Annotated in this window: 42 protein-coding genes and 8 tRNA genes (2 of these 50 cut by a window edge); 42 read left to right on the plus strand and 8 right to left on the minus strand. The window is 63.6% G+C overall.

What is annotated here, in order from left to right; translation table 11 throughout:
* The 5 genes in view from pabC to NTD82_RS05980 are tightly spaced (at most 41 nt apart) and all read left to right on the plus strand, a layout consistent with a single transcriptional unit that may run on beyond the window.
* On the plus strand, positions 1–568 hold the 3' portion of the coding sequence (gene pabC / locus NTD82_RS05960; RefSeq protein WP_262128073.1) for an aminodeoxychorismate lyase. It extends 248 nt beyond the left edge of the window; only the last 568 of its 816 coding nucleotides appear in the window; the start codon falls outside the window, past its left edge; it ends in the stop codon at positions 566–568.
* Between the two features lie 3 nt (positions 569–571).
* Positions 572–1,726 carry an endolytic transglycosylase MltG gene (gene mltG, locus NTD82_RS05965; RefSeq protein ID WP_095155618.1) on the plus strand — a complete coding sequence of 385 codons (1,155 nt, stop codon included), beginning with the start codon at positions 572–574 and terminating at the stop codon, positions 1,724–1,726.
* Between the two features lie 19 nt (positions 1,727–1,745).
* The gene (tmk, locus tag NTD82_RS05970) at positions 1,746–2,378 is read left to right on the plus strand and encodes a dTMP kinase (RefSeq protein WP_095155619.1); all 633 of its coding nucleotides are present in this window, start codon (positions 1,746–1,748) and stop codon (positions 2,376–2,378) included.
* Positions 2,371–3,357 carry a DNA polymerase III subunit delta' gene (locus NTD82_RS05975; protein WP_262128074.1) on the plus strand — a complete coding sequence of 329 codons (987 nt, stop codon included), beginning with the start codon at positions 2,371–2,373 and terminating at the stop codon, positions 3,355–3,357. The genes tmk and NTD82_RS05975 overlap by 8 nt, the downstream gene beginning before the upstream one ends.
* A 41-nt stretch (positions 3,358–3,398) precedes the next feature.
* Entirely contained in the window at positions 3,399–4,187 is a 789-nt protein-coding gene (locus NTD82_RS05980; protein ID WP_095155621.1) for a TatD family hydrolase, read from the plus strand.
* Positions 4,188–4,409: 222 nt separating this feature from the next.
* On the opposite strand, the gene NTD82_RS05985 is transcribed toward NTD82_RS05980, so the two are convergent.
* Positions 4,410–5,543 carry an aminotransferase class V-fold PLP-dependent enzyme gene (locus NTD82_RS05985; protein WP_262128075.1) on the minus strand — a complete coding sequence of 378 codons (1,134 nt, stop codon included), beginning with the start codon at positions 5,541–5,543 and terminating at the stop codon, positions 4,410–4,412.
* 72 nt (positions 5,544–5,615) lie between these two features.
* Between NTD82_RS05985 and NTD82_RS05990 the strand changes: the two genes are divergently transcribed.
* The 4 genes from NTD82_RS05990 to NTD82_RS06005 all read left to right on the plus strand — a co-directional run bounded on the left by NTD82_RS05990 (position 5,616) and on the right by NTD82_RS06005 (position 8,598).
* On the plus strand, positions 5,616–6,254 hold the full coding sequence (locus tag NTD82_RS05990; protein WP_042122274.1) for a TetR/AcrR family transcriptional regulator: 639 nt from the start codon (positions 5,616–5,618) through the stop codon (positions 6,252–6,254).
* Positions 6,255–6,380: 126 nt separating this feature from the next.
* Positions 6,381–7,349 carry a GTP 3',8-cyclase MoaA gene (locus NTD82_RS05995; RefSeq protein WP_262128076.1) on the plus strand — a complete coding sequence of 323 codons (969 nt, stop codon included), beginning with the start codon at positions 6,381–6,383 and terminating at the stop codon, positions 7,347–7,349.
* Between the two features lie 73 nt (positions 7,350–7,422).
* Positions 7,423–8,025, plus strand: a complete 603-nt coding sequence (locus NTD82_RS06000; RefSeq protein ID WP_095155624.1) for a DUF4823 domain-containing protein — start codon at positions 7,423–7,425, stop codon at positions 8,023–8,025.
* 12 nt (positions 8,026–8,037) lie between these two features.
* The gene (locus tag NTD82_RS06005) at positions 8,038–8,598 is read left to right on the plus strand and encodes a DUF1285 domain-containing protein (RefSeq protein ID WP_262128077.1); all 561 of its coding nucleotides are present in this window, start codon (positions 8,038–8,040) and stop codon (positions 8,596–8,598) included.
* 107 nt (positions 8,599–8,705) lie between these two features.
* Here the strand turns inward: NTD82_RS06005 and NTD82_RS06010 are convergent.
* Positions 8,706–8,781 (minus strand) — tRNA-Asn (locus NTD82_RS06010).
* A 64-nt stretch (positions 8,782–8,845) separates the two neighbouring features.
* Positions 8,846–10,042, minus strand: coding sequence for an amino acid aminotransferase (locus NTD82_RS06015; protein WP_110972211.1), 1,197 nt, complete (start codon positions 10,040–10,042; stop codon positions 8,846–8,848).
* Between the two features lie 296 nt (positions 10,043–10,338).
* On the opposite strand from NTD82_RS06015, the gene uvrB reads away from it, so the two are divergent.
* Complete coding sequence (gene uvrB, locus NTD82_RS06020; RefSeq protein WP_095155627.1) at positions 10,339–12,354, plus strand: excinuclease ABC subunit UvrB; 2,016 nt, start codon at positions 10,339–10,341, stop codon at positions 12,352–12,354.
* A gap of 63 nt (positions 12,355–12,417) precedes the next feature.
* Here uvrB and NTD82_RS06025 read toward each other — a convergent pair whose 3' ends face one another.
* Together NTD82_RS06025 and NTD82_RS06030 are read right to left on the minus strand one after the other, a co-directional pair.
* Entirely contained in the window at positions 12,418–13,908 is a 1,491-nt protein-coding gene (locus tag NTD82_RS06025; RefSeq protein WP_175653738.1) for an MDR family MFS transporter, read from the minus strand.
* Between the two features lie 49 nt (positions 13,909–13,957).
* The gene (locus NTD82_RS06030) at positions 13,958–14,998 is read right to left on the minus strand and encodes an HlyD family secretion protein (RefSeq protein ID WP_262128078.1); all 1,041 of its coding nucleotides are present in this window, start codon (positions 14,996–14,998) and stop codon (positions 13,958–13,960) included.
* 143 nt (positions 14,999–15,141) lie between these two features.
* On the opposite strand from NTD82_RS06030, the gene gltX reads away from it, so the two are divergent.
* From gltX to NTD82_RS06075, 9 genes are all read left to right on the plus strand, one after another.
* Positions 15,142–16,623 carry a glutamate--tRNA ligase gene (gene gltX / locus NTD82_RS06035; RefSeq protein ID WP_262128079.1) on the plus strand — a complete coding sequence of 494 codons (1,482 nt, stop codon included), beginning with the start codon at positions 15,142–15,144 and terminating at the stop codon, positions 16,621–16,623.
* Between the two features lie 297 nt (positions 16,624–16,920).
* Positions 16,921–16,996, plus strand: a tRNA-Ala gene (locus NTD82_RS06040).
* A gap of 77 nt (positions 16,997–17,073) precedes the next feature.
* A tRNA-Glu gene (locus tag NTD82_RS06045) sits at positions 17,074–17,149 on the plus strand.
* 53 nt (positions 17,150–17,202) lie between these two features.
* Positions 17,203–17,278: transfer RNA gene (locus NTD82_RS06050), tRNA-Ala, on the plus strand.
* A 44-nt stretch (positions 17,279–17,322) separates the two neighbouring features.
* A tRNA-Glu gene (locus NTD82_RS06055) sits at positions 17,323–17,398 on the plus strand.
* A 168-nt stretch (positions 17,399–17,566) separates the two neighbouring features.
* On the plus strand, positions 17,567–18,106 hold the full coding sequence (locus NTD82_RS06060; protein WP_095155631.1) for a TetR/AcrR family transcriptional regulator: 540 nt from the start codon (positions 17,567–17,569) through the stop codon (positions 18,104–18,106).
* A 22-nt stretch (positions 18,107–18,128) separates the two neighbouring features.
* Entirely contained in the window at positions 18,129–18,962 is an 834-nt protein-coding gene (locus NTD82_RS06065; RefSeq protein WP_095155632.1) for an alpha/beta hydrolase, read from the plus strand.
* Positions 18,963–19,005: 43 nt separating this feature from the next.
* The gene (locus NTD82_RS06070; protein WP_095155633.1) at positions 19,006–19,446 is read left to right on the plus strand and encodes an acyl-CoA thioesterase; all 441 of its coding nucleotides are present in this window, start codon (positions 19,006–19,008) and stop codon (positions 19,444–19,446) included.
* On the plus strand, positions 19,443–19,886 hold the full coding sequence (locus tag NTD82_RS06075) for a GNAT family N-acetyltransferase (protein ID WP_262128080.1): 444 nt from the start codon (positions 19,443–19,445) through the stop codon (positions 19,884–19,886). The genes NTD82_RS06070 and NTD82_RS06075 overlap by 4 nt, the downstream gene beginning before the upstream one ends.
* Here NTD82_RS06075 and NTD82_RS06080 read toward each other — a convergent pair.
* The gene (locus NTD82_RS06080; RefSeq protein WP_262128081.1) at positions 19,864–20,073 is read right to left on the minus strand and encodes a hypothetical protein; all 210 of its coding nucleotides are present in this window, start codon (positions 20,071–20,073) and stop codon (positions 19,864–19,866) included. The two genes, NTD82_RS06075 and NTD82_RS06080, sit on opposite strands and share 23 nt — an antisense overlap.
* A gap of 274 nt (positions 20,074–20,347) precedes the next feature.
* Between NTD82_RS06080 and NTD82_RS06085 the strand changes: the two genes are divergently transcribed.
* Entirely contained in the window at positions 20,348–21,310 is a 963-nt protein-coding gene (locus tag NTD82_RS06085; protein WP_175653623.1) for a tRNA dihydrouridine synthase, read from the plus strand.
* A gap of 114 nt (positions 21,311–21,424) precedes the next feature.
* Positions 21,425–21,868 carry an Hsp20 family protein gene (locus NTD82_RS06090; protein ID WP_095155636.1) on the plus strand — a complete coding sequence of 148 codons (444 nt, stop codon included), beginning with the start codon at positions 21,425–21,427 and terminating at the stop codon, positions 21,866–21,868.
* Between the two features lie 67 nt (positions 21,869–21,935).
* Here the strand turns inward: NTD82_RS06090 and NTD82_RS06095 are convergent, their stop codons facing one another.
* Together NTD82_RS06095 and NTD82_RS06100 are read right to left on the minus strand one after the other, a co-directional pair.
* The gene (locus tag NTD82_RS06095) at positions 21,936–25,229 is read right to left on the minus strand and encodes a PAS domain S-box protein (RefSeq protein WP_262128082.1); all 3,294 of its coding nucleotides are present in this window, start codon (positions 25,227–25,229) and stop codon (positions 21,936–21,938) included.
* 62 nt (positions 25,230–25,291) lie between these two features.
* The gene (locus tag NTD82_RS06100; protein WP_262128083.1) at positions 25,292–26,170 is read right to left on the minus strand and encodes a LysR family transcriptional regulator; all 879 of its coding nucleotides are present in this window, start codon (positions 26,168–26,170) and stop codon (positions 25,292–25,294) included.
* Positions 26,171–26,300: 130 nt separating this feature from the next.
* Here NTD82_RS06100 and leuC point away from each other — a divergent pair, with 130 nt between their 5' ends.
* The 21 genes from leuC to NTD82_RS06205 form a co-directional block, all read left to right on the plus strand.
* Positions 26,301–27,734, plus strand: a complete 1,434-nt coding sequence (gene leuC / locus NTD82_RS06105; protein ID WP_110972199.1) for a 3-isopropylmalate dehydratase large subunit — start codon at positions 26,301–26,303, stop codon at positions 27,732–27,734.
* Complete coding sequence (leuD, locus tag NTD82_RS06110; protein ID WP_095155640.1) at positions 27,731–28,378, plus strand: 3-isopropylmalate dehydratase small subunit; 648 nt, start codon at positions 27,731–27,733, stop codon at positions 28,376–28,378. Before leuC ends, leuD begins: the two co-directional genes overlap by 4 nt.
* A gap of 53 nt (positions 28,379–28,431) precedes the next feature.
* Positions 28,432–29,196 (plus strand): class I SAM-dependent methyltransferase, encoded by a 765-nt coding sequence (locus tag NTD82_RS06115; protein WP_262128084.1) that lies wholly within the window; start codon positions 28,432–28,434, stop codon positions 29,194–29,196.
* A 62-nt stretch (positions 29,197–29,258) separates the two neighbouring features.
* The gene (gene leuB / locus NTD82_RS06120) at positions 29,259–30,341 is read left to right on the plus strand and encodes a 3-isopropylmalate dehydrogenase (protein WP_095155642.1); all 1,083 of its coding nucleotides are present in this window, start codon (positions 29,259–29,261) and stop codon (positions 30,339–30,341) included.
* A 67-nt stretch (positions 30,342–30,408) separates the two neighbouring features.
* Positions 30,409–31,521: an aspartate-semialdehyde dehydrogenase gene (asd, locus tag NTD82_RS06125; RefSeq protein WP_095155643.1), complete on the plus strand. Its 1,113-nt coding sequence runs from the start codon at positions 30,409–30,411 to the stop codon at positions 31,519–31,521.
* Between the two features lie 220 nt (positions 31,522–31,741).
* Entirely contained in the window at positions 31,742–32,752 is a 1,011-nt protein-coding gene (locus NTD82_RS06130) for an aspartate-semialdehyde dehydrogenase (protein WP_262128085.1), read from the plus strand.
* A gap of 168 nt (positions 32,753–32,920) precedes the next feature.
* Positions 32,921–35,953 (plus strand): FimV/HubP family polar landmark protein, encoded by a 3,033-nt coding sequence (locus NTD82_RS06135; RefSeq protein WP_262128086.1) that lies wholly within the window; start codon positions 32,921–32,923, stop codon positions 35,951–35,953.
* Positions 35,954–36,073: 120 nt separating this feature from the next.
* Positions 36,074–36,916 carry a tRNA pseudouridine(38-40) synthase TruA gene (gene truA, locus NTD82_RS06140; RefSeq protein WP_095155726.1) on the plus strand — a complete coding sequence of 281 codons (843 nt, stop codon included), beginning with the start codon at positions 36,074–36,076 and terminating at the stop codon, positions 36,914–36,916.
* Positions 36,917–36,954: 38 nt separating this feature from the next.
* Positions 36,955–37,575: a phosphoribosylanthranilate isomerase gene (locus NTD82_RS06145; RefSeq protein ID WP_262128087.1), complete on the plus strand. Its 621-nt coding sequence runs from the start codon at positions 36,955–36,957 to the stop codon at positions 37,573–37,575.
* A 275-nt stretch (positions 37,576–37,850) separates the two neighbouring features.
* Entirely contained in the window at positions 37,851–38,771 is a 921-nt protein-coding gene (gene accD / locus NTD82_RS06150; RefSeq protein ID WP_095155647.1) for an acetyl-CoA carboxylase, carboxyltransferase subunit beta, read from the plus strand.
* Positions 38,768–40,075: a bifunctional tetrahydrofolate synthase/dihydrofolate synthase gene (folC, locus tag NTD82_RS06155; protein WP_262128088.1), complete on the plus strand. Its 1,308-nt coding sequence runs from the start codon at positions 38,768–38,770 to the stop codon at positions 40,073–40,075. The genes accD and folC overlap by 4 nt, the downstream gene beginning before the upstream one ends.
* Positions 40,059–40,733, plus strand: coding sequence for an SPOR domain-containing protein (locus tag NTD82_RS06160; protein WP_262128089.1), 675 nt, complete (start codon positions 40,059–40,061; stop codon positions 40,731–40,733). The genes folC and NTD82_RS06160 overlap by 17 nt, the downstream gene beginning before the upstream one ends.
* A 98-nt stretch (positions 40,734–40,831) precedes the next feature.
* On the plus strand, positions 40,832–41,386 hold the full coding sequence (locus NTD82_RS06165; protein WP_095155650.1) for a CvpA family protein: 555 nt from the start codon (positions 40,832–40,834) through the stop codon (positions 41,384–41,386).
* A 41-nt stretch (positions 41,387–41,427) separates the two neighbouring features.
* A complete protein-coding gene (gene purF, locus NTD82_RS06170) occupies positions 41,428–42,933 on the plus strand; it encodes an amidophosphoribosyltransferase (protein WP_095155651.1) in 1,506 nt (501 codons plus the stop codon).
* A 16-nt stretch (positions 42,934–42,949) separates the two neighbouring features.
* Positions 42,950–44,161 carry an O-succinylhomoserine sulfhydrylase gene (locus tag NTD82_RS06175; RefSeq protein ID WP_095155652.1) on the plus strand — a complete coding sequence of 404 codons (1,212 nt, stop codon included), beginning with the start codon at positions 42,950–42,952 and terminating at the stop codon, positions 44,159–44,161.
* Positions 44,158–44,931 (plus strand): SDR family oxidoreductase, encoded by a 774-nt coding sequence (locus tag NTD82_RS06180; protein ID WP_262128090.1) that lies wholly within the window; start codon positions 44,158–44,160, stop codon positions 44,929–44,931. Before NTD82_RS06175 ends, NTD82_RS06180 begins: the two co-directional genes overlap by 4 nt.
* A 198-nt stretch (positions 44,932–45,129) precedes the next feature.
* Positions 45,130–45,205: transfer RNA gene (locus tag NTD82_RS06185), tRNA-Val, on the plus strand.
* A gap of 79 nt (positions 45,206–45,284) precedes the next feature.
* Positions 45,285–45,361 (plus strand) — tRNA-Asp (locus tag NTD82_RS06190).
* Positions 45,362–45,460: 99 nt separating this feature from the next.
* Positions 45,461–45,537: transfer RNA gene (locus tag NTD82_RS06195), tRNA-Asp, on the plus strand.
* 270 nt (positions 45,538–45,807) lie between these two features.
* Positions 45,808–46,575, plus strand: coding sequence for a thioesterase II family protein (locus tag NTD82_RS06200; protein WP_262128091.1), 768 nt, complete (start codon positions 45,808–45,810; stop codon positions 46,573–46,575).
* Between the two features lie 96 nt (positions 46,576–46,671).
* Positions 46,672–57,671: part of a non-ribosomal peptide synthase/polyketide synthase coding region (locus NTD82_RS06205; protein ID WP_315974945.1), annotated on the plus strand (this coding region is incomplete at its 3' end). The annotated region continues 3,568 nt past the right edge of the window; the window shows 11,000 of its 14,568 annotated nt.

Below are 57,671 nucleotides of genomic sequence, written 5' to 3' on the forward strand. Positions count from 1 at the left end.
CACCCGGGGTGATAACCAGCGAGGCTACGCCGCCGCCGCAGGTGCGATTCCGCGCCGTATCCTCCAGGGCAATCCTGCCCCCGCATATCCCATCGAGCATGCCGAGCAGGGGGTCCGCCTCTTTGCCTGTCGTACCCGATTGGCCGAGCAGCCTTTGTTGGCGGGTCTCAAGCATCTCAATCGCCTGGAGCAGGTCCTGGCTCGTGCTGAATGGCAGGGCACCGAGTACGCAGAAGGATTGATGCTTGATGTGTCGGGTCGGGTGATCGAAGGGGTCTACAGCAACCTGTTCCTGGTGCGCAACAATGCCCTGCTGACCGCTGACCTGAGTCGCTGCGGTGTCGCCGGGGTGATGCGTGCGGCCTTGCTGGAGGCTGCGGCCGGGGAGGGCGTCGCGGTGAGCGTCACCGACCTGTCGATGGCAGACCTTGAGCAGGCCGATGAAGTGTTCGTCTGCAACAGTGTCTACGGCATCTGGCCGGTGCGTTCATTTGCATCGCTGAACTGGTCGCCGGGGCCTCTCACCCGTAAACTGCAGGCCATTGCCCGTACGCTACTGGATGCCTGATTCGTGAGACGTAAATTGTTGCTGTTGCTGGAGATCGGTCTGATCCTGGCCGGCCTGGTGCTTGGGTATTCCGCCTGGAAAGTCAGTTCAGCGGTGAAGCAGCCGCTGCACCTGTCCGGCGAGCAGTTGCTGGATGTCCCCACGGGCACCAACCCCAATCGCATGTTCTATCGCATGGAAAACAGCGGCCTGATCGATGACGCGTTCTGGTTGCGCCTCTACTGGCGCTTCAACATGGCGGGCGTGCCGCTGCACACCGGTGAATACCGGATGACACCCGGCATGACTGTCAGCGACCTCTTCGAAGATTGGCGGCGTGGCGACGTCGTGCAATACAACCTGACCCTGGTCGAGGGCTGGACCTTCCGTCAGGTGCGCTCCGCGCTGGCAAAGCATGACAAGATCAAGCACACCCTCGACGGCCTGAGTGACAGCGAAGTGATGGATCGCCTGGGGCATCCCGCTGTTTTCCCTGAAGGCCGGTTCTTCCCGGATACCTACAAGTTCGTTCGCGGCATGACGGACGAAGAGCTGCTGCAGCAGGCTTACGCCCGTCTGGAAGAAGTCCTGGCGAAGGAGTGGGCCGAGCGTCCCGCTGATCTGCCTTATCGCGATCCTTATCAGGCGCTGATCATGGCATCGCTGGTTGAGAAGGAAACCGGCGTTGCGCAGGAGCGCGGGCAGATTGCCGGTGTGTTTGTCCGGCGGATGCGCATCGGCATGCTGCTGCAGACCGATCCGACAGTCATCTACGGCATGGGTGAGCGCTATAACGGCAAGATCACCCGTGCCGACCTGCGTGAGTCCACGCCCTACAACACCTATGTGATTCCCGGGCTGCCGCCGACGCCGATCGCCATGGTCGGCCGCGAGGCGATTCATGCGGCACTCAACCCCGCGTCGGGAAGTAGCCTGTACTTTGTTGCCCGTGGCGATGGCAGTCATGTGTTCTCCGATGATCTGGATGCGCACAATTCGGCGGTCCGCGAGTATCAGCTCAAGCGTCGCGCGGACTATCGCTCCAGCCCGGCACCTCAGCCGGCAAATGGCAACGAGCAGTCGGCGCCCACTGAACAACAGGACGCGCCTGCCGAGCCGGCGGATGCCCCGGCGGCACCGGTCGAGGCGCCTGCCACTGGCGAATCTCCTTCGCAATGAACACTAACGAGGACGGCTTGTGAGCGGTTTGTTTATTACCCTGGAAGGTCCGGAAGGCGCGGGCAAGAGCACCAACCGTGACTATCTGGCCGGGCACCTGCGCGACCAGGGTCTGGATGTGGTGCTGACCCGTGAGCCTGGCGGTACGCCACTGGCCGAGCGGATTCGCGAGCTGTTGCTGGCCCCCAGCGACGAGAAAATGAACGCCGATACCGAGCTGTTGCTGGTGTTTGCGGCCCGGGCCCAGCATCTGGCCGAGGTGATTCGCCCGGCGTTGGCGCGTGGCGCCGTTGTTCTGTGCGATCGCTTTACCGATGCCACCTATGCCTATCAGGGCGGTGGCCGCGGTCTGAGCGTCGAGCGCATCGCGATGCTGGAACAGTTTGTCCAGGGTGGCTTGCAGCCGGACCTGACCCTGTTGTTCGACCTGCCGGTGGAAGTGGGCCTGTCCCGCGCTGCCGCGCGGGGGCGTCTGGACCGTTTCGAGCAGGAAGGGCAGGACTTTTTCCAGGCAGTGCGTCAGGCCTATCTCGATCGCGCCAAGGCGGATCCTCAGCGTTATCGCCTGATCGACGCGGCGCAGCCGCTGGTTCAGGTTCAGCAGTCGCTGGATGGCCTGGTCGGGCAGATCGTGGAGCGTTGCCGTGGCTGAGGCCTATCCGTGGCAGGCGACGCTCTGGCAGCAGCTTGCCGGACGCAGCCGTCATGCCCATGCCTATCTGCTGCATGGCCCGCAGGGTATCGGCAAGCGAGCGCTGGCCGAGCGTCTGATGGCGCTGCTGTTGTGCCAGCGGCCGGAGTCGTTGCAGGCCTGTGGACAGTGCAAGTCTTGCATGTTGCTGGCCGCGGGTAGCCATCCGGACAACTACGTGCTGGAGCCGGAAGAAGCGGACAAGCCTATCAAGGTGGATCAGGTTCGTGACCTGGTCGGCTTCGTCACCCAGACCGCCCAATTGGGCGGACGCAAACTGGTGCTGATCGAGCCGGTCGAAGCGATGAACGTGAATGCCGCCAATGCCTTGCTCAAGAGCCTCGAAGAACCTTCGGGCAATACCGTGCTGTTGCTGGTCACTCATCAGCCAAGCCGCCTGCTGCCTACGATCAAGAGTCGCTGCCAGCAAGTGGCCTGCCCCCAGCCGGGCGAAGCGCAGAGCCTCGCATGGCTGGCCTCGGCGCTACCGGATTGCGATGAGCAGGAGCGCGCTGAGCTGCTGAGTCTGGCCGCTGGCTCCCCGTTGATGGCCGTCAGCCTGCAGGCGCAGGGTGTGCGTGAGCATCGGGCGCAGGTGGTCGAAGGGGTGAAGAAGCTGCTCAAGCAACAGCAATCCCCGACCCAGCTTGCCGAATCCTGGAATGCCATTTCCCTGTTGCATCTTTTTGACTGGTTCTGCGACTGGTCGAACCTGATCCTGCGCTATCAGTTGACCCAGGATGAAGACGGCCTTGGCTTGGCCGATATGCGCAAAGTGGTGCAGTACATGGCGCAGAAGAGTTCGCAGGCCAAGGTGCTGGACATTCAGGACTGGATTCTCGCCCAGCGGCAGAAAGTCCTGTCCAAAGCCAACCTCAATCGCGTGCTGTTACTCGAAGCGCTGCTGGCCTCCTGGGCCATGCTGCCGGGTCAGCGCTGATCAGCCGCGTTTCCAATCCCTTTCAGTGTTGTCATTTCGCCATGCTCGTAGATTCCCATTGTCACCTCGATCGCCTTGACCTTTCCGCCCATGACGGCTCCCTGGATGCCGCGCTGGCCGCCGCGCGGGCCCGTGGGGTGGGGCATTTTCTCTGCATCGGGGTGAGTGCCGACAACGCGGCCCAGGTCAAGGCGCTGGCAGAGCGCTACGAAGATGTCGATTGTTCGGTGGGTATCCATCCGCTGGACCTGGCGCCGGGGGAGGCGCCGGCACTGGACTGGCTGTTGCAGGAGCTGAACCATCCCAATGTCGTCGCGATTGGCGAGACCGGGCTGGATTATCACTACGAGCCGGAGGCGGCAGAGTTGCAGCAAGCGTCGTTCCGACTGCATCTGGACGCCGCACGCATCACCGGCAAACCTGTAGTTATCCACACCCGTGCAGCGCGGGCGGACACCCTGGCACTGCTGCGCGAGGCGGCACTGCCACAGGCCGGAGTGCTGCACTGTTTCACCGAGGATTGGGAGATGGCGCGTGCGGCGCTGGACCTGGGCTATTACATCTCGTTGTCGGGGATTGTCACGTTCCGTAACGCCGACGCCTTGCGGGATGTTGCTCGCCAGGTTCCTGCCGATCGCCTGCTGGTGGAAACCGACTCGCCCTACCTGGCGCCCATTCCGCATCGGGGCAAGCCGAATCTGCCGGAATACGTCCGGGATGTTGCCGAGTTTATCGCCCTGGTTCGCGGCGAGCGTTATGAGCAATTGGCCGCCCAGACCACCGAAAATTTCCGTCGGCTGTTCCCGCTGGCCCGGGTGCGGCAGGGCTGAGCCCGGCGCGCGGGCAAAAAAAACCCGGGTTCTGGGGGGGAATCCGGGTTAAGACCATTAGGAGTAAACAAAGGCGAACACTCCATGATCACCTTTATCGGTGCGACACTTGGGGGGATGTGCCACACCGACAGTTCAAGTATTAATCAGGATTGATAGGCTTCCAGCAGCAACTGCTCGTTTTTTAAACAGATTTGGAATACGCCCGTCGCTGCTGAGCACTCATCGCTCTGCAATTTCTCGTACTATTGCCAATGTTTCGTCGATTACGCGGCGTTCGGTGTAGAAATGTGGGGAAAAACGCACCCCCATGCCGCGCGGGATACATACCACCTGATTTTCCTTCAATTGCCGATGAACCTCCGCGTTGTCCACGCCATCGATGCTGAAAGACACGATGCCGGCGCGGCGAGCCGGATCCTGTGGGCTGTGCAAGCGCACGCCGGGGATCGCGCCGAGTCCGTCGTGCAGCCAGCGCACGCGTTCTGCGATAGCGGCAGCGACCTGTTCCATCCCCACTTCTTCAAGCAATGAAAGGCTGGCTTCGAGCGCTGCGGCGCCGAGCATGTTCGGACTGCCGCATTCGAAACGCCGGGCGCTTTGAGCGGGTTCCCAGGTGGTGCGGTTGTAGTCGCCCATGTGTTCCAGCATGTGCCAGCCATATTCGCTGAGCTTCAGTTGCGGGCGAACCTCGGCACGGCAGTAGAACATCCCCAGGCCTTCCGGGCCGAGCATCCATTTGTGGCCATCGGCCATGGCGAAGTCGCACTGGCAGGCCTGCGCATCGAAGGGCAGGGCGCCGATCTGCTGGATAGCGTCGACACAAAACAGCACGCCGCGCTCGCGGCAGCCTTGGCCGAGGCGCACCAGGTCCATGCGCAGACCGCTGGCGAACTGCACCGAGCTGATCGACATCAGTCGGGTTTGTGGTCCGCAGGCGGCCAGCAGTGCGGCTTCCGGATCGTCACCCTTGAGATCGGCCTGGACCACTTCGACGCCTTGGCTCGCCAAGGCCTCCCAGACGATGCGGTTGGACGGGAATTCTTCGTTGCTGATGACGATCTGGTCGCCTGACTGCCAATCCAGTCCAAAGGCCACGAAGGACAACGCCTCGGACGTGTTCTTGACCAGTGCGATGTCGTCGGTGGAGGGGGCATTGATCAGGCGCTGCAGGCGCTCGCGCAGACGCTGCTCCATGAGCATCCACTCCGGGTAGTCGCGGGCGCCCAGCCAAACGTTTTCCCGGGCGAAGCGGCTGACCGCCTCGCTGGCGCGTTTCGGCCAGGGTGCGACGGCCGCGTGATTCAGGTAACGCAGGCCCGGGGCCTGTTCGAACTCTTCAGGAAACGTAGACATGGTTGGATGATCCGTGCATTTTGGCGCAAGTTAGGCATAATACTTGGCTTCGATTTTGATCCAGTCCTTCTTATGCAGAAAGAACCTCGTAAGGTCCGTGAGTTTCGTCGCCGTGAGCAAGAAATTCTCGATACCGCACTCAAGCTGTTTCTCGAACAGGGTGAAGACAGCGTCACCGTCGAGATGATCGCTGATGCAGTGGGTATCGGCAAAGGCACGATCTACAAGCACTTCAAATCCAAGGCGGAGATCTACCTGCGCCTGATGCTCGACTATGAGCGCGATTTGAACCAATTGCTGCACTCCGCCGACGTCGACCGTGACAAGGAAGCCTTGTCGCGTGCCTATTTCGAATTCCGCATGCGTGATCCACAGCGCTACCGGTTGTTCGATCGCCTTGAAGAAAAGGTGGTCAAGGGGCATCAGGTTCCGGACATGGTCGAGGAGTTGCACAAGATCCGTGCCTCGAACTTCGATCGCCTGACCCTGCTGATCAAGGGGCGCATCAGCGAAGGCAAGCTGGAAGACGTACCGCCGTACTTCCACTACTGCGCCGCCTGGGCGCTGGTGCACGGTGCCGTGGCGCTCTACCACTCGCCGTTCTGGAGCAACGTCCTGGAAGATCAGGAAGGTTTCTTCCAGTTCCTCATGGATATCGGCGTGCGCATGGGCAACAAGCGCAAACGCGATCCGGAGCCTTCTGCTAGCTGATAGCCGTTTGCGACACAATGCTACTGGGCGCGACAGGGCGGGAATATACTTTGGGTGTGAGGCTTGCAAAAACCTGATTTATGAGTCAGGTTTCGCGAGCCCGATTCATCCATGCCGGAGTTTTCCATGATCGTCGACCGTCAAGGCAGGCGTTTTCGCAATTTGCGTGTCAGCCTTACCGCCGCCTGCAATTACGCGTGCACTTATTGCGTGCCTGATGGGAAACGACTGGTCGCCGCCCAGGACGAGCTGTCTGCCGAGGCCTTGGCTCGCGGCGTGGCTTACCTGATCGAGGCCGCTGGCATCGAGCGTCTGCGGGTAACCGGTGGCGAGCCACTGGTCAGCCCCAAGCTGGAAGCCTTCCTCAAGACGGTCGCCGGATTCGGCCTGGACGACATCAGCCTCACCACAAACGGCCAACTCCTGGCGCGCAAGCTTCCCCTGCTTTGCGAAACCGGCATCCGCCGACTCAATGTCTCCCTCGATACCCTCGACGCTAGCGCCTTCCGGAGCATCTCCCGTGGTGGCGACCTGGCCAGTGTGCTGGATGGCATGACCCAAGCGGCGGCGACAGGCATGAAGATCAAGGTCAACATGGTGCCGCTGCGCGGACAGAACCTCGATCAGGTCTTGCCGCTGCTGGATTTCTGCCTGGAGCATGGCTACGAGTTGCGCTTCATCGAGCTGATGCGAATGGGCCACCTGGCCAAGGACAACAATATGTTCCTGCAGCAGTTCGTCGGCCTTGAGCAACTGCTGCAAATCATCGGCGAGCGCTACGAGTACGCCCAGGCCGAGGCGCCGATCGATGCCACCGCGCTGCGTTATCGGGTTCCGGGGCGGGGCGTCTTCGGTGTGATCGCCAATGAAAGCGTGCCTTTCTGCCGGACCTGCTCACGGCTGCGTCTGTCCTCCACCGGCTGGCTTCATGGTTGCCTGTCGTCGAGCAATCGACATTTCATTGGCGACCTGCTCGACCAGCCGCGCCATCAGGCCCTGCCGGCGTTGCAAGGGCTGTTGGTCAAGGCGCTGGGCGACAAGCAGAGCGTTGCCTTCTCCGGTGGCGCCACAGTGATGAAAATCATCGGCGGCTAGCTCGGCAAGCTGGCGCAAAATCTGCATCAGCGGGCTGTTCGCCGGTTTTCCGTCGCCGGCTCCTGGAGGAAAGATGCGTAGCCTGGTTCTGCTGATAGCGCTGATGGCGCTGGGTGGCTGCATGAATGTCAGCGACATGGGTGAGGGCGCCCGTTACCACATGAGCGACGCCGGTCTGCTTGATCACAGCGATACCCAGCGTTCGATGTCGCTGCGTTTGCAGCCTGACTCGTTCATTTTCATCGCCCAGGGCGCATTCGTCCCGCCGGGTGGTGCCTATCCGCGGCCAAACGTGGTGGCGGAGGAGGCCTTCAAGGGCTTCATCGAATACTTCCCGCTGGTGCGTCGTGCCCAGGGGCCGATCGGCCTCGAACAGGCGCTGACCGAGGCGCGTGCGGTGGGAGCGCATTATCTGCTCTACACCCGCTTCGCCAAGGCGGACAACCGTATCGGCAACGGCGACGAATGGTATGACGAGCAGGCGGTCGACCGCCTCGGTGTCGATACCGGTGTTGTGCAGATGATGCTTATCGAGACCAGCACCCGCTACCTGATCGATACGGCGAGAATTCGCAGTCGTGGCGGATTGCTGACGTTCCACGACAACAAGCCGGAAGATTTGCTCGGCCCGCCGCTCGAGAACTATGCTCGCTCGCTTCTGGGTCTGGGTCGCTGAGGACTACGAACAATGGCTGACACGGGCAAGGCCAACGACCTGTTGGCGCAGATTCCCCAGGCGGAAAAGGGCTTGCCGCCCGTCCACCTGTGGAATCCGGACTTCTGCGGCGATATCGACATGCGCATCGCCCGTGACGGTACCTGGTTCTACCTGGGGACGCCCATTGGCCGCAAACCTATGGTGCGGCTGTTTTCCACCATCATTCGCCGGAACGGTGATGATTATTTCCTGGTGACGCCGGTGGAAAAGGTGGGCATCACGGTGGATGACGCGCCGTTCGTCGCGGTAAGTCTCGAGGTGCAAGGCCGCGGGGAGCAGCAGGTGCTGTGTTTCACCAGCAATGTCGAGGACCGGGTCGAGGCCGGCCCCGAGCATCCGTTGCGCTTCATCATCGATCCTGTAACTCAGGAGCCTTCGCCCTACGTGCACATGCGCGCCAATCTCGAAGCGCTGATCCATCGCAATGTGTTTTATGAGCTGGTGGATCTGGCGGTCACCCGGGAGATCGACGGCGAGGCGTGGCTGGGTGTGTGGAGTTCAGGGGTGTTCTACCCCATCGGCAAGGAATGAACCTGAGGTGGGCGTCCGCGGTGGCGGGCGCCAGGCCTGCCAATAAAACTTTTCGGCCGGAAATGAAAAAACCTCCAGTGCTTGCGCATCTGGAGGTTTTCAGTATTTGGCTCCACGACCTGGACTCGAACCAGGGACCCAATGATTAACAGTCATTTGCTCTACCAACTGAGCTATCGCGGAATCTGTGGCGTATCTTACTGATTGCTAAAGGGAAGTCAAGCCTCCCTTTGGCAATCAGTGATTTTTACAGAACTTCGACAATCGCCTTGGTGACGACGTGAATATTGCTCTGGTTCAGCGTGGCAACGCAGATGCGGCCAGTGTCCAGCGCGTAGATGCCGTACTCGTCCTTCAGACGGGTAACCTGCTCAACGCTCAGGCCGGAGTAGGAGAACATGCCGCGTTGGCGACCGACGAAGCTGAAGTCACGCTTGGCGCCGTATTCAGCCAGCAGTTCGACCATCTGCTTGCGCATGCCGTGGATGCGGCCGCGCATTTCACCCAGTTCGGTTTCCCACATCTGACGCAGCTCGGCGCTGTTCAGTACCGCGGCGACGATGCTGGCACCGTGGGTTGGCGGGTTGGAGTAGGTGGTGCGGATCACGCGTTTGACCTGGGACAGCACGCGAGTGCTTTCTTCCTTGGCGCTGGTGACGATCGACAGGGCACCGACACGCTCGCCATACAGCGAGAACGACTTGGAGAACGAGCTGGAAACGAAGAAGTCCAGGCCCGACTCGGCGAACAGGCGTACCGCGAAGGCGTCTTCGGCAATGCCGTCGCCAAAGCCCTGGTAAGCCATGTCCAGGAATGGAACGTGACCCTTGGCCTTGATGACTTCCAGGACGTTTTTCCAGTCCGCCAGGCTCAGGTCCACACCGGTCGGGTTATGGCAGCAAGCGTGCAGGACGATGATCGAACCGGCTGGCAGCTCGTTCAGGTCTTCCAGCATGCCGGAGCGGTTGACGTCGTTGCTCGGCGCGTCGTAGTAGCGATAGTTCTGCACCGGGAAACCGGCGGTTTCGAACAGGGCGCGGTGGTTTTCCCAGCTCGGGTCGCTGATGGCGACGACGGCGTTCGGCGACAGTTGCTTGAGGAAGTCGGCACCAATTTTCAGTGCGCCAGTACCGCCGACGGCTTGAACGGTCACCACACGGCCTTCGGCCAGCAGTGGAGACTCGGCACCGAACAGCAGTTTCTGAACAGCCTGGTCGTAGGCAGCGATACCGTCGATTGGCAGGTAACCGCGGGAAGCGTGCTGTGCAGCACGTTGGGTTTCGGCTTCGATGACCGCACGCAGCAGTGGGATGCGTCCTTCTTCGTTGCAGTAGACGCCTACGCCCAGGTTGACCTTGTTGGTACGTGGATCGGCGTTGAATGCTTCGTTGAGGCCCAGAATGGGATCGCGTGGTGCCAGCTCGACAGCGGAAAACAGGCTCATTATTACCTTGGCTCTGAATTGGAGGGTGAGTAGGGTTTGCACGCTCCAGCCGAATGCACTAGAGCGGTGCACAAACGGGGAGTCAGTATAGTGATACCGACCGGTCACGGCGACAGTCTGCCGCAGCTTTTCCTGCTGTTTGTGGGAATATTTTTCGACCGTTAGTCGAATCCTTCAGTCAACAGTAGGAAATGCACTGCGCGCTGGGTTGAAACTGGCGTAGGGCGCCTTCAATTGGGTATAAGTACTGTCTAAAAATACAGTTACCTGTATTCGCACTTAACCAGGGGTTCGTCATGTCCGAGTTTCAGCTCGTCACCCGTTTCCAGCCGGCCGGCGACCAGCCGGAAGCCATCCGCCTGATGGTCGAGGGCATCGAAGCCGGGCTGGCGCACCAGACCCTGCTGGGTGTGACCGGTTCGGGCAAGACCTTCAGCATCGCCAACGTGATCGCTCAGGTGCAGCGCCCGACCCTGGTGCTGGCGCCGAACAAGACCCTGGCAGCGCAGCTCTACGGCGAGTTCAAGGCGTTCTTCCCGAACAACTCGGTCGAGTATTTCGTTTCCTACTACGACTACTACCAGCCGGAAGCCTACGTACCGTCGTCCGACACCTTCATCGAGAAGGACGCCTCGATCAACGATCACATCGAGCAGATGCGACTGTCGGCGACCAAGGCGTTGCTGGAGCGGCGCGATGCGATCATCGTCACCACCGTTTCCTGCATTTACGGTCTGGGCAGCCCGGAAACCTACCTGAAGATGGTCCTGCACGTGGACCGTGGCGACAAACTCGACCAGCGCGCCCTGTTGCGCCGTCTGGCCGACCTGCAATACACCCGCAACGAGATGGATTTTGCCCGTGCGACCTTCCGGGTGCGCGGCGATGTGATCGATGTGTATCCCGCCGAATCCGATCTGGAGGCGATCCGCATCGAGCTGTTCGACGATGAAGTGGAAAGCCTCTCCGCCTTCGATCCGTTGACCGGCGAGGTGATCCGCAAGCTGGCGCGATTCACCTTCTACCCGAAAAGCCACTACGTCACCCCGCGGGAAACCCTGCTCGGCGCGGTGGAGGGGATCAAGGAAGAACTCAAGGACCGCCTGGAATACCTGCACAAGGCCAACAAGCTGGTGGAAGCCCAGCGCCTGGAGCAGCGGACCCGTTTCGACCTGGAGATGATCCTCGAACTGGGCTACTGCAACGGCATCGAAAACTACTCGCGCTACCTCTCCGGGCGTCCGGCCGGGGCGCCGCCGCCAACCCTCTACGACTACCTGCCGCCCGATGCGCTGCTGGTGATCGACGAATCCCACGTCAGCGTTCCGCAGGTCGGGGCGATGTACAAAGGCGACCGCTCGCGCAAGGAAACCCTGGTTGAGTACGGATTCCGCCTGCCGTCGGCGCTGGACAACCGGCCCATGCGCTTCGACGAGTGGGAGAGCGTCAGCCCACAGACCATCTTTGTTTCCGCCACGCCCGGGGTTTACGAGGCCGAGCATGCCGGCCGAGTGGTGGAGCAGGTGGTGCGGCCGACCGGCCTGGTCGACCCGCAAGTGGAAATTCGCCCGGCGCTGACCCAGGTCGACGATCTGCTGTCGGAGATCCGCAAGCGTGTGGCCGTGGAAGAGCGGGTGCTGGTCACCACCCTGACCAAACGCATGGCCGAGGACTTGACCGACTACCTGGCCGACCACGATGTGCGGGTGCGCTACCTGCACTCGGATATCGATACGGTGGAGCGCGTCGAAATCATCCGCGACCTGCGCCTGGGCACCTTCGACGTGCTGGTGGGGATCAACCTGCTGCGTGAGGGCCTGGACATGCCGGAGGTGTCGCTGGTGGCGATCCTTGATGCCGACAAAGAGGGCTTCCTGCGGTCCGAGCGCTCGCTGATCCAGACCATCGGCCGGGCGGCGCGTAACCTCAATGGCCGGGCGATCCTGTACGCCGACCGCATGACCGGCTCGATGCAGCGCGCGATCGATGAGACGGAGCGCCGCCGCGAGAAGCAGGTCGCCTTCAACCTGGCCAACGGCATCGTGCCCAAAGGCGTGGTCAAGGACATCACAGACATCCTCGAAGGCGCCAATGTGCCGGGCTCGCGCAGCAAGAAGCGCAAAGGCATGGCCAAGGCCGCGGAGGAGAGCGCTCGCTACGAAGCCGAGCTGCGTTCGCCGGGCGAGATCGCCAAGCGAATCAAGCAGCTTGAAGAGAAGATGTACCAGTTGGCACGGGACTTGGAGTTCGAGGCGGCGGCACAGATGCGTGATGAGATCACCCAGTTGCGTGAGCGCTTGCTTACCGTGTGACGTTTCTGTCGCTCATGACGGCCAAGTCGCTGGCAAGCGGTGCTCCGCTTGCCAGCGATCAGGTCAGTGCGCTTCTCCGGCCTTCAAGCCCTGCGGCAATTTCCGGGTCAATACGACCGCCACCATGCTGATCGCCAGGCCGATCCCAACGAAATGGAAGGCATCGTTGTAGGCCATGATCAGCGCCTGCTGATGGACGATTTCGCTCAGCTTGCCGAGCGCAGCAGCCTCGCTGCCCAGCTTCTCCGTCAGCAATGCCAGCCGTTCCGCGACTTGCGGGTTGGTCGGCACCACCGATTCCCGCAAATAGTCGAAATAGGTCTTGGCCCGAGCGTCCAGCAGGGTTGCCAGCAGGGCGATGCCGATCGCGCCGCCCAGGTTGCGCAGGATGTTGAACAGGCTCGACGCGGAGCCGGCGTCCTGCGGCTGGATGTACGCCGTGGCAATCAGCGAGATGGTCACCATGATCATCGGCTGGCCAAGGGCGCGGATGATCTGGATATGGTTGAACTGGCTGCCGGCGAAATCCGGATTGAGCACCCCGGAGCTGAAGCTGGCCAGGCCAAAGAGACCAAAGCCCAGGGCGCAGAGGATCTTCGGCGAAATCACCTTCATCAATTGCGGCACCAGCGGAATCAGGAATAACTGCGGGATGCCCATCCACATGATCACTTCGCCGATCTGCAGCGCGTTGTAGTTCTGGATCTGCGCCAGGTACAGCGGCAGCAGATAGATCGAGCCATACAGCCCTACGCCCATCCCCAGGCTGGCAATGCTCGACAGGCCGAAATTACGGTTCTTGAGGATGCGCAGGTTGATCAGCGGGTTCGGCTTGGACAACTGCAGGATCACGAAGGTGATCAGGCTGACCACGGCGATACTGCCCAGGCCGACGATCAGGCTCGATTCCAGCCAGTCCTTGCGATGCCCTTCTTCAAGAAACACCTGCAGGCAACCCAGGCCCACGCCGAGGGTGACGATGCCGGCGTAATCGGTGCTTTTCAGCAACTCCCAGTGAGCTTCCTTCTTCTCCAGGCCATAAAGCAAGCCGGCGATCATGATCAGGCCGGGTGGGATGTTGATGTAGAAGATGTACTCCCAGCCCCAGTTTTCTGTCAGCCAACCTCCCAGTGTCGGACCGATCGAGGGCGCGAAGGTCGCGGTCATGGCAAACATCGCCATGCCCTTGGCGCGATGGTGCTCGGGCAGCTTGATCAGGGTCAGGGTGAAGGCCAGCGGGATCAATGCCCCGCCGGTAAAGCCCTGCATGGCGCGGAAGATGATCATGCTCTCCAGGTTCCAGGCCATCGAGCACAACAACGAGGAAGCCAGGAAGCCGAGGGACACCCACACCGCCAGTCGCCGGGCCGAGAGTAACTGCACCAGCCAGGCGGTGAGCGGAATCATGATGATTTCGGCTACAAGGTACGAGGTCGAAATCCACGAGCCTTCTTCCAGCGTCGCTGACAGCGCGCCTTGAATGTCCTTGAGCGACGAGTTGGTGATCTGGATGTCCAGCACCGCCATGAAGGCACCGAGCATCACGCTCATCACGGCAATCCAGTCGCGCCGGCTCGGTTCGCCGACGGGACGGATCAGTTGATCACCGGCCATCGCTACGCAGATCGACGGTGGCGGTGACCGACATGCCGGGGCGGATCCGGCCATGCAGTGGGTTATCGGCGGCGAAGGTCAGCTTCACCGGAATACGTTGTACGACCTTGGTGAAGTTACCGGTGGCGTTGTCTGGCGGCAGCAGGCTGAACTGCGCGCCGGAAGCGGCGAACAGACTGTCCACGCGGCCTTCGATCGGCGTGTCCGGGTAGCTGTCGAACACCAGTTCGGCGCGCAGGCCGGGCTGCATCCTGCCGATCTGAGTTTCCTTGAAGTTGGCCTGGACCCAGATGTCCTCGTCAGGAACGATCGACAGCAGGTAGGCGCCGGCCTGCACATATTGGCCATCGCGAGCGGAGCGCTGGCCGACCATGCCGCTGATCGGCGCGTGGATTTCGCTGCGGGTCAGGTTCAGCTCGGCTTGGGCCAGGTCGGTGCGGGCTGTGGCGATCTGCGCATCAAGGCGCTTGAGTTCGGCTTCCAGTGCGCTGACCTGCTGGCGCTGGCCCTGCAGATCGGCCTGGGCCTTGTTCACCTGGGAGCGGGCGACGTTGCTTTCGGCGGAAAGGGTGGTCACTCGCTCCTCGGACACGAAGCCCGGCTTGCGCAGGGCCTGGGCGCGGTTCAAGTCCAGTTGCGTGCGACCCAGGGTGGCCTGGTTGGCGGAAACCTGGGCCTGGCCGGCGGCGATCAGGCTGGATTGCTGGGTCAGCCGGCTGTCGGCCTGCAAGCGCTCGGCCTCGCGGGTCGCGAGGGTGGCGCGGGCGCGTTCGACGGCAAACTGGAAGTCGTCACCTTCCAGGCGCACCAGCAGATCGCCTTTGTTCACGTGCTGGTTGTCCTGCACCAGCACGCTGTCGATGCGGGCGCCGAGTTGGCTGGATACCCGAGTGATCTCCCCCTGGACATAGGCGTTGTCGGTGCTTTCGTAGAAGCGGCCTTTGAAATACCACTGGGCGAAGAACGCGAGGGAAATCAGCAGGACCAGAAGAAGAAAAATCAGCAGGCGGCGCTTGAGTTGGGCTGGCATGGGGACGATCGTTCCGAAAATGTAAGCAAATTTAACAAGTTTTGGATCCAGCCGCACAAGTGGCGATCACGCCCATTACTGGAGCCCGGCGCCTGCTCCCTGTTAACATCCCGGCTTTGTTTCATCTCTTGTTCGAGACTCTCATGACCACCGTTCGCACGCGCATCGCGCCTTCGCCGACTGGCGATCCCCACGTCGGCACCGCTTACATCGCCCTGTTCAACTACTGCTTTGCCAAGCAGCACGGCGGCGAGTTCATCCTGCGTATCGAAGATACCGACCAACTGCGTTCGACCCGCGAATCCGAACAACAGATTTTCGACGCGCTGCGCTGGTTGGGCATCGAGTGGAGCGAAGGCCCGGACGTCGGTGGCCCGCATGGCCCGTACCGGCAGAGCGAGCGGGGCGATATCTACAAGCAGTACGCCCAGCAACTGGTCGACCTGGGGCACGCGTTCCCGTGCTTCTGCACCGCTGAAGAGCTGGACCAGATGCGCGCCGAGCAGACGGCCCGCGGCGAGACCCCGCGCTACGACGGTCGCGCGCTGCTGCTGTCCCAGGAAGAAGTCCAGCGCCGCCTGGCGGCGGGCGAGCCACACGTGATCCGCATGAAGGTGCCGAGTGAAGGCGTCTGCGTGGTGCCGGACATGCTCCGTGGCGACGTCGAGATCCCGTGGGATCGCATGGACATGCAAGTGCTAATGAAGACCGACGGTCTGCCGACCTACTTCCTGGCGAACGTGGTCGACGACCACCTGATGGGCATCACTCACGTCCTGCGCGGTGAAGAGTGGCTGCCGTCGGCACCCAAGCTGATCAAGCTGTACGAGTACTTCGGTTGGGAACAGCCCAAGCTTTGCTACATGCCGCTGCTGCGTAACCCGGACAAGAGCAAGCTGTCCAAGCGCAAGAACCCGACGTCGGTCACCTTCTACGAGCGCATGGGCTTCATGCCGGAAGCCATGCTCAACTACCTGGGCCGCATGGGCTGGTCGATGCCCGACGAGCGCGAGAAGTTCTCCCTGAGCGAAATGGTCGAGCACTTCGACCTGTCGCGGGTATCGCTGGGCGGGCCGATCTTCGACATCGAGAAGCTGTCCTGGCTCAACGGCCAGTGGCTGCGTGACCTGCCGGTGGAAGAGTTCGCCGCGCGGGTGCAGAAGTGGGCGTTCAACAGCGACTACATGATGAAGATCGCGCCGCACGTGCAGGGCAGGGTGGAGACGTTCAGTCAGGTCGCACCGCTGGGTGGCTTCTTCTTCGAAGGCGCGCTGCGTCTCGATGCAAAGCTGTTCGAGCACAAGAAGCTGTCTCCGGACCAGGTGCGCCAGGTGCTGCAACTGATCCTGTGGAAGCTGGAAAGCCTGCGTCAGTGGGAAAAAGACCGCATCACCGGCTGTATCCAGGCGGTAGTCGAAGCCCTGGAGCTTAAACTGCGCGACGCGATGCCACTGATGTTTGCCGCGATCACCGGCCAGGCCAGTTCGGTTTCGGTGCTCGACGCCATGGAAATCCTCGGCCCTGACCTGACGCGCTATCGCTTGCGCCAGGCGCTGGAACTGCTGGGCGGCGTTTCGAAGAAAGAAAACAAGGAATGGGAGAGGCTGCTGGGCACTATCGCCTGACCGCTGCCGCATCCTTTTTCGCGGGGCGAACCTGCTTTCACCGGTGTATTGCCGGGGAAGCGGGTTCGCCCCGCGATGCTTTGCGCCCTGGTGCGAAGCGCCATTCCCCCGAAAACACGGGACTTTTTCCGCTCAAGGAAGGTAAGTGATTGTTATCTAGGAAAAAGTTTTTGAATTTTATTGAAAATATATTTGACAGGTCTTTGATCCGAACTTAATATGCGCCCCGTCCACAGCGATGAACGAAAACGAAACGCGAAGCACCCAGCCAAGCGATTCAGTTCAAAGCGACATTGTGGGGCTATAGCTCAGCTGGGAGAGCGCCTGCATGGCATGCAGGAGGTCAGCGGTTCGATCCCGCTTAGCTCCACCAATTTCCAGCTTGGCAGTCAATTCCAGCGACTGCCGGCATGATCGGTTCGAAGAACCGGTCGATGGTAGAAGGGTTGCGTCCCCTTCGTCTAGTGGCCTAGGACACCGCCCTTTCACGGCGGTAACAGGGGTTCGAGTCCCCTAGGGGACGCCAGTTTTACACAAGCGATGTCGAAAGAGGTCGCTGGGCCGCGAGGCTAGAAATCTGGGGCTATAGCTCAGCTGGGAGAGCGCCTGCATGGCATGCAGGAGGTCAGCGGTTCGATCCCGCTTAGCTCCACCAATTCCGCCAGGATTCGTGAAAACGGATCTTTACGAAGGTTTAAAGTCCCCTTCGTCTAGTGGCCTAGGACACCGCCCTTTCACGGCGGTAACAGGGGTTCGAGTCCCCTAGGGGACGCCATTTTACCCGCTTTGCGGGATTTCAAGGCTCATTCGCTTATTGAATGAGCCTTTTGTTTTTTCCCTCGAAAAAAGTTTTTGCCCCGTGCGCGACAAGCGGCGGGGCAAAAGGCTTGCTTTTAAATATTATGAGCATAATATTTCAACCATAATATTTTGGAGGCGAGCCATGAACGACAAGAAAGCCAGAACCCGCGAACGCATCCTCGATGCCGCGCGTCACGCGCTGATCCAGCAAGGGCCCGCCGATCCCAGCGTCAATCAGGTAATGGGTGCTGCCGGCCTGACCGTTGGTGGTTTCTACGCCCATTTCGACAGCAAGGAAGCCTTGATGCTCGAAGCGTTCAGCCAATTGCTCGGCGAGCGTCGTGCCTTGTTGTCCCAGGTTGATCCGGCGTTGGATGGCCAGTCGCGGCGGGCGCTGGTTGCCGCGTTCTATCTATCGCGCAAGCACCGTGACTCCACCGGGGATGCCTGTCCGCTGCCTACGTCCCTGAGTGAAATGACCCGACTGCCCGATGCCTTCCGCGACGTGCTCGCCGAACACATCGAGATGATGACCGCGCAATTGGTCGACAGCCCCGATGAGGCTGACAAATTCCTCGCCGACCTTGCGCTGATGGTCGGCGGCCTGGCCCTGGCGCGAGCCCTGGGCACCAGCGATCTGTCCGATCGCATCCTGCGTGCCGCCAAAACGGCGGTGATTTGAGCGACCCCTCTGGAGCTAAGCGATGAATACCTTGAGCTGGATTCGCGGCGTGAACGGCACCTTGGGGCGTCTGGTCCCTGGGCATATCGCCAGCAAGATGCACCGCGCCTTCTTGACGCCCTACACCCGCCCACCGCGGGACTGGGAGTTGCCCGTGCTGGAGCGGGCTGAGCGCATCACTCTGCGTTTCGGTCTGTCCGCATTGCGCTGGGGCCAAGGGCCGACTGTCCTGTTGATGCACGGCTGGGAAGGGCGTCCGACCCAATTCGCCAAGATCATCGAAACCCTGGTGGACGCCGGTTACACCGCGGTCGCGCTGGACGGCCCGGCCCATGGCCGCTCGCCGGGTGACGAGGCGCACGTTGGCCTCTTTGCCCGCGCCGTGCTGGAGGCCGCAGCGGAATTGCCGCCGCTCAAGGCGGTGATCGGCCACTCCATGGGCGCCGCCAGTGTGCTCTTGGCGATGCAGCTGGGCCTGCGTGCCGAAGCGGTGGTCAGCATCGCCGCGCCGGCGCGGTTGCTGGGCGTATTGCGCGGTTTTGCCCGGCACCTGAACCTGCCGCCTCGGGCGCGGGCAGCCTTCATTCGCAAGGTGGAACGGGATGTCGGTTTGCCGGTGGCAAAGCTGGATGTCAGTGGTTACCAACTGGAAGTGCCGGGCCTGATCGTGCACGCCGAGGACGACAGGCTGGTCCCGGCCAGCGAAGCCCAGGTGATCCACGACGCCTGGTTCGACAGTCGCCTGCTGATGCTGGAGCAAGGGGGGCATCAGCGCGTATTGGCCGATCCGCGAGTGGTTTCCGGCGTTCTCGACCTGCTCAAGCGAAGTGACATGCCGCTGCGCCAATCGGCGTAAGCATCCGTTACACTCTGCCCGTTCATCACATACGGGAGTGGGCATGAGCTGGGATCTGGCAACGCCATTCGTCATCGACCTTCGCGTCGGTGCCGAGGATATCGACGGACTGGGGCATGCCAACAATGCCGTCTACGTTTCCTGGCTGGAGCGCTGCGCCTGGCGTCATTCGCAGCGCCTCGGCCTGGACTTGACGGAGTACCGTCGGCTGGACCGGGCCATGGCGGTGGTTCGTCACGAAATCGACTACCTGGCCAGCGCCTACGAAGACGACGAATTGCAGTTGGCAACCTGGATCGTCGACTGGGATCAGCGCCTGAAAATGACCCGGCGCTTCCAGCTGGTTCGCCCCAGCGACGGCGTCACGCTGCTTCGCGCGCAAACCACCTTTGTCTGCATCGAGTTGTCCACAGGGCGACCCAAACGCATGCCACCTGAATTCCTCGAAGGCTACGGCCAGGCGCTGCTGAGCAACCCGACGTGATTCGCCGGGCTGAGGCTGCGGACGGCGTTGCGGTTCGCGGCGTCGTGGAGGCTGCCTATCTGCCTTACGTCGCCAGCATCGGCGTGCGCCCTGGTCCGCTGGATGACGATTACGACGACCTGATCCGCCAGCAGCAGGTCTGGCTGGTGGAACAGGGGAGCGATGTGTGCGCCATTCTTGTGCTGTGCCATGAGGCGGAAGCGATGCTGCTCTCCAACGTCGCGGTCAATCCCGCCTTCCAGGGCCAGGGTCATGGCCGCCGGCTGATCGACTTCGCCGAGGCTCGCGCCCTGGACGCCGGTTTTTCCCTGATTCGGCTCTACACCAACGCCGCGATGCAGGCGAATGTGGCGCTCTACGAGCGGTTGGGCTATCGCGAGACTCACCGGGGCGCCGAGCACGGCTTCAATCGGGTGTTCATGGAGAAGCGGCTGGTTTGAGCCAGCGTGAAAGCGCTGACCGTATTCGCCGGAAAAAGCCAGGGCGTTCAAGGGTGTTTCGATTGCCTTCAAGCGGGCCGTGCACGTCGCTGGCGAGCCAAGAAACGGGTTGCTCCTTCACTGTTTCCGTCCTTCGCCGCTCATGGTCGAAGTTGAGAATGTCGTAATTGCTCTTTTTGATGTGCATGTCCCGTTCCTTGTTGTGCGGCGCGTCGAGGGTTGCGGCAAGCAAGCGGCTCAAAGAACGTGAACATTTGTGATATCTCCGAATAGGGAAGGATTGCCCGCTGATTCGGGCACCTGAAACTCTCAAACAAGAAAGCGCTGACGTCACGCAGGCCCTTTCCTCGAAGCCTGTAAGACCCAGCCCTTTTCGACCAAGCGTCTACCCGAGACCCGCGGCCCTTCCATTTGCCCAATCCCCGTTTACTATGTGCGCAATTTTTCCGAGGTCTTCCCCCATGCAAATTGCCCTGGCCCCGATGGAGGGGCTGGTCGACAACATCCTGCGCGACGTTCTGACCCGGGTCGGCGGTATCGACTGGTGTGTCACCGAGTTCATTCGCGTCTGCGACCGGGTGCTGCCCGCTGCCACGTTCCACAAAATGGCACCGGAGCTGGAGCAGGGCGCGCGGACGGCCGCAGGGGTACCGATGCGTGTGCAATTGCTCGGCTCCGATCCGGTTTGCCTGGCGGACAACGCCGCGCTGGCCTGCGAGCTGGGCGCGCCGGTGATTGACCTGAACTTCGGCTGCCCGGCCAAGACGGTGAACAAGTCTCGCGGTGGGGCGGTGCTGCTCAAGGAGCCGGAATTGCTGTTCCGCATCGTCAGCGAGGTGCGCAAGGCGGTGCCGGCGCATATTCCGGTGACCTCGAAGATGCGCCTGGGCTTCGAGAGCCCGGACGGCGCGCTGGACTGCGGCCGGGCCCTGGCCGACGGTGGCTCGGCGCATCTGGTGGTGCACGCGCGGACCAAGGTCGAGGGCTACAAGCCGCCGGCCCATTGGGAGTGGGTGGCCAAGGTGCAGGACGTGGTCAAGGTGCCGGTGTTCGCCAACGGCGAGGTCTGGACCCTGGACGACTGGCGGCGCTGCCGCGAGGTCAGTGGCGTGAAGGACATCATGCTCGGCCGTGGCCTGGTGTCACGACCGGACCTGGCTCGACAGATCGCCGCGGTGCGCGATGGCGTGGATTTCCAGCCGCTGGACTGGCAGTCGTTGTTGCCGCTGATCCAGGTGTTCTGGCTGCGGGTTCGCGAAGAGATGACCCCTCGCCAGGCGCCGGGCCGTCTCAAGCAGTGGGTGGCGATGCTGACCCGGACCTATCCCGAAGCCGTCGCACTGTTCAATGAACTGCGTCGCGAGACCGACTGTGATCGGGTCGGCCTGCTGATCGATGTGCCACCGCCCGTCGCTGCGGCGTAGGAAAATTTTCTCGACAGCGCTTGAAATAATTCTGGTGGTCCATATCTAGGGAGTACGCGATGCCGAAGTCGGGTCGCGTCAATCTCAACTCGCTGATATTTCAGGAGATGTACCATGACCACCGCTTTTTCTCTGGCTCCACTGTTCCGTCATTCCGTTGGTTTCGACCGTTTCAACGACCTGTTCGAATCCGCGGCGCGTAATGAGTCGGGTAGCAGCTACCCACCCTACAACGTTGAAAAACATGGCGATGACCACTATCGAATCGTTGTTGCCGCGGCTGGCTTCCAGGAGCAGGACCTTGACCTGCAAGTGGAGAAAGGCGTGCTGACCGTCACGGGCGGCAAACGCGACAGCAGCAACGAAAGCGTCACCTACCTGCACCAGGGCATTGCCCAACGTGCGTTCAAGCTGTCGTTCCGTCTGGCTGACCATATCGAGGTCAAGTCGGCGGCACTGGCCAACGGGCTGCTCAGCGTCGACCTGCTGCGGGTCGTGCCGGAAGAAGCCAAGGCCAAACGTATCCCGATCAACGGGGACAAGCCTGCTCTGAACTAAGTGGGTGAGCTGTGAAAAAGGGCGCCGTAATGGCGCCCTTTTTTGTGGCTGCAAGAAAACCGGAAAATCAGTAGTCCGCCGGCGTTTCCAGCAGCATCGCGCGAAACGCGCTGAGGGGCAGCGGCCGGCTGTGCAGGTAGCCCTGATACAGGAAGCAGCCCTGGCGCAGCAGAAAGTCCAGTTGCTCGGACAATTCCACCCCTTCGGCGATCACCGTCAGCTCCAGGCTGCGGGCCATGGCGACAATCGCGCGGACGATTTCCGCATCGTTGGAGTCCACCGGTGCGTCGCGCACAAACGACTGATCGATCTTCAGCGTGTCCACCGGCAGGCGCTTGAGGTACGTCAGCGAGGAATAGCCGGTGCCGAAGTCGTCCATGGCGAAGCTCACCCCCAGCGCTTTCAACTCGCGCATCTTGCTGATGGTGTCTTCCAGGTTCTGGATGACGATGCCTTCGGTGATCTCCAGCTTGAGCATGTGGTAGGGCAGGCGATAGTCGTCAAGGCTGCGGCGGACCCGCTCGACGAAGTCGTTCTGACGGAACTGCCGCGGGCTGATGTTCACGCACAGGCTGAAATCCTCGGCGTCGATCAGGCGGTCCTGGAGCATGCGTGAGCAGGCGTCGCAGGCTTCATCGAGGATCCAGTTGCCGACTTCGAGGATCATGCCGCTTTCTTCCAGCACCTGAATGAACTGGCTGGGCTGTTGTTGGCCGAGCAGCGGATGGTGCCAGCGCAGTAGCACTTCGGCGCCGACGATGCGGTTGTCGCGGGCATCCACCTGGGGCTGGAAATGCAGCGCCAGCTCGCCGCGGGTCAGCGCCATTCGCAGGTCGCTTTCCATGCGCAGGCGCTCGCTGGCGGCTTTCTGCATGGTGGTGTGGAACAGTTGCGTGGTGTTGCGGCCAGAGTCTTTGGCACGGTACAGCGCAATGTCGGCACGTTTGAGCAGGTCGGCCGGGGTCGAACCATGGTCGGGAATCAGCGCTACGCCGATGCTCGGGGTCACCTGCAGGCGCTGGCCGTCCAGTGACATCGGTTCGGCGAGCAGCTCGCGCAGGGTGTCGGCCAGTTCGCGCACCTTGTCCGTGACTTCCTCGCGGCTGCCTTCCAGGCCGCTGAGCAGCACCACGAATTCGTCGCCGCCAAGGCGCGCCACGGTGTCTTCCATGCGCACGCTGGCTTCGAGGCGCGCGGTGATGATCTTCAGCACCGTGTCGCCCACCGGGTGGCCCAGCGAATCGTTGATGTGCTTGAAGTGGTCGAGGTCGAGGAACAGCAGGGCGCCGCGCAGGTTGTGGCGCTTGAGCAGGGCAATCTGCTGGCTCAGGCGGTCCATCAGTAGTGCGCGGTTGGGCAGGTTGGTCAGGGGATCGTGATAGGCCAGGTGGCGGATCTGGGCCTGGGCGTTCTTCAACTGGCTGACGTCCCGGGCGGTCAGCAGCAAGCAGTCGGTTTCATTAAGCGTGATCGGCTCGACCGAGACTTCCAGGGTCAGCAGCTCGCCGCGCTTGCTGCGCCCGAGCATCTCGCGATGGTTGACCCGGCCGCGTTCCTGCACCTCGGCCACCAGCATCGCGTGCTGTTTGTCATCGGCCCAGACACCCACTTCGTGGGCGCTGCGCCCGAGTACTTCGCCCGCGCTGTAGCCGGTCAGCCGGCAGAAACCGTCGTTGACTTCGACATAGCGCCCGCTGTCGCGCTCGCTGATGGTGATGGCGTCGGGGCTGGAGTGAAAGGCCTTGGCGAATTTCTCCTCGCTGGCCTTGAGCGCCGCTTCGGCGCGCTGTTGCTGGGTGATGTCGCGCAGGGTGGTGACGCTGCAGGTCTGCTCCTCGACCTTGATCAGGCGGCTGGAGATCACGCAGGTCAGCGGATGGCCGTCCTTGTGGTTGACCACCACGGCGACATTGTTCAGCGCCTGGTCGCGGATCACCTGTTCGATGCGTTTGGCGCGCTCGGCCGACTCGGCCCACAGGCCGATTTCCGCAGCATTGCGCCCCAGCACCTGTTCGGCGGTCCAGCCGAAGGTCTGGGTGAAAGCCGGGTTGACCTCGATGAACTGGCCGCTGTCCTGGCGGGTGACGCAAATCGGGTCGGGGCTGACCTGGAACAGGCCGGCGAATTTCTCTTCCGAGCTGATCAGGCGCTGCTCACGCTCAACCTGATCAGTGATGTCCAGCAAGGTGCCGGCCATGCGCAGCGGGTTGCCATGCTCGTCGCGGTACAGGCGGGCCCGGCTTTCGAGGAAGCGCGAGCTGCCATTTTCCAGCTGGATGCGGTAGGTGATCTGATAATTGCCCGCCGGCCCTTCGCGCAGGCTGCGGTAGGCCTGGCGCATGCTGCTGCGGTCGGATTCCGGCACGCCTTCGAAAAATGCGTCGAAGGACTCATGGAACGGCACCGGGCCCAGCCCGTGCAACTGCGCGGCGCGGGCCGAGCCATAGAGCATGCCGCTGGGGATATGCCAGTCCCAGGTGCCCAGTTGCGCCGAGTCGAGGGCCAGGTCCAGGCGTTCCTGGCTGTCCTTGAGGGCTTGCTCGGCGCGTTTGCGCTCGCTGGTATCGATAAAGGTGCTGAGCAGGTAGGCCACGCCCTCCAGCTCGATGGTCTGGGTACAGAGGATGCCGTCATGAATCTGCCCGCTGCTGGAGCAGAACTGCACTTCGAGAATCACCGGGCCATTGTTGTCGCGGGTTGCCTCCAGCACCTGGTAACGCTGCGGGGCATGGGCCCACAGGCCGAGCTCGATGGTGGTCTTGCCGATGACCTCCTGCGCCGGCCAGCCCAGGGTTTTCTCGAAGTGCTGGTTGACCTCGTGAATCAGCCCGTCGGACCGACGGCTCAGTAGCACCACGTTGGGGCTGAGCTGGAACAGCGTGGCAAAACGCTTTTCCGAGTTGATCAGCGCCGCCTCGCGCTCGCGCTGGCGGGTGATTTCGCGAATGACACCGATCATCTGCGGACGGCCGTGCTTGTCCTTGGTCAGGCTGCCGTTGATTTCCAGCCAGTGCAGGCTGCCGTCGGGCCAGCGGATGCGGTGGCGCATCGCTTGCTCCAGCGGTTCGCCGGCCAGCACCGAGTGAAACGCCTGCAGGGTGCGGTCGCGGTCTTCGGCGGGCAGCAGGTCGAGGTAGTCCAGGTCCTTGGGCAGCGGTACGTCCGGATCGTAGCCGAACAGCGCCTGGGTGCCCCGGGACCAACTGATCCTGCCGGTCTCGACATCCCAGAACCAGGCGCCCAGGCGGGCACCGTTGAGGGCGGCCAGCAATTGCGGCGCATTTTCCCAGGTCTGCTCGGACTCCTGGGGATCCGCCGCGTGGATACGCGGCAGCCGTGGAAAACGGTGTGATTTGGACATCGATACCAGACCTTTGGCGGATACGCTTCCTTGGTACAGGCCTTCCAGGGATACCGGCGGCCTCAGGGTTGTCTCGCTTGGCTGTCGAGCAGTGCCATAAAGGCTCTGGCTGCATTCGATAACGTTCGTTCCGTGTGCAGAATGTAGCCTAGCTGGCGAGACAGCTGAATGCCCGGAAGAGTGACGGGAACTACCTGCTCATCGAGCATTGTTCGCGGCAATACGCTCCAGGCGAGCCCGATGGAAACCATCATCTTTATGGTTTCCAGATAGTTGGTGCTCATGGCGATGTTCGGCACCAGCCCTTGTGCTTCGAACAAACGCTGGACGATATGGTGGGTAAAGGTGTTTCCGCCGGGAAAAACCGCCGGGTGGTGGGCGATATCGGCGAGGCTGACCACGTCTTTGCAGGCCAGCGGATGCTCCGGCGCCACCACGAAATCCAGCGGGTCATCCCACACCGACACGGCGCGGACCAGGTTGTGAGGTTCTGGCGCCAGGGTAATGACGGCGATTTCAGCGCGGCCGTGGAGGATTTCTTCGTAGGCTACTTCCGAATCGAGGAACTGGATGTCCAGGGCGACGGCCGGATACTGCCGGGTGAAGGTCCGCAGCAGCGGCGGCAGGCGGTGCAGGCCGATGTGATGGCTGGTGGCCAGGGTCAGCCGGCCGCTGACTTCGCCGGTAAGGTTGGTCAGGGCGCGGCGGGTGTCGTCCAGCACATTGAGAATCTGATAAGCGCGCGGCAGCAAGGCGCGTCCGGCCTCGGTCAGACTGACCTCGCGGCCGAGGCGATCGAACAACCGTACGTCGAGTTGTTGTTCGAGGCCGGCGATGCGTTTGCTGATGGCGGGCTGGGTCAGGTGCAGCCGTTCTCCGGCCCCGGAGAAGCTGCCAGTCTCGGCGATGGCGATAAAAGCATTGAGGTTTGCCAGATCCACGTTTTCAGATTCCCTTTGGTTATCCAAAGCATAAAAATTATGAATTTGAGTTATTCAATCTAACGCCATAGCATCAGCCGTACAAGCCAAGTGGTTATTGGCATAGAAAGACGCTGATGAGGAAAGCCTGATGGCCGGCAAAACGCTCTACGACAAGCTCTGGGATTCGCATTTGGTCAAACAGCGCGACGATGGTTCGGCGCTGATCTACATCGACCGTCACATCATCCATGAAGTGACCTCGCCGCAAGCCTTCGAAGGCCTGCGTCTGGCAGATCGCAAACCTTGGCGTATCGATGCCAACATCGCCACCCCGGACCACAACGTACCGACCACGCCTGAGCGCAAGGGCGGGATCGAGGCCATCGCTGACCAGGTGTCGCGTCTGCAGGTGCAGACCCTCGATGAAAACTGTGACGAGTATGGCATCACCGAATTCAAGATGAATGATGTGCGTCAGGGCATCGTCCACGTCATCAGCCCGGAGCAGGGCGCCACCTTGCCGGGCATGACCGTGGTCTGCGGTGACTCGCACACCTCGACCCACGGCGCGTTCGGCGCGCTGGCCCACGGTATCGGTACCTCCGAAGTGGAGCACGTGCTGGCCACCCAGTGCCTGGTCGCCAAGAAAATGAAGAACATGCTGGTGCGCGTCGAAGGCCAGTTGCAATTCGGCGTGACCGCCAAGGACATCGTTCTCGCCGTGATCGGCAAGATCGGCACCGCCGGCGGCAACGGCCATGCCATGGAATTCGCGGGTAGCGCGATCCGCGACCTGTCCGTCGAAGGCCGCATGACCATCTGCAACATGTCCATCGAAGCCGGCGCCCGTGTTGGCCTGGTGGCCACCGACGCCAAGACCGTCGACTACGTCAAGGGCCGCCCTTACGCGCCGAAAGGCGAGCAGTGGGATCTCGCGGTGGAAACCTGGAAAGACCTGGTCTCCGACGCCGACGCCGTGTTCGACACCGTGGTTGAACTGGACGCCGCCGAAATCAAGCCACAGGTCAGCTGGGGCACCTCGCCGGAAATGGTGCTGGCCGTCGATCAACGCGTGCCGGATCCGGCTGCCGAGAGCGATCTGGTCAAGCGTGGCTCCATCGAGCGCGCCTTGAAGTACATGGGCTTGAACGCCAACCAGGCGATCACCGACATCCAGCTCGACCGCGTCTTTATCGGTTCCTGCACCAACTCGCGCATCGAAGACCTGCGCGCCGCCGCGGAAATCGCCAAGGGCCGCAAGGTCGCCGCGACCATCAAGCAAGCCATCGTGGTGCCGGGCTCTGGCCTGGTGAAAGCGCAGGCCGAGCGCGAAGGCCTGGACAAGATCTTCCTCGAAGCCGGCTTCGAATGGCGTGAACCGGGCTGCTCGATGTGCCTGGCGATGAACCCGGACCGCCTGGAGAGCGGCGAGCATTGCGCGTCCACCTCCAACCGGAACTTCGAAGGCCGCCAGGGCGCCGGTGGTCGTACCCACCTGGTGAGCCCGGCCATGGCCGCCGCCGCCGCCGTCACCGGCCGTTTCATCGATGTACGCGAGTTGATCCAAGGGAGCGCAGCATGAAAGCCTTTACCCAACACACCGGCCTTGTCGCTCCGCTCGACCGTGCCAACGTCGACACCGACCAGATCATTCCCAAGCAATTCCTGAAGTCGATCAAACGCACCGGTTTCGGTCCGAACCTGTTCGACGAATGGCGTTACCTGGATGTCGGCCAGCCGTACCAGGACAACAGCAAGCGTCCGGTCAACCGCGACTTCGTCCTCAACCACGACCGCTATCAAGGCGCCAGCGTGTTGCTGGCCCGCGAAAACTTCGGTTGCGGTTCGAGCCGCGAGCACGCCCCGTGGGCGCTGGAAGAATACGGTTTCCGCAGCATCATCGCGCCGAGCTACGCCGACATCTTCTTCAACAACAGCTTCAAGAACGGCCTGCTGCCGATCATCCTCAGCGACGAAGAAGTCGATGAGCTGTTCAAGCAAGTGGAAGCCGATCCGGGTTATCAACTGAGCATCGACCTGCAGGCACAGACCGTCACCCGTCCGGATGGCAAAGTGCTCGGCTTCGAAATCGATGCGTTCCGCAAGCACTGCCTGCTCAACGGCCTGGACGATATCGGCCTGACCCTGCAGGACGCCGATGCCATTGCGGCCTTTGAAACCAAACATCGTGCCAGCCAGCCGTGGTTGTTCCGCGACGCCAAATAATGTGTTGACCCTATCGCTGGCTTGCCAGCGATAGCGGCCTCCGGAGACAGAAGATGACCAGCAGCAGCCACAAGGACGTTGTCCAGCGCCAGTTCGGCGAACAGGCCAGCGCCTACCTGAGCAGTGCCGTGCACGCCCAGGGCACCGAGTTTGCCTTGCTCCAGGCCGAGCTACGCGGGCATGAAAACGCCCGTGTTCTCGACCTGGGTTGCGGCGCCGGTCATGTGAGTTTCCATGTGGCACCGCTGGTCGCCGAGGTGGTGGCCTACGACCTGTCGCAGCAGATGCTCGACGTGGTCGCCGCCAGCGCCGCCGAGCGCGGCTTCGGCAATATCGTCACCGAACGCGGTGCCGCCGAACGCCTGCCGTTCGCCGATGCTTCGTTCGATTTCGTCTTCAGCCGCTACTCGGCACACCACTGGAGCGACCTGGGCGTGGCCCTGCGCGAGGTTCGCCGGGTGCTCAAACCGGGCGGCGTAGCGGCTTTCATCGATGTGATGTCGCCGGGCAGCCCGCTGCTGGACACCTACCTGCAAAGCGTCGAAGTGCTGCGCGATACCAGCCATGTGCGCGATTATTCCGCCGCCGAATGGCTGCGTCAGGTCAGCGAGGCGGGCCTGTTCGTCCGCAGCCACACTCGTCAGAGCCTGCGTCTGGAGTGGGCCTCGTGGGTCGAGCGGATGCGCACGCCCGAGCCGATGCGCGCCGCCATCCTCCAATTGCAGCAGGCCATGGGCGAAGAAGTGCGGCAGTATTACCGGATCGAAGCCGATGGCTCCTTCAACACCGATGTCCTGGTGCTGTGGGCCGAGCGCTGAAATCACACTGAATTTTCCGGCGTGCCACGTGGGCGCGCCGCTTGAATTGAATAGAGGAAAGCATGAGCAAGCAGATTCTGATTCTCCCGGGTGATGGCATTGGTCCGGAAATCATGGCCGAAGCCGTCAAGGTGCTGGAACTGGCCAACGACAAGTTCCAGCTCGGCTTCAGCCTCGAGCACGACGTGATCGGCGGCGCTGCCATCGACAAGCACGGCGTGCCGCTGGCCGACGAAACCCTGGAGCGTGCGCGCAAGGCTGACGCTGTTCTGCTGGGCGCCGTGGGCGGTCCGAAATGGGACAAGATCGAGCGTGACATCCGTCCTGAGCGCGGCCTGCTGAAGATCCGTTCGCAACTGGGCCTGTTCGCCAACCTGCGTCCGGCGATCCTCTACCCGCAACTGGCCGATGCCTCCTCGCTGAAACGTGAAATCGTTTCCGGCCTGGACATCCTGATCGTCCGCGAACTGACCGGCGGCATCTATTTCGGTGCACCGCGCGGCACCCGCGAGCTGGAAGGCGGCGAGCGCCAGTCCTACGACACCCTGCCGTACAGCGAGAGCGAAATCCGCCGTATCGCCCGTGTGGGTTTCGATATGGCCCGCGTGCGTGGCAAGAAACTCTGCTCGGTGGACAAGGCCAACGTACTGGCGTCCAGCCAACTGTGGCGCGAAGTGGTCGAGGAAGTCGCCAAGGACTACCCGGACGTCGAACTGAGCCACATGTACGTCGACAACGCCGCCATGCAACTGGTGCGCGCGCCGAAGCAATTCGACGTGATGGTCACCGACAACATGTTCGGCGACATCCTGTCGGATGAAGCGTCCATGCTCACCGGCTCCATCGGCATGCTGCCGTCGGCGTCGCTGGATGCCGACAACAAGGGCATGTACGAGCCGTGCCACGGTTCGGCGCCGGACATCGCCGGCCAAGGCATCGCCAACCCGTTGGCGACCATCCTTTCGGTGTCGATGATGCTGCGTTACAGCTTCAACCAGCAGGCCGCCGCCGAGGCGATCGAGAAGGCCGTCAGCCTCGTGCTGGACCAGGGGCTGCGTACCGGCGACATCTGGTCGGACGGTTGCAGCAAGGTGGGAACGCAGGAAATGGGCGACGCAGTAGTCGCAGCGCTGCGGAATCTGTAATCTCTCTGGCCCGCTGTCGAAATCACAACCAAGACAGCGGCCCACTTTTAGCGAAGGTGTAGTTGCGATGAAACGTGTAGGTCTGATCGGTTGGCGTGGAATGGTCGGTTCCGTGCTCATGCAGCGGATGCTCGAAGAGCAGGATTTCGATCTTATCGAACCGGTGTTCTTCACCACTTCCAACGTCGGTGGCCAAGGCCCGGCAGTGGGCAAGGACATTGCTCCGCTGAAGGATGCCTACAGCATCGACGAGCTCAAGACCCTGGATGTGATCCTGACCTGTCAGGGTGGCGACTACACCAACGAGGTTTTCCCGAAGCTGCGTGAAGCTGGCTGGCAGGGTTACTGGATCGACGCCGCTTCGTCCCTGCGCATGCAGGATGACGCGGTCATCGTTCTGGATCCGGTCAACCGCAAGGTCATCGACCAGCAACTGGACGCCGGCACCAAGAATTACATCGGTGGCAACTGCACCGTCAGCCTGATGCTGATGGGCCTGGGCGGCTTGTTCGAAGCCGGCCTGGTCGAGTGGATGAGCGCCATGACCTATCAAGCGGCTTCCGGCGCCGGCGCGCAGAACATGCGCGAGCTGATCCGCCAGATGGGCGCTACCAACGCGGCCGTTGCCGATGAACTGGCCAACCCGGCCAGCGCCATCCTCGACATCGACCGCAAGGTCGCCGAAGCCATGCGCAGCGACAGCTACCCGACCGAGAACTTCGGCGTACCGCTGGCCGGCAGCCTGATCCCGTGGATCGACAAGGAACTGCCGAACGGCCAGAGCCGCGAAGAGTGGAAGGCCCAGGCCGAGACCAACAAGATCCTCGGTCGCTTCAAGAGCCCGATCCCGGTTGATGGCATCTGCGTGCGCATCGGCGCCATGCGCTGCCACAGCCAGGCGCTGACCATCAAGCTGAACAAGGATGTGCCGCTCGCCGACATCGAAGGCATGATCAGCCAGCACAACCCTTGGGTGAAACTGGTGCCGAACCAGCGCGAGATCAGCATGCAGGAGCTGACCCCGACCAACGTGACCGGCACCCTGAACATCCCGGTCGGTCGTCTGCGCAAGCTGAACATGGGTTCGCAATACCTGGGCGCCTTCACCGTGGGCGACCAACTGCTGTGGGGCGCGGCCGAACCGCTGCGCCGCATGCTGCGGATCCTGCTGGAGCGTTGATCGCTTCGCGGTAAAGTCGAAACCCGCGCTGGAGACAGCGCGGGTTTTTTGTTTTTTGTGGGATCGAATCCAAGTAAAGTGCCGCTCCCGCATAATCCGGGACTGCTTTCGCAGTTCATCGCGAGCAAGCTCGCTCCTACGGTTCTAGCGACATCCCTGTAGGAGCGAGCTTGCTCGCGATGAGCTGCCCAGCAACCCAACCGGCCAGAGAGACCCCGAAATGACCCAGCCCATCGATATCGCCGTCATTGGCGCCACCGGCACCGTCGGTGAAACCCTTGTGCAGATCCTCGAAGAACGCGACTTCCCGGTGGGCACCCTGTACCTGTTGGCGAGCAACGAATCGGCTGGCAGTTCCGTGGCCTTTCGCGGCAAGAACCTGCGCACCCGCGAGGTCGATGACTTCGATTTCGGCAAGGTCCGCCTGGCTTTCTTCGCCGCTGGCCCGGCCGTCACCCTGAGCTTCGCGCCCCGCGCGCAAGCCGCCGGTTGCGCGGTGATCGACCTCACCGGCGCGCTGCCTGCCGATCAAGCCCCTGCCGTGGTGCCGGAAGCCAACCCGCAGGTGCTGGACAACCTGAAAGCACCGCTGCAATTGCACAGCCCGAGTTCCGCCGCGGTAGCCCTGGCCGTGGTGCTGGCGCCGTTGAAAAACCTGATCAGCCTGGAGCGTGTGCACGTCACCGCCTGCCAGGCCATCTCCGCCCAGGGCCGCGAAGCCGTCAGCGAACTGGCCCGGCAAACCGCCGAGTTGCTCAATGCCCGTCCGCTGGAACCGCGCTTCTTCGACCGGCAAGTAGCCTTCAATCTGCTGCCTCAGGTCGGTGCCAGCGACGAGCAAGGACATGGCCTGCTGGAGCGTCGTCTGGTGCGCGAGTTGCGCGAATTACTGGACCTGCCTTTACTCAGCATTTCAGTGACCTGCATTCAAGTCCCGGTGTTTTTCGGCGATAGCTACACTGTGACCTTGAACACGCGCGAGGCGGTGGATCTGCCTGCCGTGAATGCGGCGCTGGAAGCGGCTGAAAGTATCGAACTGGTGGAGGCGGGGGATTATCCGACGCCGGTGGGTGATGCAGTAGGCCAGGATGTGGTGTATGTGGGCCGCGTTCGCAGTGGTATCGACGAGGCGCAACAACTCAATCTCTGGCTGACAACCGATAACGTGCGCAAAGGCGCGGGTTTGAACGCCGTACAGGTGGCTGAATTGTTGATAAAAGACCTTGTGTAAAAGATACTTGGCGACACTTTGCACACTGAGCGTTAAATGCCGGAAATAACTTTGCTCCGGCATTTATCAACAGTTCGAACATGGCAGTGGTCATGTCGGTACCAAGCCTCAAGGCGGTTCTTCACTTCTTCTCGGTGCCCGGGGAAGTTTCAAACAAAGGATGAGGTCATGCTTCGAATTCGCAAACTGGTGTTAGCAATAGCCGCAGCGTCGGCGCTGTCTTCCGGTATGGCGCATGCCCTCGGGTTGGGCGAATTGACCCTCAAGTCGGCGCAGAACCAGCCGTTGGACGCCGAGATCGAACTGCTCGATGTACGTGACCTCACTGCCGCCGAGGTCAAGCCGAGCCTGGCGCCGGCAGACGAATTCAGCAAGGCGGGCGTCGCACGCCAGACCTTCCTCAATGACCTGACCTTCACCCCGGTGATCAACCCGGCGGGCAAGAGTGTCCTGAAAGTGACCTCCAGCCAGCCGCTGCCAGAGCCGATGGTCAAATTCCTGGTCCAGGTGCTGTGGCCCCAAGGCCGTCTGCTGCGCGACTACAGCGTACTGATCGACCCATCCAAGTTTTCCCCTGAAGCCGCCAAGGCCGCCGGCGTGACCCCTGCGGTCAGCGCGCCGGGCAACTACACCACCATGCGCCGCGACACCTTGTGGGAAATTGCCTCGCGCGCGCGTCAGGGCGGCTCGGTGCACCAGACCATGCTGGCGATCCAGGCGCTCAACCCGGATGCCTTCATCAACGGCAACATCAACCAGCTCAAGACTGGCCAGGTCCTGCGCATGCCGGACCAGCAACAGATCCAGAACATTCCGCAGGGCCAGGCGGTAAAAGAAGTCAACGAACAGTACGCCGCCTGGCGCCAGGGCCGTCGTCTTGGGCCGCAGGCGCGGCAACTGGATGCCACCCGGCGCAACACGGCGCAGCCCGCGCCGGCGCGTGTTGCCGAGCAGGACAACCTCAAGCTGGTCGCTCCCGCAGGCAAGGGTGCTGCCGGTGACAAGGCGTTGAGCGACAAACTGGCGACGACCCAGGAAAACCTCGACGCCAGCCGCCGCGAAGGCGACGAACTGAAAAGTCGCATGACCGATCTGCAGAGCCAACTGGACAAACTGCAGCGGCTGATCGAACTGAAAAACGACCAACTGGCCCGCCTCGAAGCCCAGAGTGGCATTCCTGTGCCAGCTCCGGCTCCTGCTCCGGCAGAAGCGGCGGTGGCGACCGCCCCGGTTATCGACGCCCAGTTGCAGCCGGCCCCGGCTGAACCTGTGGTCGCACCGGCACCCGCTGCGGTCGATACCGCGCCGGCTGACGCGGCCGCCAGCGAAGTCGCGCCGGAAAACAACGATAGCGGCCTGGACAGCATTCTCGGCAATCCGCTGCTGCTGGCGCTGATTGCCGGTTCTGCACTCCTGGCGTTGCTGCTGCTCCTGTTGCTGTTGGCGCGCAAGCGCAAGGCCCAGCAGGAGGCGGAAAAACACCTGCGCATGGCGCGCGCGCTGGCCGAGGAAACCGAACTCGGTCCAGACCTGGAACTGCCATCGAGCAGCTTCGAAGGCCTGGACATGGCGCCGCCGACCGTCAAGCTGGCCCCCGCCGTGGTCGCAGCCTCCGCCGCCGCGGCGACTGCCGCCGAGCAAGTCAGCGAGCCGCGTGTGGCGCCGGTCGCCGAGCCAGCGGTCGATCCACTGCTGGCAGAAGTCGATGAGAGCATCGCCAACGGCCGCCTGAACCACGCCGCCAACCTGCTGGAACCCGCAGTGGAGAAGGCGCCACAGCGTAGCGATCTGCGCCTGAAACTGATGGATGTCTATGCCCGCCAGGGTGACCGCGACGCGTTTGTCGGCCAGGAGCGGCAGTTGCAGGCCAATCCGCAGAACCTCGCCGCCGTCGACGGCCTCAAGAGCCAATATCCGGCCATGGTCACACTGGCCGCTGCCGGTGCGGTCGCGGCAACGGCGCTGGACGAAGAATTCGTTCAGGGGCTGCTGTCCGAAGAACCAAAACCGGAAGCCGACCTGCCCGGTGATGACGAGCTGGACAGCGCTTTTGACCTGAGCCTGGACGACCTGGACGGGCTGGAGCTGGAAACGCCGGCGGATATCGCCGCGGTCAAGGCCAGCGAAGCTGCTGCGCCGGAGCCGTCCCTCGACGATCTGGATTTCGACAGCCTGCTGCAAGACAACCCCGAAGCTCAGCCGGCACCCGCACCACAAGACGCCTCCGAGCCTGTTGCTGATCTGGACGACCTGGATTTCGACTCGCTGCTGCAAGAGCAGACCGCAGCGCAGGCGGCTCCAGAGCCGGAACCAGAGCCTGAAGTCGCTCCGGCGTTGGATGACCTGGATTTCGACAGCCTGCTGCAGGAGCACACCGCAGCCCAGGCGCAGCCTGAAGTGGAAGTCGAGCCGGAGCCTGCTCCAGCGCTGGACGATCTGGATTTCGACAGCCTGCTGCAAGAACACACCGCCGCCCAGGCGCAGCCTGAAGCGCAAGTCGAGCCCGAGCCTGCCCCGGCGCTGGATGACCTGGACTTCGACAGCCTGCTGCAGGAGCACACTGCAGCGCAGGCGCAGCCAGAGCCGCAACCAGAACCTGAGCCGCAACCCGAACCACAAGCCGAGCCGGTAACCTCCGCGGCACTCGACGACATGGACTTCGATGCCCTGTTCGAGGACGCCGACAAGGCACTGGCGGCCCAGCCGGACGATCTGGCCGACTTCGATCTTGACGTTACCGACGATGCCCCGGTGACTGCGCCTGAAGCCAGGCCACCGCTGGATATCGAGGCGGAGCTGGCGGCATTCGACAACGACCTGGGCCTGGAAGCCGACCTGCCGGATCTCGATTTGCCGGAGGACTTCGACCTGTCCCTGCCGGGCGAGTCGGATGCGGCGGCGAAGAACTTTGCCGCGGAACTGGATGACGTCAACGCCGAGCTCGACAAGCTGTCGCAGAGCCTGGAGCAGCCGCCACTCGAGCCGCACTTCACCGCTGAAGATGCAGCGGCGTTGCCGGATGATGCGGAGTTCGACTACCTGTCCGGTGCCGACGAAGTGGCGACCAAGCTTGATCTCGCCCGTGCCTACATCGACATGGGTGACCATGACGGCGCCCGCGACATCCTCGACGAGGTCAACAAGGAGGGTGACCAGGCCCAGCGCCGCGAAGCCAACGAGCTGCGTTCGAAACTGGCCTGACCGTCCGCCCCGCAAGTCCAACGGCAGCCCGGGTGGCTGCCGTTGTCGTTATAATTCCCGCCATTGTGTAAATCGACAGGCTTTATCCTCTTGGAAATCATCGACAACTCGGCCGCCGAAATGGCGGCCGAAGGCTTTTTCAGAATCGCCCTGGGCGTGGAATACAAAGGCTCCCGCTATCGTGGCTGGCAGCGCCAAAGCAATGCTGTGAGTGTGCAGCAGACCCTTGAAGAAGCGCTGTCGAGGGTGGCCGATTCGCCGGTGGCGCTGCATTGCGCCGGGCGCACCGATGCCGGCGTGCATGCCTGCGGTCAGGTGGTGCATTTCGATACCCGCGCGGTGCGCAGTTCCAGAGCCTGGACCATGGGCGCCAATATCAATCTGCCCCATGACGTCAGCGTCTCCTGGGCGAAGGAGATGCCGGCGCATTTCCATGCCCGCTACAAGGCGTGTGCGCGGCGCTATCGCTACGTCATCTACAACGACGATATTCGCCCGGCGCACCTGGGTGATCAGGTCACCTGGAACCACCGGCCGCTGGATGTCGAGCGTATGGCCGAAGCCGCCGCTCAATTGGTCGGCACTCACGATTTCAGCGCCTTCCGCGCCGGCCAATGCCAGGCCAAGTCGCCGATCAAGACCCTTCACCATCTGCGCGTTACTCGCCACGGCAAGATGATCGTGCTGGATCTGCGTGCCAGCGCGTTTCTCCATCACATGGTGCGCAACATCGCTGGCGTACTGATGGCCATCGGTGCCGGCGAGCGCTCGCCGGAGTGGGCAGGGCAGGTGCTGACCAGCCTCGACCGGCGTGCTGGCGGCGTCACCGCGCATCCGTTCGGCCTGTATCTGGTGCAGGTCGAGTACCCGGAAGAGTTCGCTTTGCCCGCGCGTTTCATCGGTCCGCATTTCCTCACCGGTTTCGAATCACTGGCGGCTGACGACCCGGCGGTCATTTGCTAACATCCGGGACTTTCGGGTTCAGTCGAGGTTCGCTGGCTATGTCTGCCGTTCGCAGCAAGATCTGCGGTATTACTCGCGTGGAAGACGCGCTGGCCGCGGCTGAAGCGGGGGCTGACGCCATTGGCCTGGTGTTCTACGCCAAGAGCCCGCGCGCGGTGACCGTGCAGCAGGCGCGGGAAATCATCGCCGCCTTGCCGCCGTTCGTGACCACGGTGGGCCTGTTCGTCAACGCCAGTCGCTGCGAACTGAGCGAAATCCTCGAGGCCGTGCCGCTGGACCTGCTGCAATTCCACGGCGACGAAACCCCGGCCGATTGCGACGGTTACAACCGTCCCTGGATCAAGGCGCTGCGGGTCCGCCCCGGCGATGATCTGGAAGCGAGCTGCAAGCTGTACGCCAAGGCCAGCGGCATTCTCCTCGACACCTACGTGGCCGGCGTGCCCGGCGGGACGGGCGAAGCCTTCGACTGGTCGCTGGTGCCGGAGCATCTGAGCAAGCCGATCATCCTCGCCGGCGGGCTGTCCCCGGACAACGTCGCCGCGGCCATCGCTCAGGTCCGGCCGTATGCGGTGGACGTCAGTGGTGGGGTAGAGCAGTCCAAGGGCATCAAGGATGCGGCGCGCATCGAAGCGTTCATCAACGCGGTGCGCCGCGGTTGAGGCGCTTCGATGTGACGGCTATCGGTGCCGCATCGTCCATAGCTTTCGCAGCCTATTGCTGCCTGACCAGGCCCGCGGGCCGGTCGAAATTGTCGGTCGGTGCCGTAGGCATCGCCCATACAGGTTGACGATGAGTCGCACTTCCTAAGGGCTTGCGCTGAATGCGCGCCACCGGATGCGGCTGATCTTCGCGACATACACGAATTGAAGCTCAAGGGCATACGCGCGACCCGGCACCCATTGCCTGCCGGCCGCCGCTACTGGAGAAATAAAGCATGAGCAACTGGTTAGTAGACAAACTGATCCCATCGATCATGCGTTCCGAGGTGAAGAAGAGTTCGGTTCCTGAAGGCCTGTGGCACAAGTGCCCGTCCTGCGAAGCCGTGCTGTATCGCCCGGAACTGGAAAAGACCCTGGACGTCTGCCCCAAGTGCAACCACCACATGCGTATCGGCGCCCGTGCGCGCCTGAACATCTTCCTCGATCCGGAAGGTCGTAACGAGCTGGGCGCCGACCTGGAACCAGTCGACCGCCTGAAATTCCGCGACGGCAAGAAGTACAAGGACCGCTTGGTCGCCGCACAGAAGCAGACCGGCGAAAAAGACGCCCTGATTTCCATGAGCGGTACCCTGTTGGGCATGCCGATCGTGGTCAGCGCCTTCGAGTTCTCCTTCATGGGCGGCTCGATGGGTGCCATCGTCGGTGAGCGCTTTGTTCGCGCCGCCAACTACGCGCTGGAAAACCGCTGCCCGATGGTCTGCTTCTCCGCTTCCGGCGGTGCGCGCATGCAGGAAGCGCTGATCTCCCTGATGCAGATGGCCAAGACCTCCGCCGCCCTGGCGCGCCTGCGTGAAGAAGGCATCCCGTTCATCTCCGTCCTGACCGACCCGGTCTACGGCGGCGTTTCTGCCAGCCTGGCGATGCTCGGCGACGTTATCGTCGGTGAGCCGAAAGCCCTGATCGGCTTTGCCGGCCCGCGCGTCATCGAGCAGACCGTGCGCGAAAAACTGCCGGAAGGCTTCCAGCGCAGCGAGTTCCTGCTGGAGCACGGCGCCATCGACATGATCGTTCACCGTCAGGAACTGCGTGCGCGCCTGGGTAACCTGCTGGCGCAGATGATGGGCCTGCCGACGCCGAAATTCGTGCCTTCGGCCATGGACGCGGTTGTCGTGCCACCGGCGCCTGCCACCGTATGACCCAACGTACCCTTGGCGACTGGCTCGCCTATCTCGAGCAATTGCACCCGTCGGCCATCGACATGGGCCTTGAACGTTCCCAGCAGGTTGCAGCACGGCTCGGGCTGGGCAAACCGGCGCCTCGGGTGGTGACCGTTACCGGCACCAATGGCAAGGGTTCCACCTGCGCCTTCATCGCTGCGCTGCTCAAGGCGCAGGGGCTGAAGGTCGGCGTCTATAGCTCGCCGCACCTGCTGCGCTACAACGAGCGGGTGCAGATCGATGGCCTCGAAGCCAGCGACGAGCAACTCTGCGAAGCCTTCGCCGCGGTGCAAGCCGCTCGCGGCGAAATCTCCCTGACTTACTTCGAAATGGGCACCCTGGCGGCGTTCTGGCTGTTCAGCCGTTCGGCGCTGGATGCGGTGGTCCTGGAAGTCGGCCTGGGCGGGCGGCTGGATGCGGTCAACCTGATCGACGCCGACCTCGCCGTGGTCACCAGCATCGGCGTCGATCATGCCGACTGGCTGGGCGACACCCGCGAATCAGTGGCCTTCGAGAAAGCCGGGATCTTCCGCCAGGGCAAGCCCGCGCTGTGCGGCGATCTCAATCCGCCGCAGCCGTTGCTGGACAAGGTTCGCGAGCTGAGTTGCCCGTTCTTCCTGCGCGGCCGTGACTTCGATCTGGCCAACACTGACCAGAACTGGCAGTGGCGGGGCGTTGACGCCCGTGGCGAGGTGGTCGAGCTGCGCGATCTGCCGTTGCTTGATTTGCCGATGGAAAACGCCGCGCTGGCCCTTCAGGCTTACCTGCTGCTCGACCTGCCGTGGGATGCCGGGCAGATCGCCCAGGCGTTGGCCGATGCGCGTATCGTCGGCCGTCTCGACCGTCGCCAGTTCGTCTGGCAGGGCAAGCCGTTGAATATCCTGCTGGATGTCGGGCACAACCCGCATGCCGCGCAATACCTGGCCGAACGCCTGGCCTCGCGGCCGGTGGCGGGCAAGCGCCTGGCGGTGTTCGGCCTGCTGGCCGACAAGGACCTGCCGGGTGTGATCCAGCCGCTGTCCCGCCAGGTCGCGCACTGGGCGGTAACCGCCCTGGATACACCGCGCAGCCGTTCGGCGGCGCAGTTGCAAGCAGCACTGGAGAACCTTGGCGCTTCGGTGCAGTCTTACTCCAGCGTTGCACAGGCTCTGGAAGGGCAGTGCGAGCAGGCGACGGCGGATGATGAAATCCTGCTGTTCGGATCATTTTTCTGTGTTGGCGAGGCCCTGCAGTGGCTGAGCCGGCAGACCCAGGGGGAAGGGGCCAATGGCGGGGCTGGATAAAGTCATCAAGCAGCGGATGGTCGGTGCGCTGGTACTGGTGGCACTGGCGGTGATTTTCCTGCCGATGCTGTTCACCAAGGAAGACGAGTTGCGTCAGGTCCGTGTCGAAGCGCCGGAAGCCCCGGCGGTCCCGGCCTTGCCGCAGGTTCAGGTGGAGCCGGTGCAGGTCCCGGAACCCCAGGTGATCCCGGACAGCAGCGTCGCGGCCCAGCCGCAGACGCCACCGGCCACGCCGATCGCGCCAGCGCCTTCGACAGTGACGGTCACGGCCCCCACGCCGGAAGCCCCGGCCAAACCAGCGGCGCCTGCTCCGGTCAAACCGGCGGCAACGCCCGCACCAACCGTCGCTACGGCGCCAGCTCCTGCCAAGCCGGCCGCCCAGGCGCCGGCATCGACCAACAAGGTCGACGGCAATGGCTTGCCGGTCAGCTGGTCGGTGCAACTGGCCAGCCTGTCCAACCGCGCCGGCGCCGACAGCCTGCAGAAAACCCTGCGTAGCCAGGGCTATAACGCTTATATCCGCTCGTCCGACGGGATGAACCGGGTCTTCGTCGGGCCGGTGATCGAGCGTGCCGAAGCCGAGCGCCTGCGTGATGTCATCAGTCGCCAGCAGAAACTCAAGGGTTTCGTGGTGCGCTTCCAGCCAGAACGAAGCTGAACTCCGCCGTCCGGCCCTGTCCGGACGGCAAATCACCGCTTACCCCCGGCCCGCCGCTCTGGTAAAATGCGCCGCCTCAACTGTTTGCAGGCCGCACCGTGGCATTTACCTGGGTCGACTGGGCGATTCTCGCGATCGTCGCCATTTCTTCGCTGATCAGTCTCAAGCGCGGCTTCGTCAAGGAAGCCTTGTCACTGCTCACCTGGATCATCGCCGGCGCCGTCGCCTGGATGTTCGGGGGCGCCGCGTCGCAGTACCTCGAAAGCTATATCCAGACGCCCTCCGCCCGTGTGATTGCCGGGTGCGCCATTATTTTCGTCGCCACCCTGCTGGTGGGGGCAATGATCAACTTTCTCATCGGCGAACTGATTCGCGTCACCGGGTTGTCCGGGACCGATCGCTTCCTCGGCATGGCCTTTGGCGCCGCGCGGGGAGCCTTGCTGGTGGTGGTAGCGGTCGGGCTGCTGAGCCTGGGACCGGTACAACAGGATTCGTGGTGGCAAGAGTCGCGGCTCTTGCCCCAATTTCTATTGGTGGCTGACTGGTCGAAGAACCTCATTCTGGGGTTGACCAGCCAGTGGCTAGCCAGCGGGATCAGCGCACCGGCTGATCTCCCGTTCAAGGAGCAGCTCCTGGGCCCTAAAACGCCTTGAGTGCTGTTCAGTCCAGTTTCATTAAGTAGGGGTTGCGTCGCATGTGTGGCATCGTCGGTATCGTCGGTAAGTCGAACGTCAATCAGGCGCTGTATGACGCGCTAACGGTCCTCCAGCACCGCGGCCAGGACGCTGCCGGTATTGTTACCAGCCATGATGGCCGGTTATTCCTGCGCAAGGACAACGGTCTTGTCCGTGACGTCTTCCAGCAGCGCCATATGCAGCGCCTGGTCGGTCACATGGGCATTGGCCATGTGCGCTATCCAACCGCAGGCAGCTCGACCTCGGCCGAGGCCCAGCCGTTCTACGTCAACTCGCCATACGGCATCACCCTGGCGCACAACGGCAACCTGACCAACGTTGAACAGTTGGCCAAGGAGATCTACGAGTCGGACCTGCGTCACGTCAACACCAACTCCGATTCGGAAGTCCTGCTCAACGTCTTCGCCCATGAACTGGCGGTGCGTGGCAAGCTGCAGCCGACCGAAGAAGACGTGTTCGCCGCGGTCACCGACGTGCACAATCGTTGCGTCGGCGGTTACGCCGTGGTGGCGATGATCACCGGTTACGGCATCGTCGGCTTCCGCGACCCGAACGGCATCCGCCCGATCGTCTTCGGCCAGCGTCACACCGACGAAGGCGTCGAGTACATGATCGCCTCCGAGAGCGTCTCCCTGGACGTGCTCGGCTTCACCCTGATCCGCGACCTGGCGCCGGGCGAAGCGGTATACATCACCGAAGACGGCAAGCTGCACACCCGTCAGTGCGCGACCAATCCGAAACTCTCCCCGTGCATCTTCGAACACGTCTACCTGGCCCGTCCTGACTCGATCATCGATGGTGTGTCGGTGTACAAGGCGCGTCTGCGCATGGGCGAGAAGCTGGCCGAGAAGATCCAGCGCGAGCGTCCGGACCACGACATCGACGTGGTCATCCCGATTCCCGACACCAGCCGTACCGCCGCTCTCGAGCTGGCCAACCACCTGGGCGTCAAGTTCCGCGAAGGCTTCGTCAAGAACCGCTACATCGGCCGTACCTTCATCATGCCGGGCCAGGCTGCGCGGAAAAAATCCGTGCGCCAGAAGCTCAACGCCATCGAACTCGAGTTCCGTGGCAAGAACGTGATGCTGGTGGACGACTCCATCGTGCGCGGCACCACCTGCAAGCAGATCATCCAGATGGCCCGCGAAGCCGGCGCGAAGAACGTGTACTTCTGTTCCGCTGCCCCGGCCGTGCGTTTCCCCAACGTCTACGGCATCGACATGCCGAGCGCCCACGAGCTGATCGCTCACAACCGCAGCACCCAGGATGTCGCCGACCTGATCGGCGCCGACTGGCTGGTCTACCAGGACCTGCCTGACCTGATCGAAGCGGTTGGCGGCGGCAAGATCAAGATCGAGCACTTCGACTGCGCGGTATTCGACGGCCAGTACGTCACCGGCGACGTCGACCAGGCCTACCTGGACAAGATCGAGCAGGCCCGCAACGACCTGGCCAAGGTCAAGACCCAGGCGGTCAGCGCGATCATCGACCTCTACAACAACTGATATAGGGAGCAACGGCATGACACAGGAATGGGATGCCGGGCGCCTGGACAGCGACCTCGAAGGGGTCGCTTTCGATACGCTGGCGGTACGCGCCGGCCAGCATCGCACGCCGGAAGGTGAGCACAGCGATCCGCTGTTCTTCACCTCCAGCTACGTGTTCCGTACCGCGGCCGACGCCGCGGCGCGGTTCGCCGGCGAAGTTCCAGGCAACGTCTATTCGCGCTACACCAACCCGACCGTCCGGGCCTTCGAGGAGCGCATCGCCGCCCTGGAAAGCGCCGAGCAGGCGGTCGCCACCTCCACCGGCATGGCCGCGATCCTGTCCACGGTAATGGCGCTGTGCAGCGCCGGCGACCATGTGCTGGTCTCGCAGAGCGTGTTCGGTTCGACCATCAGCCTGTTCGAGAAGTACTTCAAGCGCTTCGGCGTGCAGGTCGATTACGTGCCGCTGGCGGACCTGTCTGCCTGGGAACAGGCGATCAAGGCGAACACCAAGTTGCTGTTCGTCGAGTCGCCGTCCAACCCGCTGGCCGAGCTGGTGGATATCGCCGCGCTGGCCGAGGTCGCCCACGCCAAGGGCGCCATGCTGGTGGTGGACAACTGCTTCAGCACCCCGGCGCTGCAACAGCCGTTGAAGCTGGGCGCGGACATCGTCGTGCACTCGGCGACCAAGTTCATCGACGGCCAGGGCCGTTGCATGGGCGGCGTGGTTGCCGGTCGCAGCGAGCAGATGAAAGAAGTGGTGGGCTTCCTGCGCACCGCGGGTCCGTCGCTGAGCCCGTTCAACGCCTGGATCTTCCTCAAGGGTCTCGAAACCCTGAGCCTGCGCATGCGCGCCCACTGCGCCAACGCACAGGCTCTGGCCGAGTGGCTGGAGCAGCAGGACGGCATCGAGAAGGTTCATTACGCCGGGCTGGAAAGCCATCCGCAGCACGAACTGGCCAAGCGCCAGATGACCGGCTTCGGTGCGGTAGTGAGCTTCGAGGTCAAGGATGGCAAGGCGGGCGCATGGCGCTTCATCGACGCTACCCGGTTGATCTCGATCACCGCCAACCTCGGTGACAGCAAGACCACCATCACCCACCCGGGCACCACCTCCCACGGCCGTCTGTCGCCGCAGGAACGTGAGGCCGCCGGTATCCGCGACAGCCTGATCCGCGTCGCCGTGGGTCTGGAAGACGTGGCCGACCTCAAGGCCGACCTCGCCCGTGGACTGGCTGCACTGTGATCGACTGGTCGGTTGCCGAGAGCAGCCATAATGGCCGCGTGGCGCTGGTTACCGGTGCCGCTCGCGGCATCGGCCTGGGCATCGCCGCGTGGTTGATCACCGAAGGCTGGCAGGTCGTCCTGACCGACCTTGACCGCGTGCGCGGGGCCAAGGTCGCCAAGGTGCTGGGCGACAATGCCTGGTTCGTCGGCATGGATGTCGCCGACGAAAACCAGGTCACCGTCGGCGTTGCCGAAGTGCTCGGTCAGTTCGGCCGCCTCGATGCACTGGTGTGCAACGCGGCGATCGCCGATCCGCACAACACCACCCTGGAAAGCCTCAGCCTCCATCACTGGAATCGCGTCCTGGCGGTCAACCTGGGCGGCCCGATGTTGCTGGCCAAGCACTGTGCGCCGTATCTGCGCGCTCATTGCGGGGCCATCGTCAACCTGGTGTCGACCCGCGCGGGCCAGTCCGAACCCGATACCGAGGCCTATGCCGCGAGCAAGGGTGGGCTGCTGGCCCTTACCCATGCGCTGGCCATGAGCCTGGGCCCGGAGATTCGCGTCAACGCCGTCAGCCCTGGCTGGATTGATGCCCGCGATCCTTCCGTGCGCCGTGCCGAACCGTTGAGCGAGGCCGACCATGCTCAGCATCCGGCGGGCCGGGTAGGGACCGTGGAAGATGTGGCGTCGATGGTCTCGTGGCTGTTGTCGAAGAACGCGGGGTTCATCACTGGTCAGGAGTTCGTCGTCGACGGCGGCATGACCAAGAAAATGATTTATTGCTAGCTGCAAGTTTTGAGCTGCAAGCGGCAAGAGGTACGCGGTGTGTTTTGCTTTTGCTGTTCTCTTACAGCTCCCAGCTTGAAGCTGAAAATGCCTTTTTTGAAAAAAACTTCAATGGGGGTATTGACTTAGGTTCGGCACCTGCGTAAATTTCGCGGCCTCAGCGAAGCAAACGTAACAAGGCAACACAGGTTACGAATTGGGTGATTAGCTCAGCCGGGAGAGCATCTGCCTTACAAGCAGAGGGTCGGCGGTTCGATCCCGTCATCACCCACCACTTCCTGAGATGTTCCTGGCCCGGGTCGATTCGAAAGAAGCGATCTACCAGAGAGGAGCAGGACGCAAGTCCACACTGCGCAGCGGTAGTTCAGTCGGTTAGAATACCGGCCTGTCACGCCGGGGGTCGCGGGTTCGAGTCCCGTCCGCTGCGCCATTTTTCTCCAGATCGGTTTAACGACCGGTTTGAGGTCCGAAGGTCTCGAAGCCTTCAGACCAGATCCCAGTTTCAAACGGACGAAAGTCTGTGAGATACGCAGCGGTAGTTCAGTCGGTTAGAATACCGGCCTGTCACGCCGGGGGTCGCGGGTTCGAGTCCCGTCCGCTGCGCCATACTCGCCTCGAGGCCCTTGAACTCCTCGAAGCAACGAAGAAAGCGACCCTAGGGTCGCTTTTTTTGTTTCTGTCGTTTCATTTTTTCAGCGCAAATGCCTCCCCCATCGCGGCTAACAGCCGCTCCTACAGGTTCCGCGTCAACCCACGGCGTAGCCCCTGCAATACGCCCCCAGTTGCGACTAATTATTTCCACCCCCCATCCGTTCTTTTTGGAGACAAGCCCGGCCGTTGTCATGGCCGGGGCGTGCATCCACAGGAAAACGATAAATGGGCATCGATCGCGAAGCACCCGGCCTGACTCTGTTCTGCCTGCCTTATTCCGGCGCCAGCGCCATGTGCTACAGCCCCTGGCGGCAGAAGCTGCCGGCCTGGCTGCGGGTGCGCCCGCTGGAGCTGCCCGGGCGTGGCATGCGCATGGACGAGCCGCTGCAGACCGACATGGTGGCGCTCGCCAATCACCTGGCCGACGAAATCGCCGTCGAACTGGACCGTCCCTACGCGCTGTTCGGCCATAGCCTCGGCGGCCTGCTGGCCTTCGAGCTGGCCCATGTCTTGCGCCAACGCGGCCTGCCGGCGCCGCTGGCGCTGTTCGCCTCGGCCACGGCAGGTCCGGCCCGGCGCGATGTCAGTGAATACGCCATCGAGAAAAGCGACGCCGAACTGATCGCTCGCCTGCGCGAGTTGGGTGGCACCAGTGAAAGCGTGATCGCCAACGAAGAACTGCTCGAACTGATCCTGCCGATCCTGCGCGCCGATTTCCTTCTCTGCGGCAGCTTCACCTATGGCCGGCGCGAGCCGCTGGCGGTGCCGATCCATGTGTTTGGCGGCAAGCGCGACACGGTCAAGGTCGAGGAACTGCTCGACTGGCAGGAGGAGACCAGCACCGGTTTCTCCCTCGACATGTTCGAAGGCCATCACTTCTACCTGATCGACGAACAGGCCCACCTCCTGCGCCAGTTGCGCCGCTACGCCGACCAGCACCTGGCGCGCTGGCGCAACCGCAAGGCCCTGCAACCCGCCCGCGCGGCCGGTTGAGCAGCACTGCTGCACACGCGCCGGCCGCTGCGGGCGCGTTTTCTTTTCGATACCCCGACCCTTTTTTTGCCAAGCCGAATCTAGCAGGAACCCATCATGGATGCGTTTGAACTTCCAGCCACCCTGGCCCAGTCCCTCCAACGTCGCGCCGCACAGACGCCGGACAAACTGGCGCTGCGGTTTCTTTCCGACGAAAAGGACCAGGGCCTTGTGCTGACCTACCGTGACCTGGACCTGCGCGCGCGAACCATCGCGGCCGCCCTGCAGTCCCAGGCTGCGCTGGGTGACCGGGCGATCCTGCTGTTTCCCAGTGGCCCGGACTATGTCGCGGCGTTCTACGGCTGCCTGTATGCCGGCGTGATCGCGGTGCCGGCCTATCCGCCGGAGTCCAATCGCCGGCATCACCAGGAGCGCCTGCTGTCGATCATCGCCGACGCCGAGCCGAGCTTGGTGCTGACTGCTTCGGCGCTGCGCGAGAGCCTGTTGGAAGTGGCGGAACTGGCGGCCGATGGCGCCCCGGCGCTGCTCTGCGTGGATACCTTGGACAGCGCGCCGGCGGATGCCTGGCAAGCACCGGAACTGACCGGCGAACATATCGCGTTCCTGCAATACACCTCGGGTTCCACCGCGCTGCCCAAGGGCGTGCAGGTCAGCCACGGCAACCTGGTGGCTAACGAAAAACTGATCCGCCACGGCTTCGGCATCGACCTCAACCCGGACGACGTGATCGTCAGTTGGCTGCCGCTGTACCACGACATGGGCCTGATCGGCGGCCTGCTGCAACCGATCTTCAGCGGTGTGCCGTGCGTGCTGATGGCCCCGGCCTACTTCCTCAGCCGGCCACTGCGCTGGCTGGAAGCGATCAGCGACTACAAGGGCACCATCAGCGGTGGCCCGGACTTCGCCTACCAGCTCTGCGCCGCGCGGGTCAGCGATTCGGCGCTGGCCCGTCTCGACCTGAGCGGCTGGCGCGTGGCGTATTCCGGTTCCGAGCCGATCCGCCTGGACAGCCTGGACGCCTTCGCCGAGAAATTCGCCGGTTGCGGTTTCGACGCCAGCAGCTTCTTCGCTTCCTATGGCCTGGCCGAGGCGACCCTGTTCGTCGCGGGCGGCAAGCGTGGCCAGGGCATTCCGCACCTGCGTCTGGACGAGCAGGCGCTGGCGCGCAATACCGCCGAGCCGGGGCAGGGCAGCCCGGTGATGAGCTGCGGCACCAGCCAACCGGAGCACGGCGTGCTGATCGCCGATCCGCAAAGCCTGGCGGAACTGGGCGAAAACCAGGTCGGCGAAGTCTGGGCCTGTGGCCCGAGCATCGCCCACGGCTACTGGCGCAACCCCGAGGCCACGGCCAAGACCTTCGTCCAGCATGCCGGCCAGACCTGGCTGCGCACCGGTGACCTGGGCTTCATCCGCGATGGCGAGCTGTACATCACCGGCCGCCTGAAAGACATGCTGATCGTCCGCGGCCAGAATATTTATCCACAGGACATCGAACAGACCATCGAGCGTGAAGTGGACGTGGTGCGCAAGAGCCGCATCGCTGCGTTCGCGGTCACCCAGGACGGTGTCGAGGGTATTGGCATCGCCGCCGAAATCGGCCGCAGCGTGCAGAAAAGCGTGCCTGCCGACGAGCTGATCAAGCGCCTGCGCCATGCCGTGGCCGACGCCTTCCAGCAAGCCCCTAGCGTGGTGGTGCTGCTCAACCCCGGCGCCTTGCCGAAGACCTCCAGCGGCAAGCTGCAACGTTCCGCCTGCCGCACCCGCCTGGCCGATGGCAGCCTCGACAGCTACGCGGTGTTCCCGCAGCAGGCGGGCGCGGCCAAGGCCAGTGACGCGCTGCTGGCGCAGTCCAACCTGCAGGAACTGGTGGCCCGTACCTGGCGCGAGCACCTGCAGGTCGAGGATGTCGCCGCCGACGATCACTTCTTCCTGCTGGGCGGCAACTCCATCGTCGCGACGCAAGTGGTCGCCAGCCTGCGCGAAGCGCTGGGCATCGAGCTGAACCTGCGCCTGCTGTTCGAGGCGCCGACCCTGGAAGGCTTCGTTGCCGCCATCGGAGGCATGCAGTCCGGCGCCCAGGTCCAGGACGGCATCGTCCGCCTGGCCGGCAACGAAGGGCTGCCGCAATCCCTGGCGCAAAACCGCCTGTGGTTCACCTGGCAGCTCGATCCGCACAGCAGCGCCTACAACATTCCCGCCGGCCTGAACCTGCGCGGCGAACTGGACGAAGACGCCCTGCGCGCGGCCTTCCAACGCCTGGTGGAACGCCATGAATCGCTGCGCACGCGCTTCTACGAAGAAGACGGCGTGGCCTTGCAGAGCATCGACGCCGCGAGCCCGCTGGCGATCTCGCGTATCGACCTCAGCGATCTCGACGACGAAGAGCGCCGGGCCCGTGCCCTGGCAATTCGCGAGGAACAGGCGCGCCTGCCGTTCGACCTGGAAAACGGCCCGCTGCTGCGGGTGCAACTGGTCTGTCTGGACGAGCAGGAGCACCAGTTGCTGGTGACGATGCACCACATCATCGCCGACGGCTGGTCGCTGAACGTGCTGATCGATGAGTTCTCGCGCCTCTATGCCGCCGCCGTGCAGGACCAGCCGCTGGCGCTGGAGCCGCTGCCGGTGCGTTACGCCGATTACGGCCAGTGGCAGCGCGATTGGCTGGCCCGGGGTGAAGCCCAGCGCCAACTGGACTATTGGAAAGCGCAACTGGGCGATGAGCAACCGAGCCTGAATCTTGCCACCGACCATCCACGTTCCGCCCGCCAGCAACACAGCGCCGCACGCTACAGCCTGCGCCTGAGCGCCGAGCTGAGCAGCGCGGTGAAAGCGGCGGCGCAACACAATCAATCGACGCCGTTCATGCTGCTGCTGGCCGGCTTCCAGAGCCTGCTGCACCGCTACAGCGGCCAGACCGATATCCGCATCGGCGTCCCTGGCGCCAACCGTCCGCGCCTGGAAACCCAGGGCCTGATCGGCTTCTTCATCAACACCCTGGTGCTGCGCGCCGAACTGGAGTCGCGGCTGCCGTTCGCGCAACTGTTGGCCCGCACCCGCCAGACCGCGCTGGAGGCCCAGGCCAATCAGGACTTGCCGTTCGACCAACTGGTCGAAGCCTTCCCGCAGGCCCGCGAACAGGGTCTGTTCCAGGTCATGTTCAACCACCAGCAGCGCGACCTGAGCGCGCTGCGTCGCCTGCCGGGGCTGCTGGCCGACGAGCTGCCGTGGCACAGCCGCGAAGCCAAGTTCGACCTGCAACTGCACAGCGAAGAGGACCGCAACGGGCGCATCAGCCTGTCGTTTGACTACGCCGACGAATTGTTCGAGCGCGCCACCATCGTCCGCCTCGCCGCGCATTACGTGCGTCTGCTGACCCAGGTCAGCACCGACGCCGACATTGCCCTCGGTGACCTGCAACTGCTGGACACCGCCGAAGTGGCCCGTCAGCAAGACTGGAGCGTCGCCCCCTGCGCCCCGGCCAGCCGCTGGCTGCCGGAACTGCTGAATGAACAGGCCCTGCGCAGCCCCGAGCGCACCGCGCTAGTGTGGGACGGCGGCAGCCTCGACTTTGCCGGCCTGCACGTTCAGGCCAACCGCCTGGCCAACTACCTGCGCGACAAGGGCGTCGGGCCGGATGTGAAAGTGGCGATCGCGGTGGAGCGCTCGCCGCAACTGCTGGTCGGCCTGCTGGCGATCATCAAGGCCGGTGGCGCCTACGTGCCGCTGGACCCTGATTACCCGAGCGAGCGCCTGGCCTACATGCTGGCCGACAGCGGCGTGTCGCTGCTGCTGACCCAGAGCCACCTGCTCGGCGACCTGCCGAGCGCCGAGGGCGTCAGCGCCATCGCCCTGGACACCCTCAAGCTGGACAACTGGCCGAGCCACGCGCCGGGCCTGCATGTGCACGGCGACAACCTCGCCTACGTGATTTACACCTCCGGTTCCACCGGCCAACCGAAAGGCGTCGGCAACACCCACGCGGCCCTGGCCGAGCGCCTGCAATGGATGCAGGCCACGTATCAGTTGAACGACACCGACGTGCTGATGCAGAAGGCGCCGATCAGCTTCGACGTGTCGGTGTGGGAATGCTTCTGGCCGTTGATCACCGGTTGCAAACTGGTCATCGCCGGCCCCGGCGAGCACCGCGATCCGCACCGCATCGCGCAGTTGGTGCGCGAGCACGGGGTGACCACGCTGCACTTCGTGCCGCCGCTGCTGCAACTGTTTATCGACGAGCCGCTGACCGCCGGCTGCGACAGCCTGCGCCGGGTGTTCTCCGGTGGCGAGGCGCTGCCCGCCGAGCTGCGCAACCGCGTGCTGGCGCAACTGCCGAACGCGCAATTGCATAACCGCTACGGCCCGACCGAAACCGCGATCAACGTCACCCACTGGCACTGCCAGGCCAGCGACGGCGCGCGTTCGCCGATCGGCCGGCCGCTGGGCAACGTGATCTGCCGTGTGCTCGATGGCGAACTGAACGCCCAACCTGATGGCGTGGCCGGCGAGCTGTGCATCGGTGGCATCGGCCTGGCCCGGGGTTACCTGGGCCGCGCGGCAATGACCGCCGAACGCTTCGTGCCGGATGCCGCCGGCGAGCCGGGTGCGCGCCTGTACCGCACCGGCGACCGCGTGCGCTGGGCCGCCGATGGCGCGCTGGAGTATTTCGGCCGTCTCGACCATCAGGTGAAGCTGCGCGGTTTCCGCGTCGAACCGCAGGAAATCGAAGCCCGCTTGCTGGCGCTGGCGGGCGTCGGCCAGGCCGCGGTGCTGGTCCGCGAGACCGTCGCCGGCCCGCAACTGGTGGGCTACTTCACCGCCGAGGCGAGCGAGGAGGGCGAGGCCGCGCAAGTGGCGCGGCTCAAGGCCGAACTGGCGCTGGAGCTGCCGGAATACATGGTGCCGGCGCAACTGATGCGCCTCGACGCCATGCCCCTCGGCCCGAGCGGCAAGCTGGACCGCCGTGCGCTGCCAGAACCGCAATGGCAATCCCGCGAGCACATCGAGCCGCAAACCGAGCTGGAACAGCGCATCGCCGCGATCTGGCGCGACGTGCTGGGCGTGCCGCGCGTCGGTCTTGCCGATGACTTCTTCGAACTCGGCGGTCACTCGCTGCTGGCGACCCAGATCATTTCCCGCGTGCGGCAGAGCTGCGACGTCGAGCTGCCGTTGCGGGTGCTGTTCGAGCACCGCGAGCTGGGCGATTTCGCCGCCCGTGTCGCGGCGCTGCATGCCGCCGGCGAGCGCAACAGCCAGCAGCCGATCGGCCAGGTCGATCGCCGCCAGGCGGTGCCGCTGTCCTATTCGCAGCAACGCATGTGGTTCCTCTGGCAGATGGAGCCGGACAGCCCGGCGTACAACGTCGGCGGCATGGCGCGCCTGAGCGGCGCGTTCGATATCGGCTGCTTCGAGGCCGCGTTGCAGGCGCTGATCCTGCGCCACGAAACCCTGCGCACCACCTTCCCGAGCGTCAACGGCGTGGCCTGTCAGAAGGTCTCCGACGAGACCGGCGTCGCCATGCAATGGCTGGATCTCTCGGCGCTGCCGGCCGCCGAACGCGAGGTGCGTCTGCACGCCTTCGCCGACAGCGAAGCGCACACGCCGTTCGACCTGGAGACCGGCCCGCTGCTGCGCGCCTGCCTGGTCAAGGCCGGCGAGCAGGAGCACTACTTCGTCCTGACCCTGCACCACATCGTCACCGAAGGCTGGGCGATGGACATCTTCGCCCGCGAGTTGGGCCTGCTCTACGAAGCCTTCCTCGACGGCAAGCCGTCGCCGCTGCAACCGCTGGCGGTGCAGTACCTCGACTACAGCGTGTGGCAGCGCCAGTGGCTGGAGTCCGGCGAGCGCCAGCGCCAACTGGACTACTGGACCGCGCAACTGGGCAAGGAGCATCCGCTGCTGGAATTGCCCGGCGACCGTCCGCGTCCCGCGGTGCAGAGCCACCAGGGCGAGCTGTTCCGCTTCGACCTCGCTGATGACCTGGCCGGCCGCGTGCGCGCGTTCAACGCGAAAAACGGCCTGACCCTGTTCATGACCATGACCGCCGCCCTGGCGGTGCTGCTCTACCGCTACAGCGGCCAGACCGACCTGCGCATCGGCGCGCCGGTGGCCAACCGTATCCGCCCGGAAAGCGAAGGGCTGATCGGCGCCTTCCTCAACACCCAGGTGCTGCGCGTGCAGCTCGACGGGCAGATGAGCGTCGGCGAGCTGTTCGAACAGGTCCGCCACACCGTGATCGAAGGCCAGTCGCACCAGGACCTGCCATTCGACCATCTGGTGGAAGCCCTGCAACCGCCGCGCAGCGCCGCCTGGAACCCGCTGTTCCAGGTGATGTGCAACGTGCAGCGCTGGGAATTCCAGCAAAGCCGCGAGCTGGCGGGCATGACCGTCGAATACCTGGTCAACGATGCCCGGGCGACCAAGTTCGACCTCAACCTGGAAGTCACCGAGCTGGATCACCGCCTCGGTTGCTGCCTGACGTACAGCACCGACCTGTTCGATGAGCCGCGCATCGCGCGCATGGCTGGGCACTGGCGCAACCTGCTGCAAGCGCTGCTGGATAACCCGCAACAACGCCTCGGCGAATTGCCGCTGCTGGATGACGGCGAACGCCAGGGCCTGCTCGACAGCCTCGGCGCCGAGCCGGGCGAGCAGCGTCTCGACCAGTGCATTCACAGCCTGTTCAGCCAGCGCGTGCGCGCCAACCCCGAGGCCGGCGCGCTGACCTTCCGTGGCCAGACCCTGAGCTACGGCGAGCTGGATGCCCAGGTCAACCGCCTGGCCTGGATGCTGCGCGAGCGTGGCGTCGGCCCGCAGGTGCGGGTCGGCCTGGCGCTGGAGCGGTCGCTGGAAATGGTCATCGGCCTGCTGGCGATCCTCAAGGCCGGTGGCGCCTACGTGCCGCTGGACCCGGAATACCCGCTGGAACGCCTGCAATACATGATCAAGGACAGCGGCGTGCGCCTGCTGCTGAGCGACGCGGCGCTGCTCGACGCTCTGGGCGAACTGCCCGAAGGCGTGGCGCGCTGGAGCCTGGAAGAGGACCTGGCGAAACTCGCCGGCTACCCGGACAGCGAGCCGCCGTTCATCAGCCTGCCGCAGCATCAGGCCTACCTGATCTACACCTCCGGCTCCACCGGCTTGCCGAAAGGCGTGGTGGTCAGCCATGGCGAAATCGCCATGCACTGCCAGGCGGTGATCAAGCGCTTCGACATGCGCCCGGACGACTGCGAGCTGCATTTCTATTCGATCAACTTCGACGCCGCCACCGAGCGCCTGCTGGTGCCATTGCTGACCGGTTCGCGGTTGGTGCTGCGCGCCCAGGGCCAATGGGATGCCGAGGAAATCTGCACGCTGATCCGCGAGCAGGGCGTGACCATTCTCGGCTTCACCCCGAGCTACGGCAGCCAGTTGGCGCAGTGGCTGGCGACCCAGCAACAGCGCCTGCCGGTGCGCATGTGCATCACCGGTGGCGAGGCGCTGACCGGCGAGCACCTGCAACGGATTCGCGCGGCCTTCGCCCCGGCACTGTTTTTCAACGCCTACGGCCCGACCGAAACCGTGGTCATGCCGCTGGCCTGCCTGTCGCCGGCCGAGCTGGACGAGGGCCAGGCCAGCGTGCCGATCGGCAGCGTGGTGGGGGCGCGGGTGGCGTATATCCTCGACACCGACCTGGCGCTGGTGCCGCAAGGCGCCACCGGTGAGCTGTACGTCGGCGGCGCCGGCCTCGCGGTCGGCTATCACGAACGGGCGGGGCTGACCGCCGAGCGCTTCGTCGCCGATCCGTTCGCCACCGATGGCGGTCGCCTGTACCGCACCGGTGACCTGGTGCGCCAGCGCGCCGATGGTCAGGTGGAATACATCGGCCGGGTCGACCATCAGGTGAAGATCCGCGGTTTCCGTATCGAACTGGGCGAAATCGAAACCCGCCTGCTGGACCACCCGGCCATCCGCGAAGCGGTGGTGCTGGCGCTGGAAACGCCGGCGGGCAAACAACTGGCCGGCTATCTGGTCAGCGACGTCGCCCATCAGGACGAGGCGCAACAGGCGCACCTGCGCGAGGCGCTGAAAACCGCCCTCAAGGCGCAACTGCCGGACTACATGGTGCCGACCCACCTGATCCTGCTGGACGCCATGCCGCTGACCGCCAACGGCAAGCTCGACCGCCGCGCCCTGCCGGCGCCGGACCCGGAGCTGAACCGTCAGCATTACGTGGCGCCGAGCAGCGAGCTGGAACTGACCCTGGCACGGATCTGGGGCGAAGTCCTCAACGTCGCCCAGGTCGGCCTCAACGACAACTTCTTCGAACTGGGCGGCGACTCGATCCTGTCGATCCAGGTGGTCAGCCGTGCCCGCGCGGCCGGGATTCACTTCAGCCCCCGCGACCTGTTCCAGCACCAGACCGTGCAGAGCCTCGCGGCGGTGGCGACCACCCAGGAACGGGTCAGCGCGGAACAGGGGCCGCTCAGCGGCAGCTCGGCGCTGACGCCGATCCAGCACTGGTTCTTCGACACCCCGATTGCCAACCGTCAACACTGGAACCAGGCGGTGCTGCTGGAACCGACCCTCACCCTGCACGCCGCGCTGCTGGAACAGGCACTGAACGCCGTGCAGCACCAGCACGACGCCCTGCGCCTGCGCTTCAGCGAACGTGACGGGCAGTGGCAGGCGCAGTTCAGCGAGAACGCGGGCGATAGCCTGTTGCGGGTGGCGCAGGTCAGCGACATGACCCAGTGCGCCGACCTGTTCGACGACGCCCAGCGCAGCCTCGATCTTGCGCACGGCCCGCTGCTGCGCGCCTTGCTGGTGGACGGCCCGCAAGGGCAGCAACGCCTGCTGCTGGCGATCCATCACCTGGTGGTGGACGGCGTGTCCTGGCGCGTGCTGCTGGAAGACCTGCAAACCGCCTATCGCCAGTTGCAAGTCGGCGAGGCCGTGCAACTGCCGGCCAAGACCAGCGCGATGCGCGACTGGGCGGCGCGCCTGCACACCTACGCGGCGAGCGAATCGCTGCGCGAGGAACGCGACTGGTGGCAAGCGCAACTGGCGGGCGCCGCCCAGCAACTGCCGGACACCGACCTCAATGGCGGCCAGCAGAACCTGCACGCCGCCACCGTCAGCGTGCGCCTGGATGCCCAGCGCACCCGCCAGTTGCTGCAAGACGCGCCGGCGGCGTACCGCACGCAGATCAACGACCTGCTGCTGACCGCCCTGGCCCGCGTGCTGTGCCAGTGGAGCGGACAGGCGTCGGCGCTGGTCCAGCTTGAGGGCCATGGCCGCGAAACCCTGTTCGACGAGATCGACCTGACCCGCAGCGTCGGCTGGTTCACCAGCGCTTATCCGCTGCGCCTGACCCCGGTGGCGAACGATGCCGCCGCGTCGATCAAGGCGATCAAGGAACAACTGCGCCAGGTGCCGCACAAGGGCCTCGGCTACGGCGTGCTGCGCTACCTCGGCGACGACGCCAGCCGTGCGGCGCTGCAGGCGCTGCCGCTGGCGCCGGTCACCTTCAACTACCTCGGCCAGTTCGACCAGAGCTTTGCCAGCGACGCGCTGTTCCGTCCGCTGGAAGAATCCGCCGGCACCGCCCATGACCCGCACGCGCCGTTGCCCAACGAACTGAGCATCGACGCCCAGGTTTACGCCGGCGAACTGGTGCTGCGCTGGACCTTCAGTGGCGAGCGCCATCAGGTCGCGACCATCGACAACCTGGCCACTGCCTACCTGGCGCAGTTGCAGGCGCTGGTCGAACACTGCGTCACCGAGGGCAATGGCGGTCTGACGCCGTCGGACTTCCCGCTGGCCAGCCTGACCCAGGCACAACTCGACGCGCTGCCGGTGCCGGCGGCGCGGATCGAGGACGTCTACCCGCTGACCCCGATGCAGGAGGGCATGCTCCTGCACACCCTGCTGGAACCGGGCACCGGCTTGTACTACATGCAGGACCGCTACCGCATCAACAGCGACCTCGACCCCGAGCGTTTCGCCCACGCCTGGCAGGCCGTGGTCGCCCGTCATGAAGCGTTGCGCGCGTCGTTCTGCTGGGACGTCGGGCAAACCATGCTGCAGGTTATCCACAAGCCGGGCGACACCGCCGTCGAATACCTCGACTGGCGCGAGGTGCCGGCGGATGAACAGGAGCCGCGCCTGCAAGCGCTGCACAAGCGCGAGCGCGAGGCCGGTTTCGATCTGCTGCGGCAGGCGCCGTTCCACCTGCGCCTGATCCGCGTCGGCGAGGCGAACTACTGGTTCATGATGAGCAACCACCACATCCTGATCGATGCCTGGTGCCGTTCGCTGCTGATGAACGACTTCTTCGATATCTACATGGCCCTCGGCGAAGGCCGCGACGCGCAACTGCCGCCGCCGCCGCGCTACCGCGACTACATCGGCTGGCTGCAACAGCGCGGCCTGAAACAGGCGCGCACCTGGTGGCGCGACAACTTGCGCGGCTTCGAGCGGCCGACGCCGATCCCGAGCGACCGGCCGTACCTGCGCGAACACGCCAGCGAGCACGGCGGCATGATCGTCGGCGACGTCTACACCCGCCTCGAGGTGAAAGACGGCGCCCGCCTGCGCGAACTGGCCCAGCAGCATCAACTGACCGTCAACACCTTCGCCCAGGCGGCGTGGGCCCTGACCCTGCGGCGCATGAGCGGCGACCGTGACGTGCTGTTCGGCGTCACCGTGGCCGGGCGTCCGGTGGACATGCCGCAGATGCAGCGCACCGTCGGCCTGTTCATCAACACCATTGCCCTGCGCGTCGGCTTGCCGCGCGACGGCCAGCGCCAGAGCGTGCGCCAGTGGCTGAGCGGCTTGCTGGACAGCAACATGGAGCTGCGCGAGTACGAATACCTGCCGCTGGTGAACATCCAGGAAAACAGCGAACTGCCCAAGGGCATGCCGCTGTTCGACAGCCTGTTCGTGTTCGAGAACGCCCCGGTGGAAGTCTCGGTGCTGGACCGTGCGCAAAGCCTCAATGCCACCTCGGATTCGGGCCGGACCCACACCAACTACCCGCTGACCGCCGTCTGCTACCCGGGCGACGACCTCGGCCTGCACCTGTCCTACGACCAGCGTTACTTCGACGAGTCCAC

The sequence above is a fragment of the Pseudomonas sp. 5P_5.1_Bac1 genome, from assembly GCF_025466015.1.
Taxonomy (GTDB): domain Bacteria; phylum Pseudomonadota; class Gammaproteobacteria; order Pseudomonadales; family Pseudomonadaceae; genus Aquipseudomonas.

Coding starts and splice junctions, on each gene's coding strand:
- leuB (WP_095155642.1), top strand. CDS start 29,259: ATGAGCAAGCAGATTCTGATTCTCCCGGGTGATGGCATTGGTCCGGAA.
- NTD82_RS06090 (WP_095155636.1), top strand. CDS start 21,425: ATGACCACCGCTTTTTCTCTGGCTCCACTGTTCCGTCATTCCGTTGGT.
- NTD82_RS06160 (WP_262128089.1), top strand. CDS start 40,059: ATGGCGGGGCTGGATAAAGTCATCAAGCAGCGGATGGTCGGTGCGCTG.
- NTD82_RS06175 (WP_095155652.1), top strand. CDS start 42,950: ATGACACAGGAATGGGATGCCGGGCGCCTGGACAGCGACCTCGAAGGG.
- NTD82_RS06115 (WP_262128084.1), top strand. CDS start 28,432: ATGACCAGCAGCAGCCACAAGGACGTTGTCCAGCGCCAGTTCGGCGAA.
- NTD82_RS06130 (WP_262128085.1), top strand. CDS start 31,742: ATGACCCAGCCCATCGATATCGCCGTCATTGGCGCCACCGGCACCGTC.
- uvrB (WP_095155627.1), top strand. CDS start 10,339: ATGTCCGAGTTTCAGCTCGTCACCCGTTTCCAGCCGGCCGGCGACCAG.
- asd (WP_095155643.1), top strand. CDS start 30,409: ATGAAACGTGTAGGTCTGATCGGTTGGCGTGGAATGGTCGGTTCCGTG.
- truA (WP_095155726.1), top strand. CDS start 36,074: ATGGCGGCCGAAGGCTTTTTCAGAATCGCCCTGGGCGTGGAATACAAA.
- NTD82_RS05980 (WP_095155621.1), top strand. CDS start 3,399: ATGCTCGTAGATTCCCATTGTCACCTCGATCGCCTTGACCTTTCCGCC.
- NTD82_RS06030 (WP_262128078.1), bottom strand. CDS start 14,998: ATGCCAGCCCAACTCAAGCGCCGCCTGCTGATTTTTCTTCTTCTGGTC.
- NTD82_RS06085 (WP_175653623.1), top strand. CDS start 20,348: ATGCAAATTGCCCTGGCCCCGATGGAGGGGCTGGTCGACAACATCCTG.
- purF (WP_095155651.1), top strand. CDS start 41,428: ATGTGTGGCATCGTCGGTATCGTCGGTAAGTCGAACGTCAATCAGGCG.
- accD (WP_095155647.1), top strand. CDS start 37,851: ATGAGCAACTGGTTAGTAGACAAACTGATCCCATCGATCATGCGTTCC.
- NTD82_RS06060 (WP_095155631.1), top strand. CDS start 17,567: ATGAACGACAAGAAAGCCAGAACCCGCGAACGCATCCTCGATGCCGCG.
- NTD82_RS06070 (WP_095155633.1), top strand. CDS start 19,006: ATGAGCTGGGATCTGGCAACGCCATTCGTCATCGACCTTCGCGTCGGT.
- NTD82_RS06000 (WP_095155624.1), top strand. CDS start 7,423: ATGCGTAGCCTGGTTCTGCTGATAGCGCTGATGGCGCTGGGTGGCTGC.
- NTD82_RS05995 (WP_262128076.1), top strand. CDS start 6,381: ATGATCGTCGACCGTCAAGGCAGGCGTTTTCGCAATTTGCGTGTCAGC.
- NTD82_RS06145 (WP_262128087.1), top strand. CDS start 36,955: ATGTCTGCCGTTCGCAGCAAGATCTGCGGTATTACTCGCGTGGAAGAC.
- NTD82_RS06080 (WP_262128081.1), bottom strand. CDS start 20,073: ATGCACATCAAAAAGAGCAATTACGACATTCTCAACTTCGACCATGAG.
- NTD82_RS06005 (WP_262128077.1), top strand. CDS start 8,038: ATGGCTGACACGGGCAAGGCCAACGACCTGTTGGCGCAGATTCCCCAG.
- NTD82_RS06065 (WP_095155632.1), top strand. CDS start 18,129: ATGAATACCTTGAGCTGGATTCGCGGCGTGAACGGCACCTTGGGGCGT.
- NTD82_RS06135 (WP_262128086.1), top strand. CDS start 32,921: ATGCTTCGAATTCGCAAACTGGTGTTAGCAATAGCCGCAGCGTCGGCG.
- folC (WP_262128088.1), top strand. CDS start 38,768: ATGACCCAACGTACCCTTGGCGACTGGCTCGCCTATCTCGAGCAATTG.
- NTD82_RS05985 (WP_262128075.1), bottom strand. CDS start 5,543: ATGTCTACGTTTCCTGAAGAGTTCGAACAGGCCCCGGGCCTGCGTTAC.
- gltX (WP_262128079.1), top strand. CDS start 15,142: ATGACCACCGTTCGCACGCGCATCGCGCCTTCGCCGACTGGCGATCCC.
- NTD82_RS06200 (WP_262128091.1), top strand. CDS start 45,808: ATGGGCATCGATCGCGAAGCACCCGGCCTGACTCTGTTCTGCCTGCCT.
- NTD82_RS06015 (WP_110972211.1), bottom strand. CDS start 10,042: ATGAGCCTGTTTTCCGCTGTCGAGCTGGCACCACGCGATCCCATTCTG.
- NTD82_RS06095 (WP_262128082.1), bottom strand. CDS start 25,229: ATGTCCAAATCACACCGTTTTCCACGGCTGCCGCGTATCCACGCGGCG.
- NTD82_RS05990 (WP_042122274.1), top strand. CDS start 5,616: ATGCAGAAAGAACCTCGTAAGGTCCGTGAGTTTCGTCGCCGTGAGCAA.
- leuD (WP_095155640.1), top strand. CDS start 27,731: ATGAAAGCCTTTACCCAACACACCGGCCTTGTCGCTCCGCTCGACCGT.
- leuC (WP_110972199.1), top strand. CDS start 26,301: ATGGCCGGCAAAACGCTCTACGACAAGCTCTGGGATTCGCATTTGGTC.